At 68.5% G+C, this 50,110-nt stretch carries 48 protein-coding genes and 1 pseudogene (1 of these 49 only partly in view); 23 read left to right on the forward strand and 26 right to left on the reverse strand.

Annotated features, from left to right (window positions below; genetic code table 11):
- Positions 1 to 84, reverse strand: the start of a protein-coding gene (locus AC4BG9_RS17190; protein WP_490572341.1) for a hypothetical protein. 966 nt of this gene lie to the left of the window's left edge; only the first 84 of its 1,050 coding nucleotides appear in the window; its start codon is at positions 82 to 84; its stop codon lies beyond the left edge, outside the window.
- A 117-nt stretch (positions 85 to 201) separates the two neighbouring features.
- On the opposite strand from AC4BG9_RS17190, the gene AC4BG9_RS17195 reads away from it, so the two are divergent.
- The gene (locus tag AC4BG9_RS17195) at positions 202 to 798 is read left to right on the forward strand and encodes a TetR/AcrR family transcriptional regulator (protein ID WP_490572342.1); all 597 of its coding nucleotides are present in this window, start codon (positions 202 to 204) and stop codon (positions 796 to 798) included.
- Between the two features lie 10 nt (positions 799 to 808).
- On the opposite strand, the gene AC4BG9_RS17200 is transcribed toward AC4BG9_RS17195, so the two are convergent.
- A complete protein-coding gene (locus AC4BG9_RS17200) occupies positions 809 to 1,450 on the reverse strand; it encodes a hemerythrin domain-containing protein (RefSeq protein ID WP_490572343.1) in 642 nt (213 codons plus the stop codon).
- Positions 1,451 to 1,657: 207 nt separating this feature from the next.
- On the opposite strand from AC4BG9_RS17200, the gene AC4BG9_RS17205 reads away from it, so the two are divergent.
- The 4 genes from AC4BG9_RS17205 to AC4BG9_RS17220 are packed head-to-tail and all read left to right on the forward strand — an operon-like array spanning position 1,658 to position 4,358.
- Entirely contained in the window at positions 1,658 to 1,981 is a 324-nt protein-coding gene (locus AC4BG9_RS17205) for a hypothetical protein (RefSeq protein ID WP_490572344.1), read from the forward strand.
- Entirely contained in the window at positions 1,981 to 2,895 is a 915-nt protein-coding gene (locus tag AC4BG9_RS17210; RefSeq protein ID WP_490572345.1) for a hypothetical protein, read from the forward strand. Before AC4BG9_RS17205 ends, AC4BG9_RS17210 begins: the two co-directional genes overlap by 1 nt.
- Before the next feature lie 5 nt (positions 2,896 to 2,900).
- The gene (locus AC4BG9_RS17215) at positions 2,901 to 3,401 is read left to right on the forward strand and encodes a hypothetical protein (protein WP_490572346.1); all 501 of its coding nucleotides are present in this window, start codon (positions 2,901 to 2,903) and stop codon (positions 3,399 to 3,401) included.
- Positions 3,402 to 4,358 carry a hypothetical protein gene (locus AC4BG9_RS17220; RefSeq protein ID WP_490572347.1) on the forward strand — a complete coding sequence of 319 codons (957 nt, stop codon included), beginning with the start codon at positions 3,402 to 3,404 and terminating at the stop codon, positions 4,356 to 4,358.
- Positions 4,359 to 4,420: 62 nt separating this feature from the next.
- Here AC4BG9_RS17220 and AC4BG9_RS17225 read toward each other — a convergent pair whose 3' ends face one another.
- The gene (locus tag AC4BG9_RS17225; protein ID WP_490572348.1) at positions 4,421 to 4,960 is read right to left on the reverse strand and encodes a GNAT family N-acetyltransferase; all 540 of its coding nucleotides are present in this window, start codon (positions 4,958 to 4,960) and stop codon (positions 4,421 to 4,423) included.
- A gap of 60 nt (positions 4,961 to 5,020) precedes the next feature.
- A complete protein-coding gene (locus tag AC4BG9_RS17230; protein WP_490572349.1) occupies positions 5,021 to 6,157 on the reverse strand; it encodes a glycosyltransferase 87 family protein in 1,137 nt (378 codons plus the stop codon).
- A gap of 191 nt (positions 6,158 to 6,348) precedes the next feature.
- Here AC4BG9_RS17230 and AC4BG9_RS17235 point away from each other — a divergent pair, with 191 nt between their 5' ends.
- Entirely contained in the window at positions 6,349 to 7,014 is a 666-nt protein-coding gene (locus tag AC4BG9_RS17235) for a DUF6629 family protein (protein ID WP_490572350.1), read from the forward strand.
- A gap of 99 nt (positions 7,015 to 7,113) precedes the next feature.
- On the opposite strand, the gene AC4BG9_RS17240 is transcribed toward AC4BG9_RS17235, so the two are convergent.
- The gene (locus AC4BG9_RS17240; protein WP_490572351.1) at positions 7,114 to 8,007 is read right to left on the reverse strand and encodes a DUF4437 domain-containing protein; all 894 of its coding nucleotides are present in this window, start codon (positions 8,005 to 8,007) and stop codon (positions 7,114 to 7,116) included.
- Positions 8,008 to 8,096: 89 nt separating this feature from the next.
- Here AC4BG9_RS17240 and AC4BG9_RS17245 point away from each other — a divergent pair, with 89 nt between their 5' ends.
- On the forward strand, positions 8,097 to 8,654 hold the full coding sequence (locus tag AC4BG9_RS17245; RefSeq protein ID WP_490572352.1) for a TetR-like C-terminal domain-containing protein: 558 nt from the start codon (positions 8,097 to 8,099) through the stop codon (positions 8,652 to 8,654).
- Positions 8,651 to 9,394, forward strand: coding sequence for a maleate cis-trans isomerase family protein (locus AC4BG9_RS17250; protein WP_490572353.1), 744 nt, complete (start codon positions 8,651 to 8,653; stop codon positions 9,392 to 9,394). Before AC4BG9_RS17245 ends, AC4BG9_RS17250 begins: the two co-directional genes overlap by 4 nt.
- 686 nt (positions 9,395 to 10,080) lie before the next feature.
- Here the strand turns inward: AC4BG9_RS17250 and AC4BG9_RS17255 are convergent.
- From AC4BG9_RS17255 to AC4BG9_RS17265, 3 genes are read right to left on the reverse strand one after another with little or no spacing between them, the layout of a single operon-like run.
- Positions 10,081 to 10,845, reverse strand: a complete 765-nt coding sequence (locus AC4BG9_RS17255) for a MerR family transcriptional regulator (RefSeq protein WP_490572354.1) — start codon at positions 10,843 to 10,845, stop codon at positions 10,081 to 10,083.
- A complete protein-coding gene (locus AC4BG9_RS17260; RefSeq protein WP_490572355.1) occupies positions 10,839 to 11,600 on the reverse strand; it encodes an ABC transporter permease in 762 nt (253 codons plus the stop codon). The genes AC4BG9_RS17255 and AC4BG9_RS17260 overlap by 7 nt, the downstream gene beginning before the upstream one ends.
- A complete protein-coding gene (locus AC4BG9_RS17265; protein ID WP_490572356.1) occupies positions 11,597 to 12,355 on the reverse strand; it encodes an ABC transporter ATP-binding protein in 759 nt (252 codons plus the stop codon). Before AC4BG9_RS17265 ends, AC4BG9_RS17260 begins: the two co-directional genes overlap by 4 nt.
- 209 nt (positions 12,356 to 12,564) lie before the next feature.
- Between AC4BG9_RS17265 and AC4BG9_RS17270 the strand changes: the two genes are divergently transcribed.
- A complete protein-coding gene (locus AC4BG9_RS17270) occupies positions 12,565 to 13,107 on the forward strand; it encodes a hypothetical protein (protein ID WP_490572357.1) in 543 nt (180 codons plus the stop codon).
- Positions 13,108 to 13,367: 260 nt separating this feature from the next.
- Positions 13,368 to 14,384 (forward strand): magnesium and cobalt transport protein CorA, encoded by a 1,017-nt coding sequence (locus tag AC4BG9_RS17275; protein ID WP_490572358.1) that lies wholly within the window; start codon positions 13,368 to 13,370, stop codon positions 14,382 to 14,384.
- A 48-nt stretch (positions 14,385 to 14,432) separates the two neighbouring features.
- On the opposite strand, the gene AC4BG9_RS17280 is transcribed toward AC4BG9_RS17275, so the two are convergent.
- From AC4BG9_RS17280 to AC4BG9_RS17290, 3 genes are all read right to left on the reverse strand, one after another.
- Complete coding sequence (locus AC4BG9_RS17280) at positions 14,433 to 14,612, reverse strand: hypothetical protein (protein WP_490572359.1); 180 nt, start codon at positions 14,610 to 14,612, stop codon at positions 14,433 to 14,435.
- Positions 14,609 to 16,192 (reverse strand): glycosyltransferase family 2 protein, encoded by a 1,584-nt coding sequence (locus tag AC4BG9_RS17285; RefSeq protein ID WP_490572360.1) that lies wholly within the window; start codon positions 16,190 to 16,192, stop codon positions 14,609 to 14,611. The genes AC4BG9_RS17280 and AC4BG9_RS17285 overlap by 4 nt, the downstream gene beginning before the upstream one ends.
- A gap of 350 nt (positions 16,193 to 16,542) precedes the next feature.
- The gene (locus AC4BG9_RS17290; protein ID WP_490572361.1) at positions 16,543 to 17,148 is read right to left on the reverse strand and encodes a TetR/AcrR family transcriptional regulator; all 606 of its coding nucleotides are present in this window, start codon (positions 17,146 to 17,148) and stop codon (positions 16,543 to 16,545) included.
- A 105-nt stretch (positions 17,149 to 17,253) separates the two neighbouring features.
- On the opposite strand from AC4BG9_RS17290, the gene AC4BG9_RS17295 reads away from it, so the two are divergent.
- Entirely contained in the window at positions 17,254 to 18,897 is a 1,644-nt protein-coding gene (locus tag AC4BG9_RS17295; protein WP_490572362.1) for an FAD-binding protein, read from the forward strand.
- A gap of 413 nt (positions 18,898 to 19,310) precedes the next feature.
- Here AC4BG9_RS17295 and AC4BG9_RS17300 read toward each other — a convergent pair whose 3' ends face one another.
- The 11 genes from AC4BG9_RS17300 to AC4BG9_RS17350 form a co-directional block, all read right to left on the reverse strand.
- Positions 19,311 to 19,955: a response regulator gene (locus tag AC4BG9_RS17300; RefSeq protein ID WP_490572363.1), complete on the reverse strand. Its 645-nt coding sequence runs from the start codon at positions 19,953 to 19,955 to the stop codon at positions 19,311 to 19,313.
- Positions 19,952 to 21,106: a sensor histidine kinase gene (locus AC4BG9_RS17305; RefSeq protein WP_490572364.1), complete on the reverse strand. Its 1,155-nt coding sequence runs from the start codon at positions 21,104 to 21,106 to the stop codon at positions 19,952 to 19,954. Before AC4BG9_RS17305 ends, AC4BG9_RS17300 begins: the two co-directional genes overlap by 4 nt.
- Before the next feature lie 24 nt (positions 21,107 to 21,130).
- A complete protein-coding gene (locus AC4BG9_RS17310) occupies positions 21,131 to 23,245 on the reverse strand; it encodes an MMPL family transporter (protein WP_490572388.1) in 2,115 nt (704 codons plus the stop codon).
- A 443-nt stretch (positions 23,246 to 23,688) separates the two neighbouring features.
- Entirely contained in the window at positions 23,689 to 24,747 is a 1,059-nt protein-coding gene (locus AC4BG9_RS17315) for a FlgD immunoglobulin-like domain containing protein (RefSeq protein ID WP_490572365.1), read from the reverse strand.
- 418 nt (positions 24,748 to 25,165) lie between these two features.
- Positions 25,166 to 27,055: a hypothetical protein gene (locus tag AC4BG9_RS17320; protein ID WP_490572366.1), complete on the reverse strand. Its 1,890-nt coding sequence runs from the start codon at positions 27,053 to 27,055 to the stop codon at positions 25,166 to 25,168.
- Positions 27,056 to 27,354: 299 nt separating this feature from the next.
- Complete coding sequence (locus AC4BG9_RS17325; RefSeq protein ID WP_490572367.1) at positions 27,355 to 28,524, reverse strand: alpha/beta fold hydrolase; 1,170 nt, start codon at positions 28,522 to 28,524, stop codon at positions 27,355 to 27,357.
- 1,073 nt (positions 28,525 to 29,597) lie between these two features.
- Positions 29,598 to 30,257 carry a glutaminase gene (locus AC4BG9_RS17330; RefSeq protein ID WP_490572368.1) on the reverse strand — a complete coding sequence of 220 codons (660 nt, stop codon included), beginning with the start codon at positions 30,255 to 30,257 and terminating at the stop codon, positions 29,598 to 29,600.
- 106 nt (positions 30,258 to 30,363) lie between these two features.
- On the reverse strand, positions 30,364 to 30,516 hold the full coding sequence (locus AC4BG9_RS17335; protein WP_490572369.1) for a hypothetical protein: 153 nt from the start codon (positions 30,514 to 30,516) through the stop codon (positions 30,364 to 30,366).
- 17 nt (positions 30,517 to 30,533) lie between these two features.
- A complete protein-coding gene (locus AC4BG9_RS17340; protein WP_490572370.1) occupies positions 30,534 to 31,502 on the reverse strand; it encodes a protein kinase domain-containing protein in 969 nt (322 codons plus the stop codon).
- Positions 31,499 to 32,218, reverse strand: coding sequence for an ABC transporter permease (locus AC4BG9_RS17345; RefSeq protein ID WP_490572371.1), 720 nt, complete (start codon positions 32,216 to 32,218; stop codon positions 31,499 to 31,501). The genes AC4BG9_RS17340 and AC4BG9_RS17345 overlap by 4 nt, the downstream gene beginning before the upstream one ends.
- Before the next feature lie 59 nt (positions 32,219 to 32,277).
- Positions 32,278 to 33,156, reverse strand: a complete 879-nt coding sequence (locus AC4BG9_RS17350; protein ID WP_490572372.1) for an ABC transporter ATP-binding protein — start codon at positions 33,154 to 33,156, stop codon at positions 32,278 to 32,280.
- A gap of 251 nt (positions 33,157 to 33,407) precedes the next feature.
- Between AC4BG9_RS17350 and AC4BG9_RS17355 the strand changes: the two genes are divergently transcribed.
- The 6 genes from AC4BG9_RS17355 to AC4BG9_RS17380 all read left to right on the forward strand — a co-directional run bounded on the left by AC4BG9_RS17355 (position 33,408) and on the right by AC4BG9_RS17380 (position 38,932).
- A complete protein-coding gene (locus AC4BG9_RS17355; protein WP_490572373.1) occupies positions 33,408 to 36,140 on the forward strand; it encodes an ATP-binding protein in 2,733 nt (910 codons plus the stop codon).
- 101 nt (positions 36,141 to 36,241) lie between these two features.
- The gene (locus AC4BG9_RS17360) at positions 36,242 to 36,559 is read left to right on the forward strand and encodes a GNAT family N-acetyltransferase (RefSeq protein ID WP_490572374.1); all 318 of its coding nucleotides are present in this window, start codon (positions 36,242 to 36,244) and stop codon (positions 36,557 to 36,559) included.
- Between the two features lie 2 nt (positions 36,560 to 36,561).
- Complete coding sequence (locus AC4BG9_RS17365; RefSeq protein ID WP_490572375.1) at positions 36,562 to 36,795, forward strand: (4Fe-4S)-binding protein; 234 nt, start codon at positions 36,562 to 36,564, stop codon at positions 36,793 to 36,795.
- 498 nt (positions 36,796 to 37,293) lie between these two features.
- The gene (locus AC4BG9_RS17370; RefSeq protein WP_490572376.1) at positions 37,294 to 38,136 is read left to right on the forward strand and encodes an alpha/beta fold hydrolase; all 843 of its coding nucleotides are present in this window, start codon (positions 37,294 to 37,296) and stop codon (positions 38,134 to 38,136) included.
- Between the two features lie 134 nt (positions 38,137 to 38,270).
- Complete coding sequence (locus tag AC4BG9_RS17375) at positions 38,271 to 38,501, forward strand: hypothetical protein (RefSeq protein ID WP_490572389.1); 231 nt, start codon at positions 38,271 to 38,273, stop codon at positions 38,499 to 38,501.
- A 224-nt stretch (positions 38,502 to 38,725) separates the two neighbouring features.
- A complete protein-coding gene (locus tag AC4BG9_RS17380; protein ID WP_490572377.1) occupies positions 38,726 to 38,932 on the forward strand; it encodes a hypothetical protein in 207 nt (68 codons plus the stop codon).
- A 147-nt stretch (positions 38,933 to 39,079) separates the two neighbouring features.
- Here the strand turns inward: AC4BG9_RS17380 and AC4BG9_RS17385 are convergent, their stop codons facing one another.
- Positions 39,080 to 40,561 (reverse strand): sensor histidine kinase, encoded by a 1,482-nt coding sequence (locus AC4BG9_RS17385; RefSeq protein ID WP_490572378.1) that lies wholly within the window; start codon positions 40,559 to 40,561, stop codon positions 39,080 to 39,082.
- A 473-nt stretch (positions 40,562 to 41,034) separates the two neighbouring features.
- On the reverse strand, positions 41,035 to 41,367 hold the full coding sequence (locus tag AC4BG9_RS17390; protein ID WP_490572379.1) for a hypothetical protein: 333 nt from the start codon (positions 41,365 to 41,367) through the stop codon (positions 41,035 to 41,037).
- A gap of 66 nt (positions 41,368 to 41,433) precedes the next feature.
- On the opposite strand from AC4BG9_RS17390, the gene AC4BG9_RS17395 reads away from it, so the two are divergent.
- The 5 genes from AC4BG9_RS17395 (at position 41,434) to AC4BG9_RS17415 (ending at position 45,202) form a co-directional block, all read left to right on the forward strand.
- On the forward strand, positions 41,434 to 41,718 hold the full coding sequence (locus tag AC4BG9_RS17395; RefSeq protein ID WP_490572380.1) for a hypothetical protein: 285 nt from the start codon (positions 41,434 to 41,436) through the stop codon (positions 41,716 to 41,718).
- Entirely contained in the window at positions 41,712 to 42,011 is a 300-nt protein-coding gene (locus AC4BG9_RS17400) for a hypothetical protein (RefSeq protein ID WP_490572381.1), read from the forward strand. The genes AC4BG9_RS17395 and AC4BG9_RS17400 overlap by 7 nt, the downstream gene beginning before the upstream one ends.
- Positions 42,012 to 42,357: 346 nt before the next feature.
- Complete coding sequence (locus AC4BG9_RS17405; protein WP_490572382.1) at positions 42,358 to 42,639, forward strand: hypothetical protein; 282 nt, start codon at positions 42,358 to 42,360, stop codon at positions 42,637 to 42,639.
- Complete coding sequence (locus AC4BG9_RS17410) at positions 42,636 to 43,163, forward strand: hypothetical protein (RefSeq protein WP_490572383.1); 528 nt, start codon at positions 42,636 to 42,638, stop codon at positions 43,161 to 43,163. Before AC4BG9_RS17405 ends, AC4BG9_RS17410 begins: the two co-directional genes overlap by 4 nt.
- Positions 43,164 to 44,614: 1,451 nt before the next feature.
- Entirely contained in the window at positions 44,615 to 45,202 is a 588-nt protein-coding gene (locus AC4BG9_RS17415; RefSeq protein WP_490572384.1) for an IS3 family transposase, read from the forward strand.
- A gap of 127 nt (positions 45,203 to 45,329) precedes the next feature.
- Here AC4BG9_RS17415 and AC4BG9_RS17420 read toward each other — a convergent pair whose 3' ends face one another.
- Both AC4BG9_RS17420 and AC4BG9_RS17425 read right to left on the reverse strand, forming a co-directional pair.
- Positions 45,330 to 47,126 (reverse strand): carboxypeptidase-like regulatory domain-containing protein, encoded by a 1,797-nt coding sequence (locus tag AC4BG9_RS17420; RefSeq protein WP_490572385.1) that lies wholly within the window; start codon positions 47,124 to 47,126, stop codon positions 45,330 to 45,332.
- 252 nt (positions 47,127 to 47,378) lie between these two features.
- Positions 47,379 to 47,591, reverse strand: a pseudogene (locus AC4BG9_RS17425) (integrase core domain-containing protein); the annotation flags it as partial.
- A gap of 156 nt (positions 47,592 to 47,747) precedes the next feature.
- Here AC4BG9_RS17425 and AC4BG9_RS17430 point away from each other — a divergent pair.
- The gene (locus tag AC4BG9_RS17430; RefSeq protein WP_490572386.1) at positions 47,748 to 49,940 is read left to right on the forward strand and encodes a hypothetical protein; all 2,193 of its coding nucleotides are present in this window, start codon (positions 47,748 to 47,750) and stop codon (positions 49,938 to 49,940) included.
- Positions 49,941 to 50,110 lie beyond the last annotated feature (170 nt).

Below are 50,110 nucleotides of genomic sequence, written 5' to 3' on the forward strand. Positions count from 1 at the left end.
CACCAGGGGCGGCGGCGTGCGACGGGTCGAGGTGTCGGTGATGGGCGTTCCGGCTGCCGGGGTCGCCGCGAGTGTCGGGGACAAGGCTTTCCTCTGCAATCAAACGTTGCGGAGGCGATCCCTCCACTTATGTGGAAGATAATCCTCCGGTTATTCTCGGCGAGTCAAATCGTCGGCACGAACGAGCAACAGGGGGGCCACATGCGGGCGGACGCAGCGAAGCGACGCAGGGAGATCGTCCGAGCGGCCAGGAGGCTCTTCGCCGCGGAAGGCGACGACGTCGCGCTGGAGTCGGTCGCCGACGCCGCCGGGGTCGGGATCGCCACGCTCTACCGGAACTTCGCGTCGAGGTCCGCCCTGACCGACGAGGTCGTCCTCGCGATCCTCCTCGACATGCGCACCGCCGCGGCCGAGGCGATGGCGGGGATGGCGAGCGACCCGGCCCGGATGTGGCGCGGCTACGTCCGCCGGCTCGTGGAGCTGGATCTCGGCGCTCTCGCGGCCGCGCTCGCGCGGTACCGGACCCAGGACATCTCCGCCCCCGTGCGGCAGGCCCAGGAGGAGACGCTGGCCGGCGTGGAGGAGCTGCTCGCAGCGGTAGCGGGGGCCGGCCTGGTCCGCGACGACCTCGACGCCCTCGAGCTGGTGCTGGCCGTCGGTCTGCTCACCCGTCCTCTGCCGGAGGCCATCCGCAGCGCGGCGCCGGACCTGGTGCCGAGGCTGGTCACCACCATGCTCGCGGGGATGGTGCCCGGACCGCGGCCCGCCTGGTTGGGTCCTGCCGACGAGGGGGAGTGACGACCTCCTCTCACCCTGACCAGACCGGAGCGACGGTCTTGCGATAGCCGCGCCCGAAGGTCCCGACGAGGGCCTTGCGGACCGGCACGGGGACCACTGCGTCGATCGCCCCGCGCTCTTCCGGCGTGGCGCCGTCCAGCAGCCAGGCGAGGAACCGGCCGGCCATGGGGAGACCTTGCTCCCTGCGGAGCTCACGGGTCATCCCGACGACCGCGGGGTGGTCGTGGTGAGCCAGGTAGACGGGCTCGATCTCGGCCTCCTCGTGGTCGAGGTGCGCGACGGTGACCTCACGCAGGTGCTCGAAGGCGGCCTGCGCGTGCGCGGCCCGCGCGGCATCGGGGGTGTCGACCAGTGCATTCACCGCCGCATCCGCGGTGGCCAGGGCGCGAGCCATGGTGTCGTGCTCGGCGTCCAAGGTGGCCAGCAGGTCAGCGCTCACCCCGAGCCGTTGCAGAGCGGGCCAGACGATCTCGTGCTCGCCCGTGTGGTGGTGGTGGAGCTGGTCCCGGAAGCTCTCCCACGCGGTCTGCAGCTCGGTCGCACGCCGCTGGTCGCCGGCCGGGAAGGCGGCGAGGGCGGTGACAAAGCGGCTCAGGTCACGTCGGACGGCGCCGTGGATCACCTTGTTCATGCTCATCCGTGGAGCGGCCATACGACGACTGTAGGACCGATCCGTGCTCCTGGGGACCCCCCGAATCGACTCCAGGAAGACCCACGCTGATCCTCACTGGCACGCCCGGTACCCCGGCGTACGAGTCGGCTGGGAGCGTGCCCCGCGCGCGTCGCTCATGAATGCGTGGCGCCGGTGGGGTTTCCGAGAAGTTCTGGGAGGGTAGGGCGTCCTACGGAGGAGGCACAGATGAGTGAAGCGCTCGGAGTTGAGGTCGGACGCGTGTGGCGCGCCGGCACCAGGACCCTGCCTGCGGTGGGAGACACGTTGCAGGCGGCACGTGCGGGGGTGAACACCTCGTTGACCCCGCTGCTCTCACGCTCCAGTGGTGTGGGGACCGACGTCAGCTCCTCGTTCGAGACGCTCCGAGCCCTGATCAACAAGGGGCTGCGCGAGACCCGGGAGGCGATCGTGGACTGCGGCACCGCTCTGGAGTGGGCGGCGGAGGACTTCCAGCTCACCGACCAGGCCGCCCGCGACGCCTATGCCCGCGAGAAGGCGAGGGTCGACTGATGGGGACGACGCCGGCCGACCTGATGGACCTGCAGGACAAGTTGATGGGCCGCTACAACAGCGGCTCGTGGGGCACGGGCTTCCCGGACAACCCCGCCGAGTTCGGCACCATCTTCGACAAGTTCGCCGATGTCCCGAACCCGGACGACTTCGGCGCCAAGACCGACGCGCTGCTCGACTCCCTCAAGAAGCTCGCCCCGGCCGGCTTCGACACGGACACCACCGGGAGCGACGGCCGGCCCGTCAGTGCCAGCGCGAACTCGGTGCTGGACCAGGTCGCCGCGGTCGGGGTCGAGCTCGACGACTGGACCGGTGTGGCCGCCGACGGGTTCTTCACCTGGTCCATGGGGTGGAAGACCGGGATCGCCAACCAGTTCAGTGCGATGCACGCGCTGCGGCAGCTGCTCCACGCCGAGGCAGCCGTCTGGACGGCCGCGATGGACGACCTCAAGAGGCTGGGCGACGCCGCCTACGAGGCGCTGGAGGCCGCCGACGACGAGTTTGACACCGGGTCCGGCGACTTCAAGGCGATGCTCCAGATCGCCGGCGCCGTCCTCGCGGTCGCCGGCGCCGTCCCGACCGGGGGAGCCTCGCTGTCCCTGGTGGCGGCGGTGGGCGCGGGCGTGACGGTCGCGAGCACGGGCATGGACCTCGTCGGGGCAGCCGACGAGGAGTCCGTGGAGATCCGCAGCTGCTGCCCCCGCGAGGTCCTCAACGACCTGAAGGCGGGGGTGCGCCTGGTGGAGGATGCGGTCAAGGCGGCCGAGGAGACCATCAAGGCCGACGTCGAGCGCAACATCAGCGAGATCGAGGCCAACTGGCGTGTCTACTGCCCGCCGGCCCCTGCTCTGACATCGGTGCGGCGCGACCACATCCACGCCTACGACGGACTCGGCACCTGGGGCCAGCGTTGAGCGGCATGGCCAGGCTGCGCGAGTCGTGGCAGAGCGTCGTCGTCACGACCGCCTCGCCCAACGGGGCGATCACCCTGAGCAACCACGGTGACGTCGAGCTCCGGTTCGCCGTGGATCCGGGCTGGCTCCAGCGCACGGACCTGACGACCTTCACCACCCAGCTGGTCCGGCTCTTCCGTCTGGCCTTCGTGGACCGCACCCGTGCCTACAACCGGAGCAAGGAGCTCGCCACCGGCATCGCGGTCGGCCCCATCGAGGCCAACGGCGACCCGCACGTGACGGAGTTCCTGGACCGCCGCGACTCACTGGTGGTCCAGGGTGCCTCCTGGGACGGCGCCGTGAGCGTGGTGGGGGTGGGGATGACCCGCTTCACGGTCGAGATCTCGGCCGAGGCCTGGGCGCGGCGCGACCACGCTGCCCTCGAGCGGGCCCTCGGCGAGGCCGCCACAGCCGCCCTGCGCGAGCAGTTCCGCCTGATGCAGGAGCTGAAGCGGGAGGGGCACTAGGTGCGACGTGCGTACGCGGGCCTCGCGCTGGGCGTCGTCCTGGTCGCGGCGGGGGCTGCCGGCTGCTCCCACGACGAAGGCGACTCCCTCGCGGTGGGCGCAGTGGCGTCGGCCGGTGCCGGGGTGAAGGGCCGGACTTTCGAGGTAAAGGTGCCGAGCGGCGCGATCACCGTCGTGGTCGGCGACCCGGTGGGCGAGGCCAACACCGACCAGGGCGTCGTGCGCCCCCCGGACGGTGGCGCGCTGGTCCCGGTCTCGTGGTCCCTGGACCGGGCGCTCAGCAACGGCGTCACCGGGTTCGACCAGGAGAGCGAGCTCGTCCTGATCACCTCCGAGGGCGAGACGCCGGTGGCGACCCTCGCCGACGGACCGGCCCCGGCTGATGCTGGTGTGGTGGCGGCCGTGGCCGGCTCGGGCGACGTCGAGGGCCTCACCGTCGAGTACGACGGCGTGGTTCAGCGCTTCGCCGCCGGCGGCGAGCGCGAGCCCGGCGTCGCCGACGAGCTGTACTCACCCCGAGCGGACGGCGAGCGCGTCGACTGCGACGACGCCTGGCAGATCGAGGGGGCTGCTGCTGACGCCGCCGCCGAGGTCGACTGCACCCTCCGTGCCTGGACCCTGCCCTACCTGCCCGAGGTCGGCTGGGTCGAAGAAGGCCGGGTGCACGCGGTGCTCGAGCCCGACCTGCGGGTCGCCAAGGTCGCTCAGGGCGGTGCGGAGTATCGGGCGACGTTCGCCGAGGCGACCACCGAGGTCAACGGGACCGAGGTCACCCCCGGCCTCGAGACCGGTGCGTCGGGAGCCGGCTCGGTCGGTGGACGGCTGGTCGTGCCCTCAGCCAGCGCTCCGCTGACGTGGCAGGCCCAGGTGCGGTTCACCCTGCGCGCCCGAGGTGTCGGTGGCTCCCTCGACGGAGCCCGAGTGACCCTGACCGGCGGACGGACGCTGGAGGGCTGACGTGCTGCCGATGGTGCTGAGGGTCGGCGTCGGCCCGGATGCCGGCTCAGCCGAGCCGAGCGTCACACCTTCGGTGGCAGTGCCCCGAACCACTGCGCTGCGTCGAACTGGGTGAACCGCGCGGCCTCCTCGAACCCCAGTCGCTCCGCCAAGCGCACAGCACGTGCGTTGGCGACCTGGGTGCACAGGACCACCGGCTCACCGGGGGACTCTCGCCTGAACCAGGCGAGCGCGGCGGAGCACGCCTCGTACGCATAGCCCCGGCCCCAGAACCTCGGGAGGAACAGGTACCCCAGCTCTGCCTCTCCGCCTTGCGGCCGGACGTGCCCGGGCAGCTCTGGGTCACGGCGGTCGAGTGTCACCATCCCGATCATCGAGCCGGCGAGGGCGACGACGAACTGGCCCGCGCGGCGTCTCGGGTGCTGAGGAACGGTTCGCTCCAGCTCGTCCTTGGGTCGCGGCCCGCCGAGGTAGGTCCCGACCTCCGGGGATGCGAAGAGGCCGACGATGGCCGAGCGGTCACGGATCTCGGGGCCGCGGAGCACCAGGCGCTCAGTCTCCAACGGAGGAAGCGTCCACTCGTCGGCCGGATGCACTGACATGTCCCAGAACGTAGTCCGGCGGCTGCGAGGTCTGGCGCCGCCGCGCGCTCGGCCGGGCCGTCATGGCTCGGGGAGTCGCGCCACGACCACCAGCACCACCACCCCGAGCACGACGTAGGGGCCGGAGAGGGCCACCTGGAGCGGGTGCCACGAGAGCTCCGGTCGGTCGCCGCCGGGGACCCGCCACACGAGGTAGGTCGCGGTGGTCGCCAGCACCGTGAGGAGCAGCAGCCGGGAGCGTTGCCAGCCGAGCACCAGCATCGGTACGCACCACACCCAGTGATGGCTCCACGAGATCGGCGAGACCAGGAGCCCGGTCGCAGCGATGGCCACCAGTCCGCCCAGGTCGTCGCCGGCGCGACCGGCCCGGACGGCCACGGCGGTCCCGACGAGCAGGACGACGAGCACCGCCAGGAGCATCACCGCGAGCTGCCAGCCGCCGGGGTCGCGGTCGCCGAAGGTGCGGACCAGCCATCCCCGCACCGACTGGTTCGAGACGTTCTCGGGCCGCCCGACCCGTCGGTCGTCGAAGAGGTGGCGGGTCCAGAAGTCCCAGGTCGCCCGCCGGTCGACGAGCGCGGACAGCAGCACGGTGCCGCCCGCCGCCACGACGGCCGTGGCGCCGGCTCGGCGCGGCCCGGCCAGCAGCAGGTAGACGATGAAGATCGCCGGCGTCACCTTCATCCCGGCGGCCAGGCCGGTGCCGATCCCGGCCCAGCGGGTGTCGCGCAGCACGGTCAGGTCGCCGAGGACGAGGGCGAGGAGCAGCAGGTTGACCTGGCCGAACCCGATGGTGGACTGCACCGGCTCACACCACACGGCAACCGCGAGCAGCACTGCCGTCCCCGTGCTCAACCGGCTGCCCTCGAGGCCGGCCAGGCGGAGCGAGAGGTGGCCCACCGCCGCCAGCAGGACGAGGTTGGCCAGCACCGACGCGAGCTCGAGGGGGCCCGACGGCACGAAGGTCGCAGGAACGAAGAGGATCGCGGCGAACGGGGGATAGGTGGCCAGGCCGTGCACCCCCGGCAGGGCGCCGTAGAGGTCCGACCCGAGCCGCAGCGCCATGCCCTCGGCGCGGTAGACGGCGAGGTCGTGGAAGCGGGGCACGACGTCGCCGCGGATCGTCCGCAGGGCCAGGCGGCAGGCCACCGAGACGGCGGCGAGCGTCCAGGCCCTCCGAGGTGTCAGGGTGGGCACCCGACCACGGTCGCCGCGCCACGCACCGCCTGGCAGGGTCCACGAGGACCTCAACCGACGGGTCCTTAGCCCCTGGCCGAGGTCCGTGAGCCAGCGCAGCAAGTCCCGGGGGTGGCCCCTCTGCCCCCGCCTGGCGGCGCCGGGGTTTCCACCCACCGGCACGGGGGTACCGGCTGGGTGTGTGCTTCTCGATGAGCGCCGATGTGACCGCCGGGCTGGCCCTGCTCCCCGTCGCGGTGGTCTCCCTGCGCGAGGTGCGCACCGCTCGGGAGCTCCCGTTCGCGTCGCTGCCCCTGCTCTTCGCGCTGCACCAGCTGACCGAGGCGCTGGTCTGGCACGGCGCGTCCGACTACGTCTCGGCCGGGGTCCAGGACGCAGCCGCGCTGCTCTACGTCCTCTTCGCCTTCCCGGTCCTGCCGCTCTTAGTGCCGCTCGCGGTGCTGCTGCTCGAGCCGCGGGGATTTCGCCAGCGGGTGGCGCCGTTCGTCGCGCTCGGCGCGGTGGTCTCGGCGTACCTGCTCTGGGCGGTGCTCGACGGCCCCCTCCTGGTCAGGGAGGAGCCGCACGCACTGGTCTACGACGTCGACCTGACGTGGGGGTCGATGTGGGCCGTGCTCTACATCGTGGCGGTGATCGGCCCCTCGGTGCTGTCGGGCTACCCCTCGATCGTCGCCTTCGGGCTGCTCAACCTGGTCGGGCTCTCGGTCGTCGCCATCGTCTACGTCCAGGCCTTCGCGTCGCTGTGGTGCGTCTACGCCGCGCTGACCTCGGGTCTGGTCGTCGTGCACATGATGCTGCGCCGCCGGCTGTCCGACCTCCATCGCCTCGAGGGCTACGCAACGCCCGCACCCGCCTGAGCCTCTCGGCTGTCAGGGGGCGTCACCTCCGTCACCGACCTGGCGCCGGCGTGGCGGTCCCGGGACAGGTGTCGAGGTCTCCCGGGACCGCCCTCGCCGTCACTGGTAGGTCGGGTCCGCCCAGGGGCCGAGGCTGCGCGAGCGCACGGGCTGCACCGGGCGCGGGGCGGCGGTGCGGGGGAAGCCCTCGCCCCAGTTGGTGGGGGTGCCGAGCATCTCGATGCGGGCGTCCTCGGTGTACCAGTCGACCAGGTCGCTGTCGGAGCGCATCAGCCACGTGCAGCCGTGCTCGCGGTGGGCGACGAAGTCGCCGTGGCGCACCAGCGGCGGGCGGTAGAAGTAGGTGCCGGGCCACATGTTGCCGAAGCTGTACTCGAAGCCGCCCTCGAGGCAGTACGCCTCCTCGCTGCAGGGGTGGTGGGCGAGGGGGTGCTCGACCCAGCCCGGCTTGGCCTTGATCAGCCGGGTGTAGAAGCCGGTCTTCTCGTCGCGGTGCAGCAGCTTGATGTAGAGACCGGGGACGGGGGTGCCGCCGAGGTCGAAGCGCATCGGGCTGCCGTCCTCCACGTCGATCCACGGCATGTCGCGGGTCTGCAGGACGATCAGCTGCTGCTCGGGGCGGACGCTGGGCGAGTCGGCGTCGGCGGGGGTGAAGGTCCAGTCCCCGAACTCGCGGAACACCAGCACGACCGACCCCTCGGCGACCTCCAGGGGCGGGGTCAGGACGCCGGTGCTGGCGTGCCAGTAGCCCTCGGGACCCAGCACGGTGTCGCCGATGCGGACCTGGCCCTCCAGCACGTACCACTCGGTCTCGGCCGCGTGGACGCCGGCGGGACGCGACCAGTCGGTGGTGAAGTGCACCTTCAGCGACGCCGATCCGTCCTCCTCGTCGTAGCAGAGGTTGCGCTGCCGGGCGGTGCCGGTGGCGTGCTCGAACTCGGCGACGTGCCAGATCAGGTCACGCTCGTCGATGGTCTCGACGTGGGGGCGCATGGGTCTCCTCGGGTGATGGTGGGCCGTCAACTTAGCGATACAACATGTACTGATATCACATTAGCGGTGCATGTTGTATCGTTATGTTCATGTCCAGGACCGGACGGCCCGCGGGGCCGGCGAACGACACGACCACCACGGTGCTGACCGCGGCGCTGGAGCTGCTGCTGACCGAGGGTGCGACCGCGCTGACGGCGCAGCGCCTGCACCAGGTGACAGGGGTGTCCCGGTCGACGATCTACCGGCACTGGCCCACGCCGACCGACGTCCTGGCTGCGCTCATCGACGTCGCCCCCAGCCCGCGTCGTACGCCCACGGGCGACGTGGCGCAGGACCTCCACGCGGAGGTCGACGCCCTGTGCAACCGGCTCCGGGACAAGCCCGTGGCGGCGTTCCTGCAGGCGCTCGCCGCGACCGGGGGATCGGACCCCGCGGCCGCGGAGCTGCGGCGGCGCTACGTCGGGGACCTGCTGGCGCCCTTCCAGGCCGTGCTCCGCGACGCCGGGGTGTCTCGGACCGCGGCGGACGACGCGGTGGCCGCGATCCTCTCGCCGCTGCTCGTCGACGCGCTGCTGCTCGACCGGCCGACGGCTCGCGCGCGTGCGCACCGGGCGGTCGACCTGCACCTCTCGGAGGTCGCCCGATGACGAACGTCGTGGGCCCCCGCGCCGTGTTCGGGGTGATCGTCCCCAGCACCAACACCGTCGTCGAGCACGACTACTGGCGCGCCGGCGTCGGGGGCGTGGCCTTCCGGGCCGGCTCGATGTACATCGAGAACCCGACCATGGACGGCGACGCGGGCTTCGAGGCGCTGCTGCTGCAGATCCGGGCCTCCATCGACACCGCGGTGCGGGACGCCCTCACCGCGGAGCCCGACCGGCTGGTCATGGGCATGTCGGCGGAGACGTTCTGGGGCGGCGTGGAGGGCAACGCGGCGTTCGAGCGCCGGTTGCGCGAGCGCACGGGCCTGCCGGTCACCACCGGCGCGAGCTCCTGTCGTGCGGGGCTCCGGGCGCTGGGCGTACGCCGGATCGCGGTGTTCTCGCCCTACCAGCCCGTGGCCGACCGCGAGGTGGGCCGCTTCTTCACCGAGGCGGGCTTCGACGTCGCCGCGATCACCGGCCTGCGCTGCGCGACCGCGACCGGCATCGCCCGCGTCGCGGAGCCGAGGCTGCGCGAAGTCGTCGCCGAGCTCGACGGTCCGGACGTGGAGGCGATCGTGCAGGTGGGCACGAACCTGTCCTTCGTCGGCCTCGCCGAGACGCTGGAGGTCGAGCTCGGCAAGCCGGTCGTCGCCATCAACTCCGCCACGCTCTGGCACGCGCTGCGCGAGCACGGGATCGAGGACCGGGTCCCCGGCGCGGGCGTCCTGCTGCGCGAGCACTGACGTCCGCTGCTGCGAGGTCCTGTTCAGCGACCTCGAGGACGCCATCCGCACCGCCGGCGCCAATCACTGGAAACGGGCAGGGACCGCGCTCAGCCGACCCGGATGACGCGTGAGGTCGATCCGGTGCGGTCGCTGTCGTTGGCCGGGCGCGGATCGCAGGAAGCAGGACGACACCAGGTGTGGAGGGTGTTCGACGAAGGTGACCAACGGTGTTCAACCAGTCGAGGTCGGGGTCGCTGGAGTAGATGTCAGGGGGCAGTCGGTCAGGCGGTGCTGGCCAGCGCCAGGCTTCCTTGGAAGCCAGTCCCTGCCAGGCGGACGACTTGGCATGAGTGACGAGAGTGACCTCGAGCGCGCCCCGTCGCCCGTTGGGCCACTCGAGCATGAAGTCCACTGCAGACTGACGGCCGTCGGCGTCGTACTTCCTTGCATCGACGCCAAGAGCGTGGCTTACGAGATGCGCTGCAATGTCTTCCGCTCGGCCAGCCAGTTCACTCGCACCCCCATTCTGGGCGCAGCGAACGCAGGATCAACCGCCCCGGCGAGTTAGCCCCGTTCAGGACGATTGGCTGGCCGCACTCCGGTGGCTTCATGAATGGAAGGCGGCTCGGGCACCCCCCATGTTTGGCGCGCGAGCACGACCGTGCTGCGAGGGCGTTCCCTACAGGTGCAGCTGGACAACTCGTCTACGGCTTCGCATGCCCAGGGCGCAGGTTGGTCCAGCCGGTCCAGCCGCGCTCCTCGAGCCGACGCAGGATCCGGTGCGCGCCCGGGACCGAGTTCAGGAACACAGCGTCCAGCAACGCTGCCAAGTCATCGGGCAGCCCGTCTTGGTCCCACGCCGCCCCCGGCATGGCCTCGAACTCCGCAGCGAGCCGGTCGGCGACCTCCTCCAGACGCGGGTCCCGGGCAGACCACGTCGTGACTTCGGCGAGATCCCGGTAGAGGTTGCGCACGCGGGGGTCATCAAGCTCCTGGTTCTTCATCTCCATGTAGAACGGCATCCGTTCCGGCAGCTGTGCGGCCACGAGGACCCAGGCGTCGCGCTCGGCCTCGACCATCTTCGCGGGTACGCCGACCTCGCGCAGCCGGTCGAGGTAGGTGACCGCCTCCGGCGGGAGCGCCAGGCTGTCGCCGGCGGCGAGAAGCGCGATCCGTCGCCGGTGCTGCTGGCGGTCCTTGATCTCCGCGCGCAGCCGGCCGTCGATCTCGTGGACCGCCGTGGCGAAGGAGTCGTCGTCGGCGGCCAACAGTTCCTGCACGCGCGACAGCGGGACTCCTGCCTCGGCGAGCGTCCGGATCCGGATCAGCTCGACGACGGCGGCAGCGTCGTACCGCCGATAGCCGGAGTGGTCGCGCTCAGGCTCCGCCATCAGCCCGGTGGCGTGGTAGTGGCGGACCGCGCGCACGGTCACCCCGGCGTAGGTCGCGAGCTGGCTGATGGTCAGCATGCAGTCATTCTCCGCTTGTAGCTACGCATTGCCAGTGCGTAGCCGAGGACCAGCAGGCCGGCGCACCACGCCAGCGCGGTCCAGGCGTCGGTCCCCAGCGGCTGCTCGGCGTAGAGATTGCGGAGCGTGTCGACGAGTGAGGTCACGGGTTGGTGCTCGGCGAACCAGCGCACCGGCCCGGGCATGCCCTCGGTCGGCACGAAGGCGGAACTGAGGAAGGGGAGGAACAGCAGTGGGTAGGCGAACCCACCTGCACCGTCAGCTGACTTGGCGCTCAAGCCGGCGATGACCGCGAGCCAGGTGAGTGCCAGCGTGAAGAGCACCATGAAGCTGATCACCGCGAGCCAGGCGAGTGGACCGGCGCTGGACCGGAAACCCATCAGCAGGGCCACCAGTACGACCAGCACGAGCGAGACCAGGTTCGCCACCAGGGAGGTGAGCACATGTGCCCACAAGGTCGCGGACCGGGCGATCGGCATCGAGTGGAACCGGTCGAAGACACCGCCCTGCAGGTCCAGGAACAGCCGGTACGACGTGTACGCGACTCCCGAGGCGACGGTGATCAGCAGGATCCCGGGGAGCAGGTAGTCGACGTACTCACCGCTGCGCTCGCCGGTGTCGATCGCTCCGCCGAAGACGTAGACGAAGAGCATCAGCATGGCCACCGGCGTGAGGGCTGTGGTGACGATGGTGTCGGGGCTGCGCATGATGTGGCGCAGCGACCGCTTCGTCAGGACCACGGTGTCGCGAATCATGAGGTGCTCCCCACGATGCTGAGGAAGATCTCTTCCAGGGTGGGCTGCTTCTCGACGTACTCGAGCTTCGCCGGAGGCAGGAGGGCCTTGAGCTCGGCCAACGTGCCGTCTGCGATGATCCGGCCGCCGTGGAGGATCGCGATCCGGTCGGCGAGCTGCTCGGCCTCGTCGAGGTACTGCGTCGTCAGCAGAACCGTCCTGCCCTGGCCAGCCAGCTCCCGCACCGTCTTCCAGACCTCGAGCCGCGACTGCGGGTCCAGCCCGGTCGTCGGCTCGTCGAGGAAGAGAACCCTCGGGCTTCCAACCAGGCTCATCGCGATGTCGAGCCGCCGCCGCATGCCGCCGGAGTACGTCGCCACCCGCCGCCCGCCGGCATCTCTGAGGTCAAACCTGGCCAGGAGGTCGTCAGCGATATCTCGGGGGTGGGGCAGGTGCCGCAGCTCCGCGATGAGCTCGAGGTTCTCCCGGCCGGTGAGGATCTCGTCGACGGCAGCGAACTGGCCGGTCAGGCTGATCGACTCCCTCACCCGGGCCGGTGCGGTGACGACGTCGTGGCCGTCGACCGAGGCGAGGCCGCCGTCCGCCAGGAGGAGAGTGGCGAGGATCCTGACGAGGGTGGTCTTGCCGGCGCCGTTGGAACCGAGCAGGGCGTAGATGCTGCCGCCCGGCACACTCAGGTCGACACCCTGGAGCACCGCGTGGTCGCCGAAAGACTTGGTCAGCCCAATGAGCTGGATGGCTGGTGTGGTGGTCATGCACGCATCGTGAAGCCCTGACGCTGCGTCAAGGTCAAGGGAATGTCGAGTCCGCCCCTGCCGCTGACGAAGTCCGAAGACTCAACGCCACACCGACGACGAGCGGGGCAGAGGTCGCCACGACAAGAAGTGAAGGATCCCGTCAGCGCACTGCCAAAATTGCGTTAGCTCTCTGCAGAGAGGCGTCCGCGCCCCCGCACCATCGAGCCATGACCCATACCGCTACCACGCATGACGACCTGGACAACCTGCTCGTCGCGACGAATCAGGCCCTCGAGAGCGCTCTCGCCGCCGTCCTGAACGCAGACAAGCACGCGGCACGTGAGGTGCTAAGAACTTCAGCGGCTCGTGGCCGGGCCCGCGCAGCGGCGATCGACGCGCTGCGAATCAGGACCGCCTTGCCTCTGCCCCGTCTGATGCACGAACTCCAATTCGCCGACGACATCGGCGAAGTCAGTGAAGTGGCCGACCAACTCGCCCGCCACATCCTGGGCGGAGGTGATTCCACCGTCCTCACCTCCAGCCAGCTCGGCTACGTCCGGGCGCTCAGTGACGCCGCCAACCGGCGTCTCCACGACCTGCGCGACGGGCTCACCGGGCCGAGCCTGAATCATGAGTACCGCAACTGTGGCGACACGCTCCGCGAAGCCGGCGCGCAGTGTTCGCACCACCGCTCAGCGACCCTCACGCTTTGCGCGGCTCTCGCCTCAGCACTGATACGCGCCTCACGCCACGCGACCCACGCCGCCTGAGCCCAGACACTGGCGAGCATCCTCGGACCGAGACCGCAGTCGGTTCTGTATCCGCGCGGAGCTTCGAGGGACTGGATATAGCGGTGCCCGGGCCGTCGCGCTCGGCTGTGAACCCGGCGGAGAAGGTGCCGTAAGCAGTTCACCATGATCGTGCTGGAGTCAGTGCCCTAGGTCAATGTGTCTCCTATCCGTGCAGCAGTCCCGTTGAATGAGGGCCCGCAAGCGATTCGGCGTCGCACGATGCAAGAAGAAGGTCCTTAATGGGAATCGTCAACAACGCGGTCTACCTGGCCGGTGCTCGCTGCGCCGTCCCTCCGTCCCTCGAGCTGACGTACGAGACGATGGCCGAGACCGGCGGCATGGGATGGATCGGCCTGTATCGGCCGACCCGCGAGGAAATGGACTCGGTCGCGTCAGAGTTTGCGCTCCACGACCTGGTCGTGGACGACGCCATTAAGGCGCACCAGCGCCCGAAGATTGAGCGCTACGGCGATGTGCTCTTCATCGTGCTGCGCCCGGCGCGCTACGTCGACGCGGAGGAACGGGTCGAGTTCGGCGAGATCCACGTCCTGACCGGGCCCAACTTCGTCATCACCAGCCGCTACGCCGAGACCCCGGACCTAGGTGTCGTCAGGAAGCGTCTAGAAGGTTCGGCCAAGCTGCTCGGGCTCGGGCCCGAGGCGGTCCTCTACGCCATCCTCGACCAAGTGGTAGATGAGTACGAGCCGGTTGTTGCTGGACTGGCCAACGACATCGACGAGATCGAGTTCCAGGTCTTCGACGGAGACCCCGCGGTGTCCCGGCGCATCTACGGCCTGCTGCGCGAGGTGATCCAGTTCCAGCGCGCTACCCAGCCGCTGGCCGGGATGCTTGAGGCGCTCAAGGACGGCTTCGACAAGTACGACGTGGACGAGGAGCTGCGGCATCATCTCCGCGACGTCGAGGATCACACGATCAAGATCATCGACCGTGTTGACAACTTCCGGACCCTGTTGGAGCACGTCCTCACCGTCAACGCAACCCTGGTCGGGCAGCGACAGAACGAGGAGACGCAGCGGTTGACCCAGGCGCAGTTCGCCCAGAGTGAGGAGGTCAAGAAGATCTCGTCCTGGGCCGCGATCCTGTTTGCCCCGACCCTTGTCGCTGGAATCTACGGCATGAATTTCACACACATGCCGGAACTGAACTGGCGTCTGGGATACCCGCTAGCGCTCATCTCGATGGTCGCCGGGTCAGCCATCCTCTACGCGATCTTCAAACGACGCAATTGGATCTGACCGCGACCGTCCATCAGCCCCTGGGGCCCGAGTCCGAGCCTCAGGCCGCTACCGCCGGCGCAGTCTGGGCAACAGCTTGGAGATGCTCAGGACTGCGTAGATCAGGGTGTTCGCGGCAACGAATGCGGCCAGGATCTGGTACCAGCCGGAGGTGAGGACTGAGGTCGGCAGCACGATCCCCCAGGTGACGAGTGTGTCGAGCGCAGCTGCCAGCGTCAACGCGGTCACGGTGCCGCCGCCTCGGGAATGGAGTGTCGTCCGGCCTCGGGTGCGGTCGCCCCGGTGCGGGTGACGTTGTTCCAGCCGGCTTCGCGACCCGTGGCGATGTCGAAGATCGACTTGACGAACACGGCTTGGAGGAACAGGTCGTAGGCGAGCTCGATGAAGATGGGTAGCGCGAGGAACCGTCCGGCCCAGCCGGCACGCCACGCGGTCACGATGCGCTCGAGGAGGAAAACTGCGCCCACGACGACCCAGAACCAGGTGAACGCGACTTGGTCGGCGGCGAGGAGCGTGATGGTCATCAAGACCAGGAAGCTGTTCAGGGCTATGACGCCCCAGCCGATGCCGAACTGCTGGACCCAGTACAGGCCGGTCGGGCGGGTGGGTCCGTAGTTGGAGATGTTCTCCAGGGCGCCGCGCTGCCACCGCGAGCGTTGGCGCCACAGCGCACGCCACGTCACCATGATCTCGGTGACGTTGGTGCACTCGGGTGGGGAGACCAGCTTTGCTCCCAGGGACTTCAGGGCCAAGGTGAGCTCGTTGTCCTCGGTGAGGGCGGCCGTGTCGTAGACGGCGCCCGTCTCGCCGGGGATCAGGGTGCCGCGGGCCGCGGCGACGGTGCGCAGCCCGTGGGCGCGGATCAGCGATGCGGTGCCGGACAGGACGAACACCTTGCCGTGGCGTCGGTCGATGTACCGGGCGTACCGGGTGTACTCGTTGCGTTGGAGCGCGCCGACGAGGCCGCCCCCCGGCTCGCCGTGGAAGATGCCGCCGACCGCGATCAGGTCGGGGTCGGCCTCGAGGCTGCGGGTCGCGGCTGCGAGGAAACCGCCCCCCAACGTGGTGTCAGCGTCCATCACCAGGACGGCATCGTCCTGGTCGAGGGTCGGGAGGATCTCAGCGAGGGCCTGGTTCAGTGCCCCAGCCTTCTTGTCTCTGTTGGCGATGGTGACGAACACCTCCGCGCCGGTGGCGCGGGCGAGGTCCGCGGTGGCGTCGGTGCAGTTGTCAGCCACCACGATGACGCGGTCGGGAGTGCGGGTCTGCGAGGCAAGGGAGGCGAGCGCCTCACTGATCGTGTCCTCCTCGTTGTAGGCCGGGACCAGCACGGTGACCCGGACGCTCGTCCCGCCGAGGGCGGGGTTCGACACCGCATCGGTGGAGACCCCGGTCAACGCACTCGGCAGGAAACGACGGGCGCGGGACGCGCTGGGTGTACGCCGGTCGGCGAGGAGGTGCTGTGCTCGGACGGTGATGGGGCCCTGGGTCAGGGTGTGCGGGTCGAGCCCGGCCAGGACGGCCAGACCGGCGCGGAGCTCCTCGGTCACGAGCGCCATCGTGAGTGCCGCTGCGAGCAGGACCAGTCCCACCAGCGCGGACCACGCCGGGACCCGGGCGGTGACGTCAAAGGTCCAGACGGCGGCGACGGGGCCGCGTCCGACCAGGAAGAGAGTGAGGAGCGCAGCGACCGCGAGGGCGGCGATGGCCAGGACTGCGAGAGCCCAGGTGATCAATGTCAGCCGGACGAGACGGACTCGCGGAGTGGTGTTGGGGAGGACGCGCACTGTTCGGAGGTGAAACTCCACGGGGGCCTCCTTCGCTGGTGCGCCCAGGAGGTGTCCTGGGCGGTCACGCCGTCGCGTAGGGCGTCACTGTGACCGTACGGGGCCTTGAGGCCCTTCGCAGGATCCGGGCGGAATTGAGCTGACCAGGTGAGCGTCCAGGTGCGGAACCTCCTGGTGTCACCCCTTTTTCTGGAGGGCTGACCAGGCGGAAGTTTCAGGTCACCCAAACGCGAACGGATCACCCTCGAACCGTTGCGGGCCGGCAGCTATCCCGTCGTCCGCGACCTCGTCGTGGACCGCTCGGCCCTCGACAGGGTCATCCAAGTGCTTCCTACCGGGAAGCAGTCTTGTGCTTGCTCGGCGGTCGCGCACTACTCCCGGTCGCTTGCGCGGAGCCGGGTGAGCGTCCAGCGCAGTGGACCCTCCACGTCAGTACTCGGGTCGAGCATCTGTCGGATCATGAGTCCCTCATGGAGGGTGAGGAAGCCGCGGGCAGCCGCAGCGCAATCGACGTCGGCGGCAATGAGACCGGCGGTCTGCGCCCGGTCGAACACGTCGGTCAGTTCTTGGTCCCAGGCCGCGGCACGCTGTCGGACGAAGACTGCGGCCACGTGGTCGGGTTGCGCTGCGACGTTCAGCTTGAGGCTGATCCACAGCCGGGTCCAGGCAGGGGTGGAGCGGCGGCGTTCGGCGACGCGTGCGTAGGCACTGACGAGGTCGTCGACGTCCAGCAGAGCGCCCTCGTCGAAGAACTGGCGATCAGCTTCCTCCTGAGCGACGAGCACGCCCAGCAGGAGGTCGTTCTTGGATGCGAAGTGGTGCTGCAGGCCGCTGTGGGTGATCCCGACTCGGGCGGCGATGGATCGCAGTGAGGCGGCCTCGAAACCCGCTTGCGAGAACTCCTCCAACGCCGCGTCGAGGATCGCGGCCCGTTTCGCCAGTCCGACCTTGTACGGCCCGCGCCCCAACTTCGTCACTCCTCCAGTATCTCGCACGACGGTGCCACCTATGGGACGCGCAGGGTGTTCGGGCAACCCGAAACCCTGCCATGTGGTAAGTATTGCTCGACAAAGGAGTGTGAGATGGTTAACAAGTCATTCGACCTGGTGGTCGTGGGGACCGGAACCGGGATGCTGGCCGCGTTGGCGGCGGCCGAAACAGGCATGTCGGTCCTGCTCGTGGAGAAGTCGGAGTACGTGGGCGGCTCGACTGCCCTGTCGGGCGGTGGCTTCTGGGTGCCGTGCAACCCCATGCTGGCCGAGGCTGGAGCGCCGGACTCGATGTCCCAAGCGACCGAGTACCTGGCTGCTGTGACGGGCGGGGAAGCGCCCGAGGCGCGCTGGAAGTCGTTCCTGTCTCATGGCGCCGAGGCAGTCAATGCCCTGCGGCGCCTGACCCCGCTGAAGTTCGGTCACATGGCCGACTACGCCGACTACTTCCCGGAGCTCCCCGGAGGGTCGGCGGTCGGGCGGGCCATGGAGCCGAAGCCCTTCAACGCCCGCAAGCTGGGTGCCGACCGTGACAAGTTGCGTCCACCCGCGCTGGAAGCGCCGTTCCCGATGCCGGTGACCGGTAGCAGCTACAAGTGGCTCAACCTGGTCGCCCGGACTCCGCGCGGCATCGTCGTCGCGGCGCGCCTGCTGGGTATGGGCGTGGGCGGTCTGGCGATCGGCCGCGAGTACATCGCCGGTGGTGGCGCGTTGGCCGCTGGGTTGTACGCCGGGGTTCGGGCCCGGAACATCCCGGTGTGGCTCGACTCGCCATTGAAGGAATTGCTCGTCGAGGACGATCGCGTCGTCGGGGTGGTGGTGCACCGTGACGGCAAGGACATCAGCGTCCGGGCGAAGCACGGCGTGGTTCTCGCGGCGGGCGGTTTCGACCGCAATGAGGCGATGCGTCACACCTACCAGTCGGAGAAGCTCGACACAGACTGGGCGTTGGGCAACCCGGCGAACACCGGTGACGCGATCACCATCGCCGCCCAGGCGGTCGGCGCGGACCTGGCCTTCATGGAGGAATCCTGGTGGTTCCCGGCAGTGCCGATCCCCGGGCCCATGCCCGGCACGCTGCTGGCCGAGCGTTCACTGCCCGGCCAGATCATCGTCAACCAGGCTGGTGAGCGCTTCATGAATGAGGCCGTCAACTACATGTCGGCCGGCAAGGAGATGCTTCGTGAGGACCTTCCGGTGTGGATGGTCTTCGACCAGCGCTACCGCAACCGGTACGTGTTCGGCGGGTCGATCTTCCCGCGCCAGTCCTTCCCGCAAGAGTGGTACGACGCCGGCGTGGTCAAGAAGGCCGACTCGTTGGAGAAGTTGGCCGCAGAGCTGGGCATGGCGGCGCTGCCGCAAAGCGTCCAACGCTTCAACACCTTGTGCGCTTCCGGGCACGATGACGATTTCGGCCGCGGCGACAGCGCCTATGACCGCTACTACGGCGACCCCGCCGTCAAACCGAATCCGTGCCTGGGCCCGATCGACCAAGGCCCGTTCTACGCGGTCAAGGTAGTCCCCGGCGACCTCGGCACCTGCGGCGGCGTGAAGGCCGACGAGTTCGCCCGCGCCCTGCGCACAGACGGATCGGTCATCGAGGGCCTGTATGCGACAGGCAACGCAGCCGGCAACGCCTTCGGCCGGGTCTACCCCGGACCGGGTGCGACGATCGCCCAAGGTCTGGTCTTCGGCTACATCGCCGCCAACCACGCCGCTGGGCGGCTCTCGGACTGACGTCTACGTCGCCGCCGCTGTTCAGCTCGCGAGTTGCACAGCGGCGGTGAACCGGTGGCGCCGCTCGGAGAGGAGAGGCTGGGATGACGTAGTTCGGCTGAGCGCACGTCCCAGACGACAGCGAGCACTTCGCAGCGCCGCTGTCCCGACCTGAGATGGTCGATGCCCACCCACCTGCAAAGAGCACGACCTTGAAGTTGTCGATCGTCGACCTCGGGACCGTCGCGCCCGGTACCTCCGAGAGCGACGTCTTGGCTGACTCTGCGGTCCCGGCTACTTCAGGCGGCGTGTGGCAAGGGCGAGGCGCCAGTGGTGACTGGACCGGAAGGGACTTCTTCTGGAGGCGCTTGCTGAGAGGCCGCCGACTGACGTCTCTGTCTCGTCGTCGAGCGGGGTCATGCTGGGCGAAGCGCCTAGGGGAGCCCTGCTTCGTACGCCGCGATCACGAGATGGACCCGGTCGCGAGCGCCCATCTTCGCGAGGATGCGGCCCACGTGAGTCTTGGCGGTCAGCGGGCTGACGACCAGCTCGTCCGCGATCTCCTGGTTGCTTCGGCCCGCGGCGACCAGCCGGAGCACCTCGCGTTCGCGCGTCGTCAGGCTGGCCAGCCGCTCGGGCGCCGGCGCGTCCGGGCGACTCAGCGCACGGGTGATGACCGCCCTGGTCGCGCCGGGCGACAGCAGCGCCTCGCCCGCCGCGACGGTGCGGACGGCGTCCAGCAGCGCGTCTGGACGGGTGTCCTTCGGCAGGAATCCACATGCCCCCGCGCGAAGGCTGCGCAGTACGTTGGTGTCTGTCTCGAAGGTGGTCAGGATCAGCACCTTGCTGCCGCTCGATCCATCGTCAGCGAAGATCTGCCGGGTCGCCTCGATGCCGTCGGTGCTCGGCATCCTGATGTCCATCAAGACGACGTCGGGGCGCAGGTCCAGGGTCAGTGTCACCGCCTCGTCGCCGGTGCCGGCCTCCCCGACAACCTCCATGTCATCAGCGGAGTTGACCAGCAGCGCGAACGCGCCGCGCACCAGAGTCTGGTCGTCGGCGAGCAGGACCCGGATCACGACGGCACCCGCCAGATCTCCGGCAGCGGCAGGGTGGCCCGTACCTCGAATCCTCCGGACTCGCCAGGCCCGGCGGACAGCTCGCCGCCGACGGCGTGCGCCCGGCCTGTCATCCCGACGATCCCGAAGCCGGCCGATGCCACGGTCGAGTCCGGTCGCGCGGGCCCGTGATCGACGACCGCGATCCGCAGCCGGTGGCCGTCCTGGTTGAGTCGGACGGTCGCGTGCTTGGCCGTGGAGTGTCGAATGACATTGGTCAGCGACTCCTGGATGATCCGATAGGCCACCACGGACACCGTCGACGGTAGCTCGTCCGGCAGCCCGGCAGCCTCCACGTCGACCCGGACACCAGCCGCCTCGGCCATGTCCACCAGACGCTGCAGCTCGCCGAGCTGGGGCACTGGCTCGGTGGGCTCGGCCTCGCCGCCGTGCAGGATGTCCAGAATGGCACGCAGCTCATGGAGCGTGGCTCGGCTCGTGTCCGACAGGTTGTGCAGTGTGCTGGACAGCTCCCGCAGCGGCGCATCGGCCCGCCTCGGCAGCTGGTCGATCAGGTGCGCAGCGACTGACGCCTGGACGTTGGCGACCGCGAGACCGTGTGCCAGGACGTCGTGCAGCTCGGCGGCGATCAGTACCCGTTCTTCGGCTACCCGCCGCTCGACCTCGTCGGCACGCTCCTGTTCGAGCCGCGCGGCGACGGAGGCCTTCCAGGCCTGATGGAAGCGGACCGCGAGCCCGGCGAAGAACGCCATGAGCAGCCAGCCGACGCCGAGGAGAGCATCGCCAGGTGCCCCTGACGCCTCGTCGGCGACGACGGGCACGGTCACCGCACCCACCGCCACCAGGGCGGCGACGGCCCGCCGCTGTGGCTCGCTGTAGCGCGCGGCCGTGAACGCCGCCACAAGTGAGGCCGGCATCGTGGCCTCATGGGGATAGTCGAGGAGGTGGTAGGGCGTCGACACGGCGAGGACCGCGAGCACGACGGGGATCGGCCAGCGCCGGCGGGCAAGCAACGGCGCCGACATGGCGCCCAGGAGCGCGATCGCCCGCAGATCCACGCTTCGCTCGCCGTCGAAATCGACCGCCTCGAGCGTGATCGCGAGGCCGACCCCGAGCACGAACGACCCCGCCGCCAGCAGCCAATCGGCCACTGACGGACGGAGCGCCGTCATCGTTCACACACGGTCATCGACACTGTCCTCACTCGTCCGCGAGAGCTTGCTGGGCCACCAGATCCTCGAACCCAGCGACATCGTGAGTGCGGGAACCACGATGGACCGCACCACCAAGGTGTCGATGAGCACGCCGACGGCGACCAGTATCCCAATCTCGACGAGCATGACGAGGGGCAGCGAGGCGAGCACCGCGAACGTCGCCGCCAGCACGACGCCGGCCGAGGTGATCACGCCACCTGTCACTGCGAGGCCACGCTTCGTGCCCTCGACAGTGCCGTGCCGGACGGCTTCCTCACGCACCCGGGTCATCAAGAAGATGTTGTAGTCGACACCGAGCGCGACCAGGAAGAGGAACCCGATCAGGGGGACCGACGACTCCAACCCGCCGAATCCGAGCACCTGGTCAAACAACAGGGTGCACAGTCCGAGGGCTCCGAAGTACGACACCACGACGGTGGCGACCAGCACCAGCGGAGCCACGATCGCCCGCAGCAGCAGCCCGAGGATGGCGAGCACCACCAGCAGGATCAGCGGCATCACCAGATTGCGGTCGGTCTTGTTGGTCTCGGCCTCGTCGAGCTTCTCGGCACTCGGACCGCCGACCAGCGCGGCCTCACCGGCGACCTTGCGCACGTTCTCCCGCAGTTGCTTGATCGTTGCCGTCTCACCCGCGCTCTCTGGAGAGTCGACCGGGAGCACGGAGATCTCCACCCAGTCGTCGCTGGCCCGGCCGATCTCGGCTTGGGCGACCCCCGGCGTCCCTTCGACGGCGGCCAGGACCTTGCGGCTCTGGTCCGGCCGACTCATCACGGTGAGCGGCTGACCGCTCTCGTCGGGGTAGCGCGCCTCGATCAGCTTCGCCCCGGTCACCGAGTCCGGTGTCGAACGGGCGAACTGGTCCAGCTGCGGAAGCGAGCCGCTGGCACCCACGGTGCCCAGCGCCAGACCGCCCAGGATCGCCAGCGGAACCGCCCAACTGACGACGCGGCGGCGCGCGACCAGCTCGCCGAGTCGAGCCCACCCAGAACGGGGTTTGTGGGCCTCACCCCCGAGTCGCGGAACGAACGGCCAGAAGACGCGGCGCCCGAGCACCACCAGCAGGGCCGGGAAAAGCGTCAGCATGACCAGCAGCGCCGCCCCGATGCCCGCCGCACCCACCGGGCCGAGACTGCTGATGCTGTTCAGATCCGCGGCCAACAGGCACAACAAGCCGGCGACCACCGTCGCCGCCGAAGCGAGGATCGCCGGGCCAGCGCCACGCAGCGCCGGCAGCATCGCGTCGATCGGCCGTTCGTGACGGTGCAGCTCCTCGCGGTAGCGGGACACGAGAAGCAAGGCATAGTCGGTGCCCGCGCCGAAGACCAGCACGATCAGCAGCGCTGAGCTCATGCTCGTGATGGTGAAGTCGAAGATCTGGGTGAGTATGTAAACGGTCCCCATCGACGTGATCGCCGCGACCCCGACCGAGGCGAGAGGGACCAGCCACAGCAGCGGACTGCGGTACGTGAGGATCAGCAGGAGCGCCACCACCACGGCAGTAGCGAGCATCAACGTCGCGTCGACGGCATCAAAGACCTCATCCATGTCGGCCCCCAGCGCGGTCGGACCGGTGACATATGCGTTCAGGCCACTCGGCCGGTCGTCGAGGAGGGCACGCGCATCCGCGGTGGCGCCAGCCTCCTCGGCGACCGCATCACGGTCGAGCGGAAGCGCGTACATCAGGGCCGTGCCGTCGTCGGAGTCGACGATCTCGGGCAGTGCGTCGGGGTCGTTGCCGAATCGCTCCGCGAGCTCGGACTGGCCGCGTTCGACCGCCTCGCGATCGCCCGGCTGGAGGCCGCCCGGCCGCTCATAAACGACCATGAGCAGGCCGTTCTCGCCGCCGGGCAGGCCGGCCTCGGCCTGGAGCACCTTGGTCGACTGGGCGCTGGCCGGCAAATAGTCGGCCTGCCCGTCGCGGGTCACCGAGTCGAGTTTGCCGGCGAGTGAGTAGCCGCTCACCAGCAACCCGATCCACACGGCCACCACGAGCCAGGGCAGCAGGGTCTTGGTCTGTGATCTCTTCGGTCTCTTGTCGGCACCGGTGTGGTCGGGCGCCGCTAGTTCAGTGGTCATGGCGATCACGCTGCCAACCAGGCGGCGCTGACGCGTCTGACCACGGCAGACACTTCGCCGTACTCCGCGTGGAGTACGGCGGACGTCGGGGGCGGGCGGTGTCGCAGTACGCCGGCTCGGATCGCTCAGGCCTCCAGACGTTGGCGCGCGCTCTACCGGACGCCGCTGCCCAATGGCGAACGCTGCCACCCGACGCCCGTGCCAACGGCAGACCGCGCTGCGGATCCTGAACACCTGACCCGCCGCGCCAACGTCAATCGAGGCACGCCGAACGCACGTCACTTGCCCGAATCGGGCCGAGATGTTTGCGGGCGACGCCTATGGACGCGATTTGAGCGTGATCCTGCACGTTGCCCAAGTTATGCAGCAGCTCGACGCAGGGCCGATGACACCCAAGGCCACAGGGTCGAGTGGAGCCCGCCTTATACCTCAGTCACCCGATGTTAGCGAAGTTTGTAATACGTGTAGTGGATCCTGAAGTTCTTGATGTCGTACGAGTGCCCAAATCCAGTCGAGACGGCCCAGCGAACCCGTCCGCTGGCCGAGATGAATTTGGCGCCGACAGTCGGGCCGATGTGGGTCTTCACAGCCGAACCCAGGACGGGGCCAGTGGACGAAATCTCGCCATCGGCGGTGCCGTACATGAGCATCGCGACGTCATTTCGGGTAGAAACTGCCTGGCCGCCGTAGGTGTTGATCCGCATGGAGCCATATTTGACGGCGCGCGGAAGTTTTGCCGAGTGGACGAGTCCCGCGGTGTCGTAGTTCCCATCATAGATCCCGCAACCATCGACGTCGCTTAGGTAGCCGACGGAACCGGCCCACCTGTGCACGCCGGGGGAAATGACCGCTGAGCACTGGCCCACGTTCTTCGCGACAAAACTCCGTGCCGGAGTGACCGTGGTGCTTCCTGAGTGTTTGACGAGTTTCTTGTCCGACACCTTTACCTTGATTTTTCTGGTAACGGACCGGCTGCCCGCGCGATCTTCCATGGCAACGCGGAAATGATAAGTCCCACTGGGAACTGGTTTCCCTTTTCGGTTCGTACCGTCCCATTCGAAATGCACGTCGCCAGCAGCGATGTCTTCAACTGACGCGGAACTGACGCTCTTGTCAGACGAGTTGGTGATCAGGATCCACATGGCCGAGAGGGGTTCACTAGTGCGGACCGTTAGAGTGGTCTGGTCCTGATACCCATCCCTGGCGGGAAAGAAGAGTGGCGGCGATAACTCGGCGGTGACAGTCGGAGCGAATCCGGAATTTGTGTGCGCGGCAGCGTTTGTCGCCGGAAAGATTGGGCTAGCACACGCGACTGTGGCAGCCGCGAGAGCGGATGCCACCACACGGCGCACCAGATTGCTCGTCAAACTGATCTCCTCAAGGCCTCGGATTAGGTGATTGGGTCGCGCGCAGGTTGGCGACATCGCCCATCCCATGCGGGGGTGACACGTACCGCAAGGCCTGAGGCTCGCTTGGGCGTGGGACCGGTGCTCGGCTGGCATAGGCTGACCCGTCGGAACCAACGGTAGGCGACCTGCGTGAGTGCCGTCTCGAATATGGTGCAAGACGGCTTTGTGCCCACGCGGAATCCGGCTACGAGCGGCTTCCCCTCGTCGGTGGGGGATGGTCTACTGCATCAAGCCTCTAGAGACGAACCCGGGTGTCGCGGAGTATCTGGACCCGGGACTTGACCCACGGCCACGACATCGTCGCGGAACTCCTTGGGATACGGCTTCGGCATGGTGCACATCCTTGCTTGCGAGGCGGGAACCTCACAGGTCAGGTGTCAACCAAACTCGGGGCAGACCCCACTTCACACCTCGTTCGACACACTGCCCGAAATGGCGGCGGTTAGGGCCCCGGACGTGCCACGACCGTGGATGAGCACCTTTCCGGCGCCATCCACGGTCGTGGGTCGACTCAGGAACCAAGCACGGTCGGCCAGGAACCCGACACGTAGGTCGCCGAGACCGGCGAGCCAGGAGTCAGCCGGACGCCGGTGTCACCAATCTTCCACCCGGTAGACGCGTGTACCTCCTGCAGCGCGCCATCCCGGTTGACGTAGACCCGTGCCCAGCCGCCGTCCATGTACGCAGCTGCGATGGGCGAGCCCGCCCCGATCTGGATGCCGGTGTAACCGCTATGCCACCCCGCACCACTCGCCGACACCTCATACAACGCGCCGTTGATGTTGGCGTAGACGCGGCCCCATCCTCCCCCTACGTAGGCCGCTGAAATGGGCGACCCGGACCCCAGCTGGATGCCGGTATAGCCGCTCTGCCACCCGGCAGCGCTGGCTGAAGCCTCATAGAGGGCGCCATTGACATTCGCGTACACGCGGCCCCAGCCTCCCCCCACGTATGTCGCTGCGATGGGGGAATCATCCCCGATCCGCAAGCCAGTGTCGTCCATGTGCCAGCCATCCGCATCTGCGTAGACCTCGTGCAGAGCCCCACGGATGTTGGCGTACACGCGCCCCCAGCCACCACCTAAGTACGTCGCGGAGATTGGAGAGCCGGCTCCCAGATAGACCCCTGTGGCCAGTCGCTGCCAGCGGCCTTGGTCGTCGCGGTGCGCCTCGTAGAGGTATCCTGCGTCGTTGATGTACGCGCGCTCACTCCCGTCCACATTTGCCATCGCGATACGACCTTCGCCAGACCCGACAACGCCGGTGTTGCTCGCGGCCCATCCATCGCTGGTAGAGCTGACCTGAACGAGAGGGGGCGACTGCGGCTCGGGCGCCGGCAGGGTACCGCCTGATCCCGGTACCGGTGGGCACCTATCGGTGTTCTCGGACATGCCATGTCTAGCGGTCCACTTCGGGGGGGCGGTGACGTTCTTGCCGACCGAATAGGCGGCGCGCGCCGTCAGGACTTTGCTGCCCCCGAAGAGTTCATCGGCATATCGACACCACTCGACCCCGTTCGAGCCGACCTCGCCCTCCCTGACCACCGGGTGCCACCACTCGCTTGAGGACTGGAGGCTCCCCTGGTAATCATTGCTGTAGGTGCCTCCGACTGTTATCGGGGGAATCCCGAGCTCCACGTCAACTGAGGAGCTATAGCCCACCGTTGTCGTCTTGTCTGCCCTACCCGCAATGCTTTCCTCCGGCGTGTTCGCTTCGAACTGTGTCGGAGACAACGTCGTATCATCCCGGTCCGCTTCGATCCACATGCGGTTGTATCCGTGCCCACGGGCTTCGACGCCCCCGGTCATCTTGTAGGTCAGACGGTAGTAGTCGCGGCGCGGACTGCTGTCGTTTGGGCGCCAGTTGTCCGCCTTGGTAGCGATCCACCATCCCTGGCGGACCCAGGGCCCGGTCTTGTACTGCCAGTTGCTCGAGTTGTAGTACTCCCAAGCTCCCTTGGGTGGGGTCGCGAAGCCCGCGTCGCCACCTGCGGCTGGGTCCATGGAGGGTGACAGGACCGTAATCTCCTCACCGGCAGAGTTCTCACCCTTGACGCCTTCGACGGTCACGTCGGCGCTGACGACCAGAGTGGACTCGTCTGTGCCGAAGACCGCGAACGGCTCGGAGTGCACCTCAATACCGTTCTCAGCAGCCTCCGCGAGTGCCTCCGCGCCCTCCTCGCTTCGGGTGATTTCTAAGGCCGCGACTTCGACGTCGCTGAGCTCTTCCTCCTGCGAGATGATCGTCATGTCGACCGGGGGTTCTCCCTCGAGCAGGGAGCTCGCAGTCGAAGCAGCCAGCTGGCCGGCGCCCATGCTCGCTGCAGGGACCGTTGGAACGCTCATTGCGGCGGCGGTCAGGACGATCGTTGTGCCCCAACCCATTAGTCTCTTGCTCTTCATTCCGGGTGCCCTCCCTCAAGCCGGAGGCCGTGCTTGCCGTGGCCAGAGCGCCTCGCCAGATCGCACTCCCCCCGGCGACCTTGCGCGACTCAGTCGAATCGCACGCGTTGACACTAGCGAAAATGCGCACCGTCCTAGGGCGCGTCCCAGGTGCGGTGGCTAGACGCAATCGAGGGCATACTCCCGAAGCGCGAGAGCGTCACCCAGGAAGGGGACGTTCACCAGTCGAGGTGGCCAATCGGGTCTGTGCCCATCGGCTTGTCCACGACTTGGAAACGCTCGGCCGTGCGTCCTTGCGGTCAGGCTTGAGGGCAGGACAGCCGGCCGGTCGATAGGAATTCGCGCTCACTCCGAGTCACGGCACGCGACCACGCGCCTGTATGACCGGGCGTGGAGGTCCGACACAAAGTGACGTGTTTGGGCCACTCTCGAGCCTGCGTCAGGCCCCAGGGCGTCAGGGGATCCAACGTGGAAGCGACGATCATTACCGACGGGGAGCCGGCAGCCCCGGGCCGCGTCGTGCCGGAACGCCCCAGAGTGCCGCGTCCGACGCATGGGGCCAGGTCGGTGCTGAACGTCTCGGCCAGGGGATTGGCCGTGCCGAACCGCTCGAGGGTGTCCGGAAACTTAATATCGTTGCACAAAGTCTCTTGGTACACGGCACGGTCCACGCCAAAGTAGCCAGGAAGGCCTAGGGACCACAATGGCGCCCCGTCCCCCTCCAGTGCGGAGTCGAGCGCCGCCAGATAAGTCTGCGTCAATCTCGGGGAACGAAGCACTGCGATGGTTGCCAAGTCCAATGCGGTCCCGGTCAGGCGCTGTTGCCCAGATCCCACCGATGCCGGTTCCTGCATCACGGCGTTGTGCACCGCTGTGTATCCGCCGCTCACGTTGAGCAGTTCTTGGACGGCCTCGGAGCAGTCGTGCGTGCTACAGACGGAAGCGATTCGCGCCCAACTGCGCGCGAGAGCTTCTGAGACCTCGGACAACCGCATTTCCCAAGGCGCATCCGCCACCATCGGCCCGTCCAGCACGGCCCGCCTGACTCGGCCCGGATGCTTCTCGAGATACGCCTCCGCGATCAGAGTCCCGTAGGAATAGGTCAGGAGATCCAGGTTCCGGAGTCCAAGTGCTGACCTCACAGCTTCGAGTTCGTGCGCGGACGCAACGGCCGAGGCTTCGTAGGGCAGCGATCGAACACTCTGGGCGCATTCCTGGACGACTGTCTCGACCTGAGTAAGCCAGAGGCGGCGGTCGATTCCGAAAGTGACCCCTTCGGGACCACATGCCCGCTGTTCCGTGGCTGAGGTGACGCCGTTCCAGGTGAGGACTACCGTGCGGTCAAAGTCGACGCTTGGCAGCACCTTCTGAAGCTGGTCAACCGGGGAGATCCCGGGTCCTCCGGGATGCATCACGGTAACCGTCTCTTTGTCGAGACGGAGGGTCCGGCGGCCGGCCAGAATTCGCACGGGCCAATGATGGTTCGTGCCGTCGGCGTCCGTCGCCTCGACCTTGCCGCAGAACAGGTAACGTCCAGCGGGGAGGCCGTCCGGCGGCCCGCTGCCGCGTTGCGCCTGCCCCGGGCTCTGACATAGTTGCATTGGGCTCGACATCCGAGAGTCAGTGAAGCGCGGGATGCGCGCTAAGAATCGCTGCTGATCAACCGCATCTTCGGACGCGGGGCTGCGGTCGGTCTCGGAGCCGGGGGTTCCTGGTGTGCACGCGCTCGCAAGGACCGCGCAAGCCGCGGTCACAGCCAGCCCGACGGCGACACGTCGACCCAGGTAGCCGATCGCACTTCTCATTCGAAGCAGCCCGGCTTGGCGAAGTTGGTACACCTGCCGTTGGTCGACCGCGCTGCTTCCATTGTCATTCCTCTCCGTCGGCTCGCGTCTGTGCGACAGAGACGCGAGAACAACGAGTCCGTCGACCGCTGGCATCCGCGCAGCACTCGGGCACATTAACTGGGTTGCCCGCACAACTCCGATCGCGTCCACCGTGGGCAGGGTCGGCGCCTGGGGCTGAAGTCAGTGTATGGACGTTTGGATTCGTCCCCGCGTCGGCATTCCCAGACCCTGGTCAAGTCCCGGGGGACTGCTGCAACATCCGGTGACAGCATGACCCAGCGGAGCGCTGACCTGATCTGGTCGACCAGTCTAGCGTGCACATCCCCTATTTGACTTTGGCGGGCGACACCGAGCCCCGCGATTCAAGCGTGAAACTGCACACTGCCGATGCTGGGCCGCATCAGTACGGCCGCTGCTTGGGGTGCGGGCGGACCCGGGGAGGGAGCCCGTTCAACGAGGCACCGGCGAAGGCATGGCGACCCTGGGACGCGGAGCACGACGTTTCCCGGCTCGACGGTCATAGGCGGGAGAAAGACGAGCGCCCGGTGGCGAGCTCATTGCGGGAGAGCCGACACCAGGCGGTTGCTCTTATGACGTCTCCGTGAGCCCTCCGCTCGGGCCAAGGGCAGTCGATGCCCGCCGGATTTTTTGCGCGAAGGCACCCAAGGTGTGGCCTGCGCCATTTCCCTCGAGACTCAGACGCCGGTGCAGAGGAAGGCCGGGTCGCCGATCACGGGCCACGCTTCGACAGCGTCGCGCCCGGTGGTACCGCCGGGTGTGGTGTCGAAGAGTTGGATGCCGAAGCGGTAGGGCTGTGCAAGCGGGACGTTGACTGGCACGTCCATGCCTGGTGTCAGGGCCGGGGACTCGTAGACGACGGTGTCTTCGGCCGTGAGTCTGATGAGGCCGGAGGAACCATCATGCGAGATGTCGGCAATTCCAATGACGCCTCTGAAGGTCTTGCAGTGCCGGCCCGGGGTGAACTCGCACGCGACTCCGGCGGCGTTCGCATCTGATGAGTCGAACTGCCCACTTCTAGTACTCCTCGCCACGGTAGCCCTCCGTATGGCGCAGACGCTCGACCCGGCCCCCGCATCGACAGCTCGCGAGGTCGCGCGTGGTGACCAGCAGGGAGCACTGCCGGGTGTAGCCCTCGCGACAGCGGTCGGGTCCTCAGTTGGGACGTCGTGGCTGCGGAACACGCAATCCACCCGCTCGGGCGGGTCCAGCGACGCAGGACCGACGAGCGAGTGCGTGGTGATCGCGCCCGCGTTGATCACCGGGTTCCGCAGGCGGCCCGAGCCGTCCTCGAGGTAGATCTCGTTGAAGGCCTCCCCGGAGAGCTCGACGCCCACCTTGGCCAGGACGGCGTCGAACCCTCGGGTCTGCCAGGGCCGGGGCGTAGGTGAAGGGCTTGGAGATCGACTGGATGGTGAACGCGACGTTGGTGTCGCCCGCGCCCTAGACCCTGCCGTCGACGGTGGCGAAGACGGCGGCGAGCCGCTCGGGGTCGGCCGCGGCGAGCTCAGGGACGTAGTCCGCGGTTGCGCCGGAGACGCCCGGCGCGACGTGGTCGACCGCCTCGGCGAGGTAGTGGGGGATGGGTGATCGCACGCGTCTCTCCTCCGTGGTCAGCAGGCCGTGCTCGTGACGGTGTCCGGGCCGCGCTGGATCGTGCCGCCCCTGGTCGCGCGCAGCAGGGCCACCCGGAACGAGCGCGCGTCCTGGAACCGGTCGTCGCGCTCCTTGGCGAGCGCCCGGGCGAGGACGGCGTCGAGGGCGGCGACACCGGTGTCCACGCTCGCGGGCTCCTCGTGAACGTGCTGGTAGGCGACGGAGACGGGGTCGTCCCCGACGAAGGGAGGCCTCCCGCTCAGCAGGTGGTAGAGCAGGCAGCCCGCGGAGTACAGGTCGCTACGGGGGTCGGCTGTCTCCCCACGCACCTGCTCGGGCGCCAGGTAGGACGGCGTGCCGAGGAGCTCCCCGGGCAGGGTGAGGGTCGCCGCGAGGTCGTGGCTGCTCCGGGCGACGCCGAAGTCCACGACCTTGACCGCGCCCTGGTGCGTCACCATCACGTTGGCGGGCTTGATGTCGCGATGCACGACGCCGGCCCGGTGGCTGGCCTCGAGGGCGGACAGGACCCCCAGCTGGTAGTCGAGCGTCTCGGCGAGCGTCGGCCGGCCGCGCTCGAGGACGTCGCGCAGGGACCGGCCGGTGATGAGCTCCATGACGATGAACGGGAGTCGCACCCGGGCCCCAGACGGGTCTGTCGCGTGCTCGTACCCGGCGTCGTGGACGGCCACGATCTCTGGGTGCCGCAGGCCGGTCACCGCCTCCGCCTCCCGCCTGAACCTGGAGTGGAACCGGGGGTCGGTCGCCAGGTTCTTGTGCAGCACCTTGATCGCGACGGGTCGGCCGGTGCGCAGGTCGCGACCCCGGTGCACCACCGCGGTGGCGCCGAAACCGATGAACTCCCCAACCTCGTAGCGCTGTAGGAGGACGCGACGCGTGCCCATCAAGGTCTCCACCGAGCGGGTGGCGGCGGTCCCGTGGCGGCCGCTGGGCCCGGGCGGGCGCCGTCCGGCCCTCGGACCGTTCATCGCCGCGGCTCCCACCGGAAGAGCCGGCCGGCCAGCGCGACGGCGAGGGCGACCCAGGCCAGGGTGGGCACCAGCAGAGACAGCGACTCGGCGAGCGGGACGCCGCCGTCCCACGCGTTGACGATGAGCTCCGTTGCTGAGCCGCCGGGCAGGAGCCGCTTGACGTAGGCGAGCTCCTCGGTCCCGCTGATCCCGACCCAGCTGGCCACCGCGATCACCGCGAGGCTGACCGGCAGGGTGGTGACCTGGGCGTGCTCAGGAGAGTTCGTGAGGCCCGCGGTCGCCAGCGCCAGGGCGACCATCATGGCGGTGGTCGCCAGGACCGCCAGCACCAGGAGCCCGATCGCGTCGGGGCGGCTGGAGACCTCCCCGAAGACCGCGAGGATCGCGGTCACCTGGACGAGCGAGACGACGACGACGGGGAGGACCAGCCCGGCGAGGATGCTCGGGTCGCTGGCCGCCGTCGAGCGCAGCCGCTTGAGGAAGAGGTCTTTGCGGCGGGCGGCCAGGGTGGTCACCGCCGTGGTGTAGAGCCCGAAGGCCAGCACGGTGAACATCACGATGGCAGCGACGTAGCCGGTGCTGCCGAGGTCGGAGAAGGTCTCGTGCTGGCGGATGAAGTAGGCGCCGACGGCGACCGGGATGACCAGGCCGGTGACCAGGACCAGGCGGTTCCGGAACATCTGCAACAGCTCACTGCGAGCGATCTCGAGCATGGTGGTGAATCCCTTCGAGGTGGTGACGGAGGTGGGCGGGTGGGTCTGGGATGGTCGCCTCAGTGGCTGTCGAGGGCGCGGAAGACGTCGTCGAGGTGGGTCGGGCCCGCCGTGAGGTCCAGCAGCTCCACCCCCGAGTCGTGCGCCCAGCCCAGCAGCCGGTGGAGGTCGCGCTGCAGGCTGAAGGTCTCGACGTGGAAGCCTCCATTGAGCGCGCCGACGATCGGCGGCTCCGGCGCCCCGGGCGGGAGCGAGAAGCTGATCACCGCGGGCAGGGTCCGGGTGAGCTCGGCGACGGTGCCTTCTTGGCGCAGCGTGCCTGCGTGCATGAGGCCGATCCGGTCGGCGCGCTGCTGCGCCTCCTCCAGGTAGTGCGTGGTGAGCACGACCGTGGTGCCCGTGTCGCGTAGCCGGTCCACAGCAGCCCACAGGGAGTCGCGTGACTGGATGTCCAGGCCGGTGGTCGGCTCGTCGAGGACCACTAGGTCCGGGCCGCCGTACACGGCGGTGGCGAAGTCGAGGCGACGCTTCTCGCCGCCGGAGAGCTGAGCGACCCGGGTGGACTCCTTGTGGGCCAGCCCGGCGACGTTGAGGACCCTGCCGATGTCGTCCCGCCGTCCGCTGAGCGCCCCGACCAGACCCACCGACTCCCGCACCGTGAGGTCGGGGGAGAAGCCGCTCTCCTGCAGCATGATTCCCATTCGCGGGCGGACCGCGTGGCGGTCCTGGGGGCTCGCGCCGAAGATCCGCACGGTGCCGGAGGCGGGGGACCGGTGGCCCTCCACGACCTCCAGCGTCGAGGTCTTCCCGGCCCCGTTGGTTCCCAGCAGCGCATAGAGCTCCCCGCGCTGCACTTGGAAGGAGAGGTCGCGCACGGCCGTGAAGTTGCCGTAGGTGACGCTCAGGTGCTCGACGTCGATGACGGGGGAGGTGGTCATGGTGTTCCTTTCGTGGACACGGGGGTGCCTCCTTCGGCCCTGAGGCCGGGAGGCCGGGCAACCCGACTGGTCGTCGGTCCGTCGCCGTGTCCTCAGGCTCGCCCGACCGGCGCCCTCGTCGCGTCGGTGACTTGCACCGATGTCCCTACGGGTCGTGCCCGTGACGCAGCGGGCGCACTTGCGAGGGCTTCGTGCATCCGTGACACTCAGCTACCGGTGCGGCTCGGAGGGGAGCGATTGCCTTGGACCTCGTGGGTCGGCTCGCTGAGCGCGCGGCCATGGATGAGCTGATTGCGCGAGCCCGCGCCGGGCACAGCGGGGTTCTCGTGGTGCGCGGCGAGGCCGGCATCGGCAAGACGGCCCTGCTGGACCAGGCAGGCGCCGCGGCCTCCTCCTCGGGGTTCGCGGTGGGCTCCTCGACGGGGGTCGAGGCCGAGAGCCAGTTCGCGTACGCCGGCCTGCACCAGCTTTGCGGTCCGCTGCTCGGCCGACTCGGTGCCCTGCCAGAGCCGCAGCAGGCAGCCCTGGGCGTGGCGTTCGGCAGCCGCACCGGACCCGCCCCCGACCGCTTCCTGGTGGGGTTGGCTACCCTCAACCTGCTGGCCGAGGTGGCGGAGGAGGCGCCGCTGCTGTGCGTCGTCGACGACACACAGTGGCTGGACGAGGCGTCGGCCCAGGTGCTGGCGTTCGTCGCGCGAAGGCTGTCGGCCGAGCGGGTGGCTCTCGTCCTCGCGCTCCGCGACGCCGGCCCGGGTGACGAGCATCCGTTCAGCGGGCTGCCGGAGCTGCACCTCGAGGGGCTCAGCGAGGTCGACGCCGAGACGCTGCTGGGCTCGGCCGTCGCCACTCCCCTCGACGACGCCGTGCGCGCGCGGATCGCGGCCGAGGCACGCGGCAACCCCCTGGCCCTGCTCGAGCTGCCCCGAGGAGCATCGCCGGCACACCTCGCCGGAGGGTTCGGCCGGCCGGACGTGCTCAGCGTGCCCCACCGGATCGAGGAGGGCTTCCGACGCCGCACGGCCAGCCTCCCGGGCGAGACCCGGCTGCTGCTCCTCGTCGCCGCGGCCGACCCGACCGGCGACCCCGGCGTGCTGTGGCGCGCGACCTCCCACCTTGGCATCCCCCGCGAGGCGGCGGTCGCCGCCGAGTCCAGCGGGCTCGTCGAGCTGGGCACGCGGGTGCGCTTTCGGCACCCGTTGGTCCGGTCGGCGGTCTACCAGGCGGCCACCGCACCGGACCGGCGTCGGGCCCACGCTGCCCTGGCCGTCGCCACCGAGCCGCGCGACAACCCGGACCGCCGAGCCTGGCACCGAGGGCAGGCCGTCCTGGGAACAGACGAGGAGGCTGCCGCCGAGCTGGAGCGCTCGGCTGACCGGGCCCGAGACCGGGGCGGCGTGGCGGCCGCGGCCGCGTTCCTGCAACGCGCTGCCGAGCTGACCCCCGAGCCCGCCGTCCGGGCGAGACGGTCGCTGGATGCGGCCCACCTCAAGCACGAGGCCGGTGCCCCCGAGAGCGCCCGGGCGCTGCTAGTCGTCGCCGAGGCCGGACCCCTCGACACGCTGCAGGCAGCTCGAATCACCCTGCTCAGGGCGCAGGTCGCCTTCCACACCACCCGGGGCGGCGAGGTGCCGGAGCTGCTAGTGGAGGCAGCCCAGCGCCTGTCCGACCTCGACGCGGGTTTGTCCCGCGAGACCTACCTGCACGCGCTGGACGCGGCGCTGGTGAGTGGCGGCTCCGACCGTGGCGTGCTCGAGGTCGCGGAGGCTGCACGGATGGCCCCCGCGCCTCCGGGGCCGCCGCAACCCCCGGACCTGCTGCTGGACGGGCTCGTGAAGACCTTGACGTCCGGGTTCGCGGTGGGTGCCCCCGCACTGCGACACGCCCTGACGGCGTTCCGCGACACGCTCACGGACCCCGAGCAGGCCCAGTACAGCCAACGATGGCTTCGGCTGGCCTGCCGCAACGCGCTGGCCGTCTTCGACGACGATCTGTTGCACGTCCTAGCCAGCCACAACGTCCAGGTCGCTCGGGATGCCGGCGCGCTGGCGACGCTGCCCGACGCGTTGCGTTTCCTGTCCCTGACGGCGGTGCTGACCGGCGAGCTCGCCGCAGCGGAAGGGCTCGCCACCGAGGCGTCGGCGTTGACCCGGGCCACCGGTGGGGTGCAGGTGCAGCACGCCCACCTCGTCCTCAGCGCCTGGCGGGGGGACCAGGCGAGGACCACGGAGCTCAGGGACGTCATCGCGCAGGACGCTGCGCATCCGGACGGAGGCACGGAGGCGTCCTTGGCGCAGTACGCCTTGGCAGTGCTCCACAACGGGCTCGGGAACTACGCAGCCGCACAGGGGGCGGCGGCGCGAGCGTGCGAGTCCCCCGAGCTGTCGCTCAGCAACCTGGCGCACGCCGAGCTCGTCGAGTCCGCCGCCCGCGCCGGTCAGACGGAGCGTGCCGCGGAGGCGGCCGCCCAGGTCTGTTCCCGGGCCCAGGCCAGCGGTACACCCTGGGCACTCGGGATGGCGGCGCGCTCGGAGGCACTGGTCAGTGGCGCAGGTGCGGCGGAAGAGCAGTTCGTGGAGGCGGTCGCGCAGCTCGGTCGCAGCCGGATGGGCGGCTTCCTCGCCCGCACCCATCTCGTCTACGGGGAGTGGCTGCGCCGCGAAGGTCGGCGCCGCGATGCCCGGGAGCAGCTGCGCACCGCCCACCGGCTCCTCAGCGACATGGGTGCGGAGGCGTTCGCGGCCCGTGCGGCCCGTGAGCTCCGGGCCACGGGCGAGCACCCACGCGCTCGGACCACCCAGCCGGTCGACGAGCTCACCGCCCAGGAGCTCCACGTCGCCCGGCTGGTGGCCTCCGGTGCCACCTCCCGCGAGGTGGCGGGGCAGCTGTTCCTGAGCCCTCGCACGATCGAAGCCCACCTGCGCAACATCTTCCGCAAGCTCGAGATCACCTCCCGCCGGCAGCTCAGGGAGCTGCCGCTCTCCTGACGGGTCGAAATAGGCAGTTCTCCCTGACGCGAGGGAGCCGCCCGCGGCACGAGCATGGAGCCACACCGCAGGAAGCATCGAGACCAGGAGGACCCACCGCGATGGCCCACGAGATCACGGTCACCAGGAACCCCGACCGGAACCGCTACGAAGCCACCTTCGCCGGGGAGAGCACGGTCGCCGGCTTCGTCGACTACCAGGAGACCCACGAGCTGGTCGCCCTGACCCACACGGAGGTCGATGCGGCCTTCGAGGGGCGCGGGGTCGCGAACGCGCTTGCCCGCGCAACGCTCGACGACGTGCGGGAGCGACGCCTCAAGGCACTCGTCACCTGCCCCTTCATCGTCGGCTGGCTTCGCGGTCACCCCGAGTACCGCGACCTGCTCTACAACGCGGCGCCGTCCGCGGGAGGGCGCTGATCGTGGCGCGCAGGACCTACACCGGCCCCCTCGTCGACGTCTCCTTCGACCGGGACGCGTGTCGGCACGCCGCCGAGTGCGTGCGCGGGATGCCGAGCGTGTTCAACCCCGCCGCACGACCCTGGATCGACCCCGGCAGGGCTGACACCGAGGAGACCGTCCACACCCTGGCAGAGGTGATCGCGCGTTGCCCGACGGCCGCCCTGCGCCTGGAGGAGCACATCGAGCGCGGATGACAATTGTTGGTCTGCGCAGGGGATCGGACGGCGCTACTGAAGACCTGTGTTCGACTTTGTGGTCCGTGGTGTCGCGTCCGTCGGAGACCACCACCGTCTCGGGGGCGACGGACGTGGGCTCATGCGAACTGCGGGGCTCGGAACGAGAGCCCTTTAGTGGCGGGGGCTGGCACCGGAGGTCACCGTAGAGCGGCCAGGCCCACGCGCAGGATTCGTCACTGTGCAGCCTTCGCCCGCACCTGCCCAGGCTGGGCATCCACGCTCGGCGCCGTCCTGGCGAAAGCACTCGCCAAGGCTCGTAGCGATCGGTTCCCGGACGCGCGCTCGTTCACCGAGGCGGCCCCTGGCTGCGGCGATCGACGGCGTCCACCACGACCACGCTGACCCGCGAGCACCGTCGACAGCCTCACGCACAGAGCCGGCGCCAGGGGTGGCCATGCAGGCAGGTCACCGCTGACTACGACAGACGCAGCAAATCAACAAGGAAAGGAACGAATCATGGGATTCATCACCGTCGGTGAAGAGAACACCACACCGATCGAGCTCTACTACGAGGACCAAGGCGCGGGTCAGCCGGTTGTCCTTATCCACGGGTATCCGCTCGACGGCCACAGCTGGGAGCGGCAGACTCGCGAGCTCCTCGCCGCGGGGTACCGCGTCATCACTTATGACCGCCGCGGCTTCGGCCGGTCATCGAAGGTCAGCACCGGGTACGACTACGACACCTTCGCCGCCGACCTGAGCACCGTGCTGGAGGCCCTAGACCTCCGCGACACCGTGCTGATTGGCTTCTCCATGGGCACCGGCGAACTTGCGCGCTACGTCTCGCGCTACGGCCACGAGCGGGTCGCGAAGCTCGCGTTCCTCGCCTCCCTGGAGCCCTTCCTCCTCGCCCGCGACGACAACCTTGGGGGGGTCCCACAGAGTGTGTTCGAAGGCATCGAGGCAGCGGCGAGGGGTGATCGCTACGCCTGGTTCGACCAGTTCTTCTCCGACTTCTACAACCTCGAGGAGAACCTCGGCGATCGAATCGGCCAGAAGGTCGTCGCCGGCAGTTGGAACGTCGCCGTCTCCAGCGCCCCCGTCGCGGCCTACGCCGTGGTCTCGTCGTGGATCGAGGACTTCCGCGACGACGTCGAGGCGGTCCGTGCCAGCGGCAAGCCGGCCCTGATCCTGCACGGCACGGCCGACAACATCCTGCCGATCGACGCCACCGCACGACGGTTCCGCCCGCTTCTCCCCGACGCCGAATACGTCGAGATCGAAGGCGCACCGCATGGGCTGCTCTGGACCCATGCCGAGGAGGTCAACAGCGCGCTGCGCGCCTTCCTGGCTGACTGAAGCGTCCCGGCATGTCCGGAGTCTCCGGACATGTGGGGCGGTTTAGTCAACCTGAACGGCTTGGCAACAGCGTGTTCTTCATGCCCGACCGCTGGAAGGCCGACATTCGGATGGGGCGCGGACGAGACCGAGTCATGCTCGTGGGCGGGGCTCGTGGCAGTCGATTCGACGGTGGCCGCGGCGCAGATGTTCTCCGGCACGATGGCGGCCTTGGCGCGTTGATCTACGGAAGGGTTGGCAACGACCGCCTCGTTGGTGCCGACGGAAATGACGTGCTGCTCGGCGGTCCAGGGCACGACGTGGCTAACGGCGGCGACGGATACGACCGTTGCAGGGCCGAGAGTCGCCGCGATTGCGAGTTCTAGCAGCGAGAGGGACTGCTGCATTATCGGGTGACAGCATGACCCAGCGGAGCGCTGACTTGATGCGGTCAACCGGTCCAGCGTGCACATCCCCTAATTGACTTTGGCGGGCGACGTCTTTGTACGTGGTTTGAGCGTGGACCTGCACGTTGCCCGTGTTGGACGGCAGCTCCGACGCAGGTCTGATGACACCTATCTGAAGGAGACCCGGGGGACCCTCGGAGTGCTTGGCTGGCTTCGGCATAAGCGCCGTCCAGCGCTACCGCGGCCGTGACCAGGGCGCCGATGATCTCTGCTCGTTGCTCGGCCCTCGCGTCGGGAAGGTCGCCGAGTTCGGCCTCGAATGGCGCATCACCGAAAGTTTGGCGGATACGTCGGTTCTCGGCGGGGAGACGCTGAAGATCGTCTCTGAAGACGAATCCGTGAACTACTGAAGCCACCTCTACCTGTCCCAACGGGTCAAGGGTCGAGTGGGCCTCGAAGATCACGTATAGCCGGGTCATGCCATCGGAGTCGGCCGGCTGTCGGCAAGCACGGGCCGCAAATACAGCGCGATGGCGCAAGTTCGAGGGAGGTCTGCCTTATACAGTCGGCTGAGGCAATGTGACCCTGAAAGTGCTGCCCTGTCCGACTACGCTGTCCAGCGCTACGGCACCGTCGTGTGCGGCCACGATGGAGCTGACGATGTTGAGGCCCAAGCCGGTGCCTGGTAAGTGCCTTTTGAGCGCCTCCTCGCCGCGGAAGAATCGGTCGAAGACGAGTTCGACCTCCTCTTGGGCTATGCCGATGCCGGTGTCGCTGACTTCCACTTCGATCGCGGTCGCACTCTGCGTGAGAACGACGCTCACCTGACCGCCCGGGTGGGTGTACTTGATGGCGTTAGAGAGCAGGTTGTCCAGCACCTGGCGGATGCGCTCTCTGTCGACCACGGCGGTGACGCTTCTGGGAACGTTGATCCCGACAACCACGCCATACTTCTCGGCCATAGGACGCGTCGCCTCGACGGCTTCATGCACTAGCGCGGCTAGATCCACTGCCGTGCGCTGCAGCGGAAGCCTGCCCTCGCCGGCCTGTCCTACCTGAAGCAGATCGGACAGCAGCGCTCGCAAACGGCTGGCGTTGCGCTCGACGATCCGCAGCTGGGCAATCACATGAGGAGGCAGTTCCTCGTCCTCGCCCAGCATCTCAAGATAGCCAAGCATCGCGGTCATCGGCGTGCGCAGCTCGTGAGACACCGACGACACGAACTCGTCCTGGATCTGTCTGGCGCGCATCAGATCGGTGATCTCCTGGTAGGCGAGTGCCGAGCCCAACTGCTCTCCTGAGGGACCACGCACCTGGCGAGCAGACACGGAGAAGGCCGCGCGGGTGCGTGGATCATCGCCCACCCAGTAGGTGTAGTCGTCGAACTCCTCCCCCTGGACGGCACGGTAGGACGGCATGTCCTCCTTGGACATCCGTGTCTTGCCGTCCAGGAAGTACACATCACCGAGCTGCCCCGCATATCCGTCGTGGCCGTTGGGGAAAGGCAGGCTCATCGTCTCCCGGTGACGGCGGTTCATCCGCTCGTAGCGGCCGTCGCTGCCGATCAGCAGCAACCCCACGCTCACCGTCTCGAAGATCGCCGCGAGGGTCTGGTGCTCGTGCGCGACCTCCGCCCTGGCTGCCTCAACCCGCTCCTCGTGCTCGTGCTGCTTCGTCACGTCGACGATCTGCGATATGAAGTGGAGCGGACGGCCGTCGCGGGCCCGCACCAGAGCCACCGAGAGATCGCCCCAGACGATGCGATCGTCAGCATGTAGGTAGCGCTTTTGCAGCCGATAGGAGTCGAGCTCCCCGGCCAACGCCCGACCGAACAGCTCGAGGTCGGCCTCGAGATCCTCGGCATGTGTGAGCTCTTGAAAACCTCGCTTGCGCAACACGGCGGCGTCGTACCCGAGCATGTTGCACAGGGCCCGGTTCACCATCAGCAGGCGACCGTCGAGTCCCACTATGGTCATGCCGACGGGCGAGTGCTCCAATGTCAGACGCCATAGTTCGGCGCTGTCCCAAGCCTCCTCCACCTGACACCCCCACGCCCAAAGCGGTCAAGAACCACCGTAGATGATCCGGACGGGGCATCGGTAGGACGACGACGGCCGGTCTTCGACGACCTTAGAACCTCAGCAAGCGCCGCAGCGTAATGTCCGGTCGGAGACACAAGCTCGGGCGGCGTGCTCTCATGTACCCGCATGTGTGGTGCTCGGTTCACGTGTCCTCCCCGGATCGGGGCCACATGCGCTCGACACTAAGCACTAGGCCGAACGCCATGGCTATGAAGGTAGTGACCCCGGTAGCCCACCAGTCCGGCGCTGGGGGGGCAAGTTGCCCTCCCACTGGCCGCCGCGCGCATCGGCAGCGGCGGCGCGGCGGATGGCCGACGGTGTCGAGATGCAGAAAAGATCGGCAATCCCATGCGGGCTACTTCGACGAAGGGGTCTGCGCCCGATCTTGGTGGGACGCTCGTCCGCTCGACCTCTTGCGCGTACTGCGCACGTCACCCAGCGGCGAGCACCCCCCAGGCGACGGTGATCTCCGACATCGAGGAGTCACCCGTCGTCAGACGCTCGAAGGTGCCGGCACGGAAGTCCCAGGCGACGAGGTGCCGCTGCTCCTCGCCGAGCTCCATGGTGCGGAAGTCCATCGGGCCGCCGAGCAGCAGCCCGGCCTCCTCGTCGAGGAAGCCCAGGGCGGTGAGGTAGCCGTTGTCGCTGTAGACCGAGCTGCGGTCCCGGATCGGGGCGTAGCCGACCACCGCGCCGGTGGCCGCCTCCACCACCATCGGTCCACCGTCCCCGGGCAGCCCGTTGCCGCCGCCTGTCATCGCCATCAGCCCGCGAGGTCAGGGGTCGATGAGGGCCTCCCGCCGCCATCGAGACGAAGATAGGTTCCGGACATGGGATGGTTGAACCGCAAGCAGCCCCGCGACGCCAACGCCCTGTACGCGGCGCTGTCGCACGGGACCTACGAAGAGTTTGAGGCTGCCTACCAGCCGGAGTATGTGAACTACACCGGAGCTTCGGACACGAGCCTGCTCACCATGGCGCTCACCCATGGGGACCCGAAGACCCGCGTGGCGATCTCGAACCGGCTTCTTGACGACGGTGCCGACGTCACCTACCTCTCCACGCGCTGGTGGACGGAAGAGTCCACGACTTCGAGGCGGAAGCTCCCGTGCTGAAACGGATGCTGGACATGGGAGCCGACGTCAACAAGGTAGATCCGCGGGACGGGACGCCGCTGGAGACAGCGGCAGCCGTGTTCAAGTTCACCGACCAGGACCTCAGGCCCTACTACGACGTGTTCCTCAGCCACCCGGATATCGACCTGCTGCAGACCGGTGCGGACGGTCGACCGGTGCTCATGAACCTGCGCATGTGGTACGCCAAACGTGGTGACTTGGTCGAGCGGTGTGAAGCACTGCTCACCGAACGGGGGATCCCGGTGCCCCCGCCATCTAACGAAGCACCGTAGTGCCCGCCACCACCCATCCTTGTGGAGGTACCGCCACATGACGCGCGACACGATCGAGTTCATCCCCGGACGGTGATTCCCGGAGTGGCAGCCGGGGTGACGTCCTGGGCGGCGTCGTAGGCCGTGACCGGCAGCATCTCGGTCTCGGTGTCGGAGGTGGACGGGGACTGGGTCTGCGCGGGGCGTGTGGGTTGCCCAGTTCTCGCACGTCCACACGTTCCGTGTCTTAGGCGTCATGGCCCACTCCTATGCTCGCCATCGCTGACCGGCGGCACACGCCGTGAAAGAGCGGCTGTGTGACGCCTCGCGCAACCGTTTTCACGGCGACTCGGAGTACGGTGCCCCTATGAGTGACGACCTGGAGCAGGTTCTCTCGCGCGCTGCGATGATCTTCGAGGGCGAGGCGATGAAGCACTGGATGACGGGCCCGAACCGCTACCTGGGCGGACGCCCGATCGACGTTTGGTGCCAGATGCCGAAAACCCCGTACCGGACCGGCGCTCAGGGATGGTCGCGCTGCTACATCCTGAAGGACGACAACTCCTACGGTGGCGGCGAACTCGGAGCCTTCTACCGGGCTGAGCGCATGCTGGGAGGCGACCCGTTCCAGGTCGGTTTCAGGTCGTGATGTTCCACACCGTTGTCGTCGAGAACCACATGCTCGTCTTCGGCGACAACCACCATGTGTGGGCCATGGACTTCACCGACTTCGACAACCTGTCAGTCGCCTCGGCCGTCGGAGGGATCACCATCACCACCGGTGTGCGAGGCGGGCCCGTTCGGGTTGCCGTCACCACGGAACTCCCGGCCGAGGCTGACGACTGGCCGGAGCACCGGTCGGTGGTCGTGGATATCGCCGAACGGTGGCTCACGGTGACGGACATGGGCAACGACATGGGCGACCCGTCGTTCGTGCCCGTCACGCCAGGCGCGCACCGTGTGGACGTCTTCGCGCGCGGCCGCGCCTACATCGACGCCTACGCCGAAGAAGGGATCCCTACCGAGCAGATGGAGCACTACCTGCTCGTCGTCCGCCCTACCACGGAGACACCCGAGGTTTCGGTGGAGGCCCCTGAAGAAGTCGGGGGGCCGGTGTCAGCGCGGCTAGGGGGCGAGCCGATCCCACGCGGCTACCAGATCGTCGGGGAGTAGTCCGCCAGTGCTTGGGGCCGCCGTCACGCAATGTGGCGGCGGCCTCTCGCGCCTGTTCTAGTTGATGTCCACGAACCTCCTCCCGTCTTGGGCGTAAGGGCGGGCCGCGGCTGTCTCGGCGCTTATTGGAGCAGGACGCATGCCTTCACGGGGCTACGGGCGAGAGAGCGCTTCGAACGGGTGGTTCAAAGTCCGACTTCAGGGCATGGGATTTTGAGCAGGTCACCATGGGATCAGTCCCGCTGCCACCTCACCTCCCGGTAGCCATGTCGGGTCTGGTAGATGCGAGTCGGGTCGGGCTCGACTGGCTCCGCGCCCGCGGCAGCGGCAGCGCCCTGGCCGCGGGTGCCGCCCTTGGAGGTGGGCTTGGATGTGGGGCAGCGACGGCCGCCTTCGGTCTTCAGATCGCACATGGGCGCTCCTTGTGTGGGGGTGGGCTCGGCCCCATCCAGTGGGGGACACCTGATAGGGGTCCGGGAGATTCACGGGCGCTGACGGGCCCGGATGACGCTTCTGGTCGCCGTCCGGTCCAGTGGTCAGGCGCGACGTTGTAGTAGGCGTCGAGTTGGTGCCGCGGAGCGCATCATGCGTGGGATTCGAACGACGCGTCGGACTGCCTGCACGACAAAGCCCCCGCCTCGACACGAAGTCGGGACGGGGGCTTGTCGCTTCTCTACCTGAGAACCGTTCTCATCTCACACGATCTCACACGATCTCACACATAGCTCACAGCCATCTCACAGCCCAGCGCGTGCCAGCGGGTGTCGGTGCGTAGCCCTGCGTAGGAGTTTCCGCAGGTTAGAGGCCTTTTTCCGACGTTTCCGCAGGTCAGCGCAGCGTCAGGCCTAGATGTCGTAGTACTGACTGACTCACCCATGCTGACCTGCGCAAACGTCGAAAACGCTGTTCCCTGTGTACCAGATATGTAACACGCGGGCGAAGGGGCCCGGACCAAGGCGCGGCTTCGTCACGGTCGTCGTCAACGCCTTCACTGGCGTGAACCAGGGTGAAGCGGCCGGGCGCACCGAGTTCGGAGCATGCTGCCGACTTGCAGACTTCGCCTGCCCTATCCAGAGGCGGGCTTCGTTCGCCTCCCCCGGGGGTAGTGGATCTGGGAAGGGCTCATTTCATAGGTGGGCTGTCGTGCGTCATGCCTGCGGACCCCGAGTGGCGCGCCCTGGTGTTGGCCGAACGGTCGAGTGGACCGGGTCGATCACCTGATTCCGTGACCACGTCCGACGGCTTCGCCCTGAGCACCGGCCGGTCGACCCGGCGGACCGGTTGGTCTGGGCGGCCGGAGACGCGGTGCAGTGCGACTTGTGATTCCCGCCGAGGAAGATCCCACTCGAGGACGGCACCAAGGTGTTGTTGCCGGTGCTGGTCATCACCGCCGCGCCGTGAACAGGGCTGGCAAGGCGCCTTGAGGTTGAAGAAGGTCCGCACCACTTTCGGTGACCCGGCCGCGGAGCGACCGCTCGATCGAGTTGGATCGGCAGTTCTGGGCATCACGGCCGAACCAGTTGTGGGTCGCCGACTTCACCTACGTCGCGACCTGGGCCGGCACGGTCTACGTGGCCTTCATCTTCGACGTCTTCAGTCGGCGCATCGTCCGTTGGCGGGCGGCGACGAGGATGACCACCGACCTGGTGCTCGACACCCTTGAGCACGCCATCTGGACGCGGCGCCAGGCCGGGATCACGGACCTTTCCGGGCTCATCCATCACACGGATGCGGGGTCCCAGTACGTCAGTTTCGCCTTCACTCAGCGGCTGATCGACGAGGGCGTCGACCCGTATGTGGGGTCTGTCGGCGACGCCTACGATAACGCCTTGGCAGAGTCCCAGATCGGGCTATACAAGGCCGAGTCGAGTCGCCCCGAGGGCCCTTGGCGCGGTGTCGAGCACGTCGAGTTGGAGACCCTGAACTGGGTCGACTTCTTCAACAACGAGCGTCCGCACGAGGCCCTCGACGACCTGACCCCGATCGCAGCCGAGGAGCTCCACTACGCCGCAAGGAACGAGCTCACGCCGACCGGCTGAGCCAAGAGATCCGGCCTCCGGACACGCCGGGGCGGTTCAAGGGGAGCCCGGACCTGTTCTCTGTGCGCACGCCGGTTCAGGTGCGGTTCCTGCTGCTAGCCGGCGGGCGCTCGGGGTGGTGGGTGGGTCAGGCGACCTTGCCGACCTTGATGCGCCGCGTCTTGGTGGTCCCGTTGAGCGTCGCGGTCACCTTGACTGTCAGCGTCTTGCCCTCCCAGGTCCGGTTGACCTTGAGCCGAGGCTTGGTGGCCTTCTTGATGGTCTTCTGCCCGAGAAGCCACTGAACCCTGACGGACGCACCAGCCGCCAGCTTGACGCGCACGCGGAGCGTCTTGCCGACCTGCGGCTTCCCCTTCACCTTGGCCGCGGTCAGGAGCGCCTTGAGGGCCGCAGCCGGCGACACCGGGGCGGTCGTGGCCGTGGGCGTGGGTGTTGCGGTGGGTGGGACCGGTGCGGCCGTGGGGCCTGGCTCCGTGGTGGGGGCAGCCGTGGGCGTGACCGTGGGCGTTGCGGTGGGTGCCGGGGTGGGGGATGGCGTCGGGGTTGGTTCCGAGGTAGGGGTGGGCGTCGGGATGGGTGGGGGACCGGCGGTGTTGAGGGTGACGTTGAACGTCTTCGGGGTCTCGGGAGAGATGACGACGTCGGTGGCGGTGTCCAGGTTGGTGCCGCCGACCCAGAACCTCTCGTTCGTGTCGTCGTCGAAGATCGCGAGCCGGTAGGTGCCGCTGGACAGGCGCGGGAACTCGTACCTGCCGGTTGCGTCGTCGATGTAGACATCGTTGATGTTGTTCCAGCTGGTGCGGGTCTTCATGTACACGTTCATCAGCAGGCGGGTGCGTGCCCCGGTTCCGGAGACGATGCCGCTGAGGGAGGTGGGCCGTTCCAAGGTTACGTTGATGTTGTCGAGGACTTGCCCGTCGGTGAGGGTGAGCGGGTCTCGGTCGGCTTCGGCTCCGGGGCGGACGTCGTTCCAGTACTCAAAGGCGTAGTCGCCGGACTCGAAGGTGGGGAAGTAGGTGCCGGCGGGCACTTCGAAACGGTAGGTGCCGTCATCGTTGGTGGAAGTGAAGTCCCAGGACGTGTACGTCCACCCGGCACCGGCAGGTGTGCGAGTGAGCGCTCCGACGTGCCCGTACAGGCCGACGCCGGCCAGGTTGGTGAGCTTCCCGGAGATGACGGACGCGCGTTCCAGTGTGGCGTCCTTGCCGGTGACCGTGGTGGTGGCGGCGACGGGGAAGTACTCGCTGTCGACTTGCCGGTACTTGTTGGGCCAGAACTCGCGCAACCACCCGTTGCCGCGTGTTTCGAAGGTGAGCCGGTAGTTGCCGGGCAGCATCTTGTACAGGTGGTAGGTGCCGGTGGTGTCAGTCAGGTCGCAGTTGGGGCGGGTGTCTACGACCTGACCCCATGCGCAGACCGTCAGGCCGGGGGCAGGGGCGTCGGGGGCGTAGGTGACCTTCCCGGTGATGTGGCCTCCGGCTGCCAGGCGCGTGTCGATCAGGGTGGTGGCGCCGTCGGTGACGCTCACGTCGGTGGCTGTCGCGACGGTGGGAGCGCGGTCGTAGAACTGGTAGGCGATGGTTTCGCTGTTGGCGACGAAGAAGAGCCGGTAGTTGCCGATATCGAGGTTGGGGATGGTGAAGTTGCCGTTCGGGTCGGTTTCGTACCCGTCGACGTAGGCCCATCCGTCGTCTTCGCTGGCGTCGGGGATGAGCAGGTCGACGTACCCGCGGACCGGTTCACCCGTCGGGCCGCGCATGGTGCCGGAGATGGCTCCGGTGCCGGCCGCTGAGGCTGGAGTGGCAACGAGCCCGAGGAAAGCCAAGGCGGTGACGAGCAGCCCTACCAGGACGGTTGCTGCTGTGGGTCGGGGAGCTGTTCGAGTCAGTGGGGTGGGCGGCTGGGTGGCGGGCGTGTCGGGCATGTCGGGTCCCCCTGAGCTGACGTGCTGACGGTCCCGACGTGTGGGTCGGGGACCGGAGCCTAGGGCCGGCCGGGCGGCCGTGTCTTGGGGTGTGTCCGACTGGTGGCCACTCGCCCCCTGCGCTGGGCCGGTGGGACTGCTGCACGATCTGGTGACAGCATGACGTGGCCAAGGACGTCACTATGTCGTGTACCGGGTTCAGTGGAGGCTCTGAACTGACGCGCCGACGGTAGTCGGCGTGGGGTTGTGGCGGTAGTACTTGTCTTCTAACTCGGCTGGTGGGACGAGCCCGATCTCGCCGTGCAGGCGTCGGTGGTTGAACCAGTCGATGTGCTCAGCGACCGCGATCTCAAGGTCATCGATGCTCTTCCACGGTCCCTTGTTGCGAACCAGTTCGCCCTTGAACAGCGAGCTGAACGCCTCGGCCAGGGCGTTGTCATACGAGTCACCGGTGGATCCGACGGACGCGACCGCGGCGGTGGGGAGGCACTGTAGTCGTTCTGCGACGCCACGTCGGTCCTGGCCTTTACCCTGACCCCGCGGCGGTGTCACCGGACACCGCCACAACACTCGGAGTTCCATGTGAAGACCACCGACCTCCGCCGGCTCGCAACAGTCGCCGTGGCCGGCGTGCTGGCCGCGACGGCCACCCTCACCGCTTCTGCTGCTGGTGCTGACCCGGGAACGACCGTGCCGGGGGTTGCCCTCCCGGTGCCGGCTCTCAGTGACGGCGGCACCATCGACGCCAACGACCGTGCGGCGGTGATCTCCGGGTACCTGACCCGTTACGCGCCCGCCGAGGCGGTCCCTGTGCGGTGGGACGGGAACGTGGCGACCTGCGACCCCGGGTCCCCGTCGCAGGCGTACCTGGACGCGAACCTGGCGATGCTGACCTACGCACGGGACCTGGTCGGCTCTCCGGCCGTGCCGTTGAATGCTGGCAGCAACGCCCTCGCCCAGCGGGCTGCGTTGATGTTCGCCGCGAACGGGTTCCGGCACGACATCGACCCTTCGTGGGCGTGCTACGACGTTCAGGCCGCCGACTCTCTGGGTTGGAGCATGGGTGCTTACCCGGCGACGCAGCACAACGGGATGAAGTTGGCGTTGCGGTCCGCGAGCCCTGAGGAAGCGACGTTGGGCACCCGCACGCTGCTGCTGGGCCGCACGACCAACAGTCTGGGCATCGGCGCTTCCAACGCCGCGTGGACGCTGTACACCGGCGACTACCGGAGGACGCCGGAAGGTTCGGACTTCACCAGCCACCCGGTGGCTTGGCCTGCCGCCGGGTACTTCCCCGAGCCGTTGGACACCCCACGCTGGTCGGTCCAACTGCGCGACCAGTACTGGATGGCCGGGTCGACCGTCACCGTCACCCAGCTCTCACCGGGCCCGGTCAGGGACCTGCCGGTCAACGTCGAGTTCCGCAACGCCAGCACCGTGGTGTTCCAACCCTCCGGGGTGGTCCTGCCCTCCGACGTCGGCGGCAGGGACGTGACCTACCGGGTGCGCGTCAGCAACCGCACGAACCCGGGGTCGTCTCAGCCCGCCCCGGACCTCACCTACACCACGACGTTCGTGGACCCCGGCCGGCCGGCCGCGTTCACCTGGCGCGCAGGCAGCCGCCCGACGGTGTCCGGCACGGCGATGGTCGGGAAGACGCTGCGCGCCTCCGCGGGCGACTACACCCCCACCGGGGTGGGGGAGCGGGTGGAGTTCACCTGGTTCGCCGACTCCGCCCCGGTCGGGACCGGGCCTGAGCTGCTGCTGACCCGGGAGATGGTCGAGAAGACGGTTCAGGTGGAGGCGAAGGTGGTCACCGCCGGCGCCGACACCGGAGCTGCGCTCAGCGTCGCGACCGGTCCCGTCGGGTACGACTACGCCCCTGAGCTGCTTTTGGGCCCGCAGGCCACGGGTTGGGTGGTCGGTGAGGTCTCGGAGACCAGCGACGGCATCTGGTCCCCCACACCTGCACGGTTCACCTACCAGTGGTACCGCAACGACACCGAGATCGTGGGGGCCACGCAGAAGACGTACACGCCCACGATGCACGACGCCGGGCAAGCCTTGTCGGCTTCGGTCACCGCGTGGTCGCCCACCGGCACACCCTCGGCGCCTGCTTTCACGTCCCGTCTGGGTATCGGGGTCCCGGATCCGGGTGCCGGAGGTCCCCCGCCCGGTCCTGGGGGCGTGACCGGCCCCCAGGTGGTCTCCGCACCGCAGGTGCCGGCGACCGTGCAGGTGGGGTTGCCGGCCACGGGGAAGTTCGCGGTGTGGTCTGGCGCTGAGAGCACCAGCCACCAGTGGCACCTGGACGGGCAGCCGATCGCGGCCGCCACGGGCGACACGTACACGCCTTCGGTCACGGACTTGGGACGTCAGCTCACGTTGGTCTCTGTCGCGTTCAACGCCCACGGGTCGGCCATCTCGACGTCGCACAGCGCCACAGTCGCCCCGGCGGCTCCCGCGACGGAACCACCCGGCACCAAGGGCCCTGGCAGGACAGGCCCGGTGGCCGGTCCGACGCCCGGACAGCCGCCCACCCGTGACGGTGTGGTGAAGGTGGCGGGCAAGGCGCGCCCAGGGAAGGTCCTGCGGGCCCGGGTGACTGGTTTCTCCCCGGCCCCGGCGAAGGTGACTTTGCGGTGGTTGCGCAACGGCAAGGCGGTGAAGGGCAAGGCTGGGAGGTCGGCCCGGTACAAGGTGAAGGCCACGGACGCGGGGAAGACGATCAGCGTGCGCGTGGTCATCCGTCGGCCCAACGTTGCCGTCACGAAGGTGACCTCCAAGCCGGTCCAGGTGAAGCGCCGACGCTGAGCGGTCCCCGGTGATGGGCTCGTATGACGTCACCGAGATGGTGAACGGCAGGACCGAGGGGACTGCCCCGAGTTCGGTTGACGCCTGACCAGCGAGGATCGCTCCTCGCTGGCAGGAAGTCCCTCGTGGCAAAGCCCTATCCCAAGGAGTTCCGCGACGACGTCGTGCGA

It is taken from the genome of Nocardioides sp. Z40_12 (assembly GCF_058215795.1).

Coding starts and splice junctions, on each gene's coding strand:
- AC4BG9_RS17195 (WP_490572342.1), top strand. CDS start 202: ATGCGGGCGGACGCAGCGAAGCGACGCAGGGAGATCGTCCGAGCGGCC.
- AC4BG9_RS17200 (WP_490572343.1), bottom strand. CDS start 1,450: ATGGCCGCTCCACGGATGAGCATGAACAAGGTGATCCACGGCGCCGTC.
- AC4BG9_RS17205 (WP_490572344.1), top strand. CDS start 1,658: ATGAGTGAAGCGCTCGGAGTTGAGGTCGGACGCGTGTGGCGCGCCGGC.
- AC4BG9_RS17210 (WP_490572345.1), top strand. CDS start 1,981: ATGGGGACGACGCCGGCCGACCTGATGGACCTGCAGGACAAGTTGATG.
- AC4BG9_RS17215 (WP_490572346.1), top strand. CDS start 2,901: ATGGCCAGGCTGCGCGAGTCGTGGCAGAGCGTCGTCGTCACGACCGCC.
- AC4BG9_RS17225 (WP_490572348.1), bottom strand. CDS start 4,960: ATGTCAGTGCATCCGGCCGACGAGTGGACGCTTCCTCCGTTGGAGACT.
- AC4BG9_RS17235 (WP_490572350.1), top strand. CDS start 6,349: ATGAGCGCCGATGTGACCGCCGGGCTGGCCCTGCTCCCCGTCGCGGTG.
- AC4BG9_RS17240 (WP_490572351.1), bottom strand. CDS start 8,007: ATGCGCCCCCACGTCGAGACCATCGACGAGCGTGACCTGATCTGGCAC.
- AC4BG9_RS17245 (WP_490572352.1), top strand. CDS start 8,097: ATGTCCAGGACCGGACGGCCCGCGGGGCCGGCGAACGACACGACCACC.
- AC4BG9_RS17250 (WP_490572353.1), top strand. CDS start 8,651: ATGACGAACGTCGTGGGCCCCCGCGCCGTGTTCGGGGTGATCGTCCCC.
- AC4BG9_RS17255 (WP_490572354.1), bottom strand. CDS start 10,845: ATGCTGACCATCAGCCAGCTCGCGACCTACGCCGGGGTGACCGTGCGC.
- AC4BG9_RS17260 (WP_490572355.1), bottom strand. CDS start 11,600: ATGATTCGCGACACCGTGGTCCTGACGAAGCGGTCGCTGCGCCACATC.
- AC4BG9_RS17265 (WP_490572356.1), bottom strand. CDS start 12,355: ATGACCACCACACCAGCCATCCAGCTCATTGGGCTGACCAAGTCTTTC.
- AC4BG9_RS17270 (WP_490572357.1), top strand. CDS start 12,565: ATGACCCATACCGCTACCACGCATGACGACCTGGACAACCTGCTCGTC.
- AC4BG9_RS17275 (WP_490572358.1), top strand. CDS start 13,368: ATGGGAATCGTCAACAACGCGGTCTACCTGGCCGGTGCTCGCTGCGCC.
- AC4BG9_RS17295 (WP_490572362.1), top strand. CDS start 17,254: ATGGTTAACAAGTCATTCGACCTGGTGGTCGTGGGGACCGGAACCGGG.
- AC4BG9_RS17310 (WP_490572388.1), bottom strand. CDS start 23,245: ATGACCACTGAACTAGCGGCGCCCGACCACACCGGTGCCGACAAGAGA.
- AC4BG9_RS17315 (WP_490572365.1), bottom strand. CDS start 24,747: ATGCCAGCCGAGCACCGGTCCCACGCCCAAGCGAGCCTCAGGCCTTGC.
- AC4BG9_RS17320 (WP_490572366.1), bottom strand. CDS start 27,055: ATGAAGAGCAAGAGACTAATGGGTTGGGGCACAACGATCGTCCTGACC.
- AC4BG9_RS17340 (WP_490572370.1), bottom strand. CDS start 31,502: ATGAACGGTCCGAGGGCCGGACGGCGCCCGCCCGGGCCCAGCGGCCGC.
- AC4BG9_RS17345 (WP_490572371.1), bottom strand. CDS start 32,218: ATGCTCGAGATCGCTCGCAGTGAGCTGTTGCAGATGTTCCGGAACCGC.
- AC4BG9_RS17350 (WP_490572372.1), bottom strand. CDS start 33,156: ATGACCACCTCCCCCGTCATCGACGTCGAGCACCTGAGCGTCACCTAC.
- AC4BG9_RS17360 (WP_490572374.1), top strand. CDS start 36,242: ATGGCCCACGAGATCACGGTCACCAGGAACCCCGACCGGAACCGCTAC.
- AC4BG9_RS17370 (WP_490572376.1), top strand. CDS start 37,294: ATGGGATTCATCACCGTCGGTGAAGAGAACACCACACCGATCGAGCTC.
- AC4BG9_RS17375 (WP_490572389.1), top strand. CDS start 38,271: ATGCTCGTGGGCGGGGCTCGTGGCAGTCGATTCGACGGTGGCCGCGGC.
- AC4BG9_RS17390 (WP_490572379.1), bottom strand. CDS start 41,367: ATGGCGATGACAGGCGGCGGCAACGGGCTGCCCGGGGACGGTGGACCG.
- AC4BG9_RS17395 (WP_490572380.1), top strand. CDS start 41,434: ATGGGATGGTTGAACCGCAAGCAGCCCCGCGACGCCAACGCCCTGTAC.
- AC4BG9_RS17405 (WP_490572382.1), top strand. CDS start 42,358: ATGAGTGACGACCTGGAGCAGGTTCTCTCGCGCGCTGCGATGATCTTC.
- AC4BG9_RS17420 (WP_490572385.1), bottom strand. CDS start 47,126: ATGCCCGACACGCCCGCCACCCAGCCGCCCACCCCACTGACTCGAACA.